We start from the raw sequence: 57,671 nt of genomic DNA on the forward strand, positions 1-57,671 counted from the left end.
GGTAACGCTGACGCTCCTTCTCGACTACCATTCGTGTTGCTTGTAGTTCGTCGGAGGCAATTTTCAGTTCTTCCAAAGTGATTTTAAGTTCTTCAAAAGCTTCTGCTGTTAGCTCTTGTTGCGAGTCTGGCTCACTGCCAGTACTTTGCAATAATCCCGTCACCCGTGAGCTAAACCTCTCTATTTCTTGACTAAAATCGTCTACATTATTCATGTTGCTCACTTTGCTAAGACTTAAGAAGCGCACATGACAGTAAAAACTAAGCAAGTATAAAATCAACTGTACGCTCAAAGCTGATATCAAAAGTATTGCTCAAAAGATAGAGGTTTTGTCTTTACAAAGCGAGTTCTACAAAGTCAAAAGAGGCAGGGGAGCAGGGAGCAGGGGGCAAGGGGGAAAACTGAGACGGAAGCGACTACTCCACCCCAGCAAGAGCGCCCTTTATGGCACCCATGTTCCGCTTCGCTCCACGGTTCTGGGACAGGGCTTGCTCCCCCAGGGAAGAGCAAAGCGCCCCTCCGCTTCTTCTGTGAATTAGACACAATTTCGCTATCTCAACCTCCAACTATTATCATAATAATAAAGAATTCATAAAGAAATCCATCTAAAGTGCTGTACAGCAACAAACATAATAGGTAGATTTAAGCAAATTTTTTTATAGCTTAAGGAGGGCCTGATGGTTACAGCAACAGTACCAGGACAACAGGTCAAAATCGGCCCAACCAAGTTGCTGATTAACAATGAGTGGGTAAATAGTGTCAGCGATCGCCGATTTGAAACAATCAACCCGACTACAGGTGAGGTAATCTGTGAAGTCTCAGAAGCAGATGCCCCGGATGTAGATAAAGCAGTACAAGCAGCCCGTGCTGCTTTTGCTAGTGGAGAATGGAGAAAGATATCTGCCACCCGTCGCGGCGAGTTGCTTTACAAGCTAGCTGATTTAATTGAGCAAAATATCGATGAGTTGGCGCGGTTAGAAACTCTCGACAACGGTAAGCCATTACAAGATTCATTAGGCGACTTAGGGCTAGTCATCGCCTGCTATCGTTACTATGCAGGCTGGGCTGACAAAGTACAAGGTAAAACTATCCCAATTAACGGCCCATACTTCTGCTACACTCGCCATGAACCTGTGGGTATAGTTGGTCAAATTATCCCGTGGAATTTTCCCCTATTGATGCAGGCGTGGAAATTAGCACCGGCTTTGGCAACTGGTAACACTGTAGTTATGAAAACAGCAGAACAAACACCATTATCAGCGTTGCGGGTAGGTGAGTTAATTGTTGAGGCTGGTTTTCCCGCGGGTGTAGTGAATATTTTATCAGGATACGGGCCAACCGCTGGGGCTGCGATCGCTCGTCACATGGATATTGACAAAGTGGCATTTACTGGTTCCACTGAAGTCGGTCATCTAATTATGGAAGCAGCCGCTAAGAGTAACCTGAAGCGCGTCACTTTGGAACTTGGTGGTAAGAGTCCTAACATCGTCTTTGCCGATGCAAATATGGATGCAGCGATCGCAGGTTCCCACGATGCCCTATTCTTTAACCAAGGGCAGTGCTGCTGTGCTGGTTCGCGGCTATTTGTCGAAGAAAAATGCTATGACGAGTTCGTTGCTAGAACTGTAGAAAGAGCGAGAGTGCGGGTTGTCGGTAATCCTTTCGATGCCAATACAGAACAAGGGCCGCAAGTAGACAAAGACCAATTCGATCGGGTGATGAGCTATATCGAATCTGGAATGCGTGAAGGTGCACAGATGCTATGTGGCGGGAATCGAGTCGGCGACAAGGGTTATTTTATCGCCCCCACAGTCTTTGCCGATGTCCGCGATGACATGAAGATTGCCCAAGAGGAAATCTTTGGGCCAGTGATGAGCATCATCAAATTTAAAGATATTGATGAAGTAATTCAACGGGCCAATGCCACCATGTACGGACTCGCCGCCGCTGTGTGGACTCAGGATATCACTAAGGCTCATGCGATCGCCAACAATCTCCGGGCTGGTACTGTCTGGGTCAATTGCTACGACGTATTCGATGCTGCTGCGCCCTTCGGTGGATTCAAGCAATCTGGTATTGGTCGAGAACTCGGCGAATATGGCTTGCAGCAATATACCGAAGTTAAAACCGTTACCATCAAATTGTAGTTCGGCTTGAGTTTACCTTAAACCATGTTTATCCCCCTAAATCTGAAAAAAATCGGTTTTAGGGGGATGATAATTGTGATATTTGATATGGGGTGGGCATGATAAATAGACTTGCATACAACCCCTAGAAAATTCTGATGAAAAATGCGATCGCTACTAGATTTCGCCAACTTATGGCTGGGAGAAAAAGCCCGATTGGCAGATATGACCGTAAAAACAAAACCAGACTTTCCTTAGCACTGTATACCTGCATAGGGTTAGTAGGTGGAATTCTGGCATTGTTGTTAATGACATCCCCAGGACTGGCCCAAAAACCGGAACCCCAGCAAACCCCAAAACTCCAACAACCGTTATTAGTAGCTACACGAGTTATACCGCCCTTTGTACTACCAAACAAAGGTGAACTATCGGGATTCAGTATCGATCTCTGGCGCAGCATCGCCAACCAAATAGGTGTAGAGTCTAAATTTATAGAATATTCCACTGTGCCGGAACTGCTTTCTGCCATTAAGGATAGCAAAGCCAACTTGGGAATTTCAGCTATCTCGATTACAGCCGAACGCCAGCAGAATTTTGATTTCTCATTACCCATTTTTGCTGGGGGGCTGCAAATAATGGTACGAAACGCAGAAACCAACGACAGCGCCTTCCCAAATATTTTGCAATTATTTTTCTCTACTAGCCTCTTGCAAGTAATAGGCGTTGCCTTAGTGCTAATTGTCGTAGCAGCCCATATTATTTGGTTATCTGAACGCAATCATAAAGATGGGATGATTCCCCAATCATACTTTCCTGGCATTTTCAAAGCTTGTTGGTGGTCAGCTGCCACATTAGCAACCCAAGCTGATGAAATGCCCAAAGGAGTACTGGGACGCTTAGTAGGTATCGTCTGGATGTTCATCGGAGTACTTTTTGCCGCCTACTTTACAGCCAGCGCTACTACATCATTGACAGTACAACAGCTTCAGGGCGATATCAGGAGCATAGACGATTTACCCGGCAAGGTAGTAGCCACAACTGCGGGTAGCACAGCCGCCACATATCTGCGAGAACATCGTATTTCAGTTTTAGAAGTTCCTAAGATTGAGCAAGCTTATAATGCTCTGCAAACAAAAAAAGCTGATGCCGTGGTGTTTGATGCACCTGTACTCCTTTTTTATGTTGCCAATGAAGGCAAAGGAAAAGCACAGATTGTTGGCAGTATCTTACGTGAAGAAAGCTACGGCATCATTCTGCCTAACAACAGTCCCTACCGCAAGCAAATTAATCAGGCCCTGCTGAATCTCAAAGAAAATGGCACTTATCAATCGTTATATGATAAGTGGTTCGATGCTGAAAAATCTTAAAGAAGGGAGTGGGGAATGGGGGAGAATAACAAATGATATCATGTCCGGTAAAAGACTTATCATTAAGACCGCAGGGGGCAGGGAGCAGGGGGAAAGAGAGTTTTAAGATTTTTGCATAGATGCCCTGAATAATAACTAATTAAGCGGACATGATATGACTAATGACTAATACTCTTCTTTGGCAAGTTGGGCTTTTGCCTGTTGCCAGAGAGTTTCTAACTCATCCAAACTGTAATCAGAAAGGGGACGGTCAACAACCGCCTCCATTTTTTCTAATCGCTGGACAAATCGCTGATTTGTGCCTTGCAAACCGGTACTGGGGTCAAGATTATGCCAACGGGCTAGCTGAATCACTGCAAACAGTAAATCGCCTAATTCTGCTTCTTGCCGTTCGGGTGTTTCCTCAGCTAAAGCTTGTTGAAACTCCCCCAACTCCTCATGAAACTTATCCCAAACACCCTGAATATTTTCCCATTCAAACCCTATAGCCGCAGCCTTTTGGGAAATCTTCATTGCCGCTGTCAGTGGGGGAAGAGTGCGCCCATAACGACCGAGTTTAGCACTAAGTTTTTGCGCCTCTAGAGATGATTCGCCTTTTTCCGCAGCCTTGATTTGTTCCCAATTTTGCCGCACCTCATCCACACTAGCAACCGACACATCACCAAACACATGGGGATGACGGCGAATCAACTTTTGAGAAATCCCCTGAGTTATTTCCTTAATAGAAAATTGCCCCGATTCACTAGCGATTTGGGCTTGTAATACCACCTGTAATAATAAATCGCCTAACTCCTCTGCGATCGCACCCTTATCCCCACCCTTAATTGCATCCACCACCTCATAAGCTTCCTCAATCACATAAGGCGTGAGCGTTTCGGGAGTTTGAGCCAAATCCCAAGGACAACCACCATCAGGCGATCGCAACTTTGCCACCACCTCAATCAACTCCTGCAACGCCGCCAAAGTCTCATTTTGATTTTCCATACCTCTGCGCTTCCCTTAGCGTTCCTTTGCGTTTAAAAAAATTATTTCTTTAGTCTTGGACGACGACCGCGACTTGTAACTTTCCGCTTCTTAATTTTGCCACTAGGAAGCAACCCCCGAACCCCCTGCTTTTTAAACCGCTTATAAGCCGAACCGCCCCAATCGCTGAGAGAATGACTCATTGCACCGAGTTCCAACCCCAAAAACAGGGCGATATATTCAGTATCGTAATCCACAAGCGATCGCCCCACAGTTTGTCCCAAATCCTGCCAAGTAAAATTCAGATTCCATAACCTTTCTGCGATCGCCAAAACAAAAATTGCCAAGATAGCCAGCAAACACCCCAGATAAATTACCCGTAGAATCGTGCCAATAATCGGCCCGTGGGATAAAAAAGAACGATGCCGGAGACTTTTTTGATAAGGTAGCCAAATCCAGCGCAAGAAACCCCAGCGTTGAAATTGCACAGAGTAAATATCCAAATCGGGGCCAAACATCAGCCCACCAAAGAGAAACCCGCCTGCAACCAACAAAGTCGCATTGCTGCTGCGAGTCTGCCAAAAAGTAACGCCTGCCACAAACGGCAGAGCATACATAGTAATGCGATCGTGCGTCCGACCAGAGGGCATCCTAAATCCTGTTAGCGATAGCGGGGCGTTAAGCCAGTGCTGAGTAACTGAATACTGAGTCAGTATAAGAGAAAAAAAGATTTTCTTAAAACTACTAGCGCAACGCGAAATCTTTTGCTATATTAGTTAAGGATTAGTCAAACGGGCGGTTAGCTCAGTTGGTAGAGCGCCTGCCTTACAAGCAGGATGTCATCAGTTCGAGTCTGGTACTGCCCATTAATTAAATTAAGGCTAGAGACAGCTTAGATGCGGTTTCTAGCCTTTTTTAAATGGATTCACAATCTCTAATTGACCAGCGACTACTAACCCATCTTGCATATCTTCAGAATAGAGAATACTTGCTCTGGCAAATAGCGCACAAGAAATAATGAGACTATCCCAAAAAGAAAAATTATATCGACTGCGGATATCTGATGCAGATTCAAAAATTGTCAGATTGAACTCTATCACGGTGCAACCACGATAAAGCGACTGAATCACAGCTTTAATTTGCCCTTAGTTAAAAGCTGCTTTCTTCAGCAAATTGGCAGCAACCTCATTCACAACCTGTGTACTAATGATGATTCCTTCAGCTTCTGTAATTGCAATAGCAATATTACGCTTTTTTGTTCTTTCTGTAACCTCCATCTTGTTATCTTCAAATAAACGATAAAGCCAAACATTCGTATCAATAAAAGATGTACCAGAACTCATCATTATCGGTTATAAATTTCCTCACGGCTGAATACACCATTCACTTGAACAGGATTTTCTGTTAACTCATCAATTATGTCTCTTTTTTTAGATGATTTTTTCGTCACCAAAACGATTACTTTAATATCATCTCCTTCACCAAGCTCTTGTTTGTACTCATCAGGAATCTGAATTATACCATTTTGAATTTTTGCTTGAAACTCAACCGCATTTAGCATCTTTAACCTCTCTTATATCTATGGGACTTCATTTATTATGAGCTATGCCTAGGTTGGGCTGCGCCAAAGCACCAGTAAAATACTCCACTTGGGCAAAAGATTTTGGATTGCTCAAAAAATTAATCACTAGTTAATACTGAGGCAAGAAGGTCAGGATGAGACAGATGTGGGCAATGTCCAGAAGCTAGTTCAATGGCATCGACTCCTAAGCGCTTGCGGGAAGCGTAGCGTGACCATTTAGGAGACAATATTCGGTCATCGGTACAAACAATGTATTTACATTCAACATTTGGCAAAGCTTTTAGAGGATTCGTTTCAAAAATATATGCCATAGATTGTTGCGAACGACTTTTCGAGATTGCCCACTGTGCTACATCTGGTTGACAATCATGAAAGAAAAACTCCCTTAATACTGCTTCGTCTGAATAATCTTTGCCTACGGAAGCTGGTTCAAACATATCAGGTTCATCGTGGAACTGTTCGAGTTTACTTGGCTCTTTTGGCTGGTAATTGAATGATTTAAGCGTATCAGAATCAAGACGATGAGAAAATTGTTCGAGTGTACTGATTCCGGGATATGGGAGTAGCGCAGCCACAAATACTAGTTGACGCACTTTTACCGCTTCTGCAACCAGGGGAATTATAGTACCAGCCATTGAGTGACCGACTAGCACAATATCATCATCAGTTTTTGGCAGCGCTTGAATTACTGCATCTGCAAACTGGGACAAAGTAGCAGATGCATTTTCAATTGGTAAATCCATTGCTACGGTTTTGTGACCCTGTGTTTCTAAATAGGGAATTAGCAAATCCCAACACCAGGTGGCTTGGAAAGCACCGTGAACTAGACAGTATAGACTCATATCAATTGAATAGTGGTAATGGTGGACGATTTTCCTAACTTCTCTTATTTTTTAGTAAATTTTTAACCTTAGCGAGACTAAAATCGCTGTATGCCATCCTTCCACCTTGCAATTATCTATTTCGTCTATTCCATATTGATACAGAACAAGGAGATAAGAGAATTAAAATGCTCAATTCCCTAATTCTGTAACTTCTTAAGCTCTGCTTCTGTAAACGGATTCTTCCCCGCCCGTAAATCTTTCACCCAGCGTTGCCGTTGTGCTTTACTATCTTTATCTTCAGTCTGGGCGATATATGCTTCAAAGTCCTCAATCGCCCCTTTGGTGTTGCCTGTCAGCGCCCTAGCCAAGCCACGACTATCACGAATGTTGCTATCTTTAGGTGCAAGGGCAACGGCTTTTTCACAGGCTGGTAACATTTCAGCCGCTTGTTTTTGCAGACTCCCGTCCCAGCATAGTGTATTCCAAGAATCAGCAGCAATTTCGACTTTTGGATCGAGCTTGAGGGCTGCGGTATAAGCTGCTAGTGCTTCCTTAAACTTTTTCTCTTCTAAGCGGCTGTTTCCTTCATCAACTGAGCGTTCAACCTTGCCTTTGTTAGCCAACTCTTTTGCTCTCGACTGGGAATTAAACTTTAATTTATTATCCCACTGCTGTGCTTTGCCAAACTTTTCAACAGCGCCATCAATATCATTATTTCGTGCTAACTTCTCACCTTGGATAACTAACGTTGTCGCCCCTTGCGCCAACTGCGATGGACTTTGGCATGATTGCAACTCTTCTAACACTTCTGGATGGCCAATGAAATAATTATTTAGCAAGTTGCAACCACTGTTTAATAAATTATCGAAATCCAAATTCCATAAAATTATTGTTTTGTCAGAACTAGCAGAAGCTAACTGTTGTCCATTGGGGCTGTAGGCGACGCTTCTGACCAGACTGCTATGACCAGTCAGGGTTTTGAGGAGTTGACCACTGCTGACATCCCAGATTTTGATGGTGGTGTCATCACTAGCAGAAGCTAACTGTTGTCCATTGGGGCTGTAGGCGACGCTTCTGACCAGACTGCTATGACCAGTCAAGGTTTTGAGGAGTTGACCACTGCTGACATCCCAGATTTTGATGGTGGTGTCATCACTAGCAGAAGCTAACTGTTGTCCATTAGGCCTGTAGGCGACGCTAATGACCCCTGTACTATGACCAGTCAGGGTTTTGAGGAGTTGACCACTGCTGACATCCCAGATTTTGATTGTCTTGTCATCAGTAGCAGAAGCTAACTGTTGTCCATTGGGGCTGTAGGCGACGCTTCTGACCGGACTGCTATGACCAGTCAGGGTTTTGAGGGGTTGACCACTGCTGAAATCCCAGATTTTGATCGTCTTGTCATAACTAGCAGAAGCTAACTGTTGTCCATTGGGGCTGTAGGCGACGCTTCTGACCGGACTGCTATGACCAGTCAGGGTTTTGAGGGGTTGACCACTGCTGAAATCCCAGATTTTGATCGTCTTGTCATCACTAGCAGAAGCTAACTGTTGTCCATTGGGGCTGTAGGCGACGCTTCTGACCGGACTGCTATGACCAGTCAGGGTTTTAAGGGGTTGACCACTGCTGAAATTCCAGATTTTGATTGTCTTGTCATCACTAGCAGAAGCTAAGTGTTGTCCATCGGGGCTGTAGGCGACGCTAATGACCGGACTGCTATGACCAGTAAGGGTTTTGAGGGGTTGACCACTGCTGAAATCCCAGATTTTGATTGTCTTTTCATAACTTGCAGAAGCTAACTGTTGTCCATTGGGGCTGTAAGCGACGCTAAAAACCACACTGCTATGACCAGTCAAGGTTTTGAGGAGTTGACCACTGCTGACATCCCAGATTTTGATCGTCTTGTCATAACTAGCAGAAGCTAAGTGTTGTCCATCGGGGCTGTAGGCGACGCTCATGACCATACTGCTATGACCAGTCAGGGTTTTGAGGAGCTGACCACTGCTGACATCCCAGATTTTGATGGTGGTGTCAAAACTAGCAGAAGCTAACTGTTGTCCATTGGGGCTGTAGGCGACGCTAATGACCCCACTACTATGACCAGTCAGGGTTTTGAAGAGTTGACCACTGCTGACATCCCAAATTTTGATTGTCTTGTCATCACTAGCAGAAGCTAACCGTTGTCCATTGGGGCTGTAGGCGACGCTTCTGACCAGACTGCTATGACCAGTAAGGGTTTTGAGCAGTTGACCACTGCTGACATCCCAAATTTTGATTGTCTTGTCATCACTAGCAGAAGCTAACTGTTGTCCATTGGGGCTGTAGGCGATACTCCAGGGCGGACTGCTATGACCAGTCAGGGTTTTAAGCAGTTGACCACTGCTGACATCCCAGATTTTGATGGTGTTATCCCAACTAGCAGAAGCTAAGTGTTGTCCATTGGGGCTATAAGCTACGCTAAAGACCACACTGCTATGACCAGTCAAGGTTTTGAGGAGTTGACCACTGCTGACATCCCAGATTTTGATTGTCTTGTCATCACTAGCAGAAGCTAAGTGTTGTCCATCGGGGCTGTAGGCGACGCTAAAGACCTCTCTGCTATGCCCTTCTAAAGTATTCACCTCGATCGCACGATTTTCTTTCTTCTCATTTGGCTTTAAATAAACCGCTTGCTGTAAAGTTAACACAGTGTGCATTAGGGTATCGCTTCTGTGCTGCGCCCAAATTGTATGCTTGAGTTTGCTACCTGCTCTTAAGGCTGCTATTAAAGCATCTGGATATTGTCCAGAGACAGCAAAGGCTTCAGAAGAATTATTGATGGCGTTAATTTGACTAACATTTGCTTCTATTGCCCACTGGAATGTTGCCGCTGCTAAAACAGCAAATCCTAAACCTGCGGTTATGGAACCAAAAAGTGCGCGTTTGAAAACACGATTAAGTTTTACTTCACTTTGTTTTCTTTGTTCTCGTTCTTTTTCCAGTTCCGCCATTACCTGTTTTAACTTCGGTTCCTGTTGCTGGCGGATAAAGGCGGCGATGTAGTCATGTACCAGTTGGTAACGGTCGGCGGGGTTTTCTGGTAGCAAAACCACTAAGCCGGATTGGACAAAAATCTCTAACACTAAATCTAATTTACTGATTCCAGAAGCGTGTTCCGCCCTAGCTTCTGATCCCCCCGCCTGGGTTGACCCCCTTAAAAAGGGGGTTTTTGATCCCCCCGCCTGCGGCGACCCCCTTAAAAAGGGGGTTAAAGAAACTAAGCCCCCCTTTTTAAGGGGGGTTGGGGGGATCTCCGAGAAGTACGGAGTCAAATCGCGTTCCAACTCCGCGCGAGTCTTTAGGGGGCGAGTTCCTTTTTCATCCGTCAGCAAATACAGTAGTATGTCTGCTGCTTGCTGATTCTCTTCGCCGCAATCATTAACAACTTCATCCAAATAACGTTTAACCAATTCTCCCTTAGTACCACGCTGGCGATATTCTGCCAGAGTTGTAATATTCTCCGTTTGCAGTTGCGCCCCCACAACCTGCAACTCAATGGGACGTACTTCACCCAATTCTCCGGCTAAATCTTGCACGAGTTGTTCAATTAAAGCAGGTTCTAAGCGAAAACTAGTATTTGCAGTTAAACGCTGAATAATTGACTTTGTATCAGCAGGTGAGAAATTCCCCAACTTGTAAAGCACATTATTACTGAGAATGTCATTGCCAATAATCTTGAGACTGGACAAATCATTGCACTCTAGCAAGTAATGGATGTAATCTACCCGCAACGATAAGATAACTTTCACCGATAGAACATTCAGACACTCTCCCAGAAACTCAAAGAATTGCTTCCTTTGTGCAGGTTCAGTGTAAACGAAGAAAAATTCCTCAAATTGATCGAAAATTAACACCGTTCGCAGGTTGCGTTGTTCGTTTTCGCGTAGTTGAGTGATTAGAAACTTTGTAGAGACGCGATTTATCGCGTCTGCACTAGGGCGTGAAGAAGACGAGAGAAGTAAGGAGTGGGTATTTTGAATATCAGAGGTCGAAGTTCCGAGTTCTGAGGTCGAAGTTCCGAGTTCAGAGGTTGGAGTTTCGAGTTCAGAGGTTGGAGTTCCGAGTTCTGAGGTTGAACGTTGAGGTTCTGAGGTTGGAGTTCCGAGTTCTGAGGTTGGAGTTTCGAGTTCAGAGGTCGAAGTTCCGAGTTCTGAGGTTGGAGTTTCGAGTTCAGAGGTTGAACGTTGAGGTTCTGACTCTCCCCACTCAGGAGAGACGCGATGAATCGCGTCTCTACAAACTCCCCAGTCCTCACTTTCTCCCAAAAGCTTCCCCAACTCTTCCACCCAGTTGGTGTAAACTCGCATTACTACGGGCAAATAATCTTGAGTACCGATCGCTTTATTCTTTAAAGCTGGTACTAATCCCGCATTCACTAGGGAACTTTTGCCGACACCCGATTGCCCATGAATTACTATCAGCTTATAATCAGGGCGACCCATGCGTTCAATTAAACGTTCTACATCCAAGAGGCGACCAGATGCAGCAATTTCTGGGGCAATGTTTCCTTGGGGAGAGTTTGAACGCAATGTCTCTACAAATGCCTGCTTTGTTGCTTCTAACTTACCCGCACCAATAAAAGCTCGCAACCCAAATTGCTGTTCAATGGAACGCCTTTGCTGTTTAATATTATATGCTTTGAGATATTTTTTTTGCTCAAAATAAAGCTGCTGCAAAAACCTGAGAATATCCAAGTAAAGCCTGACATCTTCTAGGGGATTACCCACATTCTTAGCAGTTTCTAAGCTAAGGGTTGCCTGTTGAGTTTGACCTAATTGATATTGAGAACGACCTAAAATAAACTGATATAAGCTCAAATCTTTTGATTTGAAATCTCTTTCGGGAATATCAGATAAAATCCCTGATGTATTTGCTGATTCCAGATTGGGAATCGTAGAAAAAACCTTTAAGGCTTGCTGAACTAACTGAATTGCTTTAACCCAGTTATTTTGAGCCAAAGCCACCTCAGCTAAAAAACCGTAATCTTTGGCTAATTCTCTTAGCTGGTTGTTATTTTGATGGATTACTAAAGCTTGTTCAGAAAGACTCTGCAAGGTTTCCCACTTTTGCAAGTCTCGCAAGATATCACCAAATTTAACTACTGAAGTAGCAATTAAATCTGGACTTCTCAACCTGCTGATAAAATTTATATACTCTTGGACATAATGCCAAGTTGCTTGCCAATCTGGATGATTGATATCTTGATGTTTAAAAGCTTTTAAATAATAACAAAAGCCAATCTCACTGAGGATTTTTGCCTGTCGTTCTAAATTATGACTTTGCTGCCAGAGCTTATCAGCTTTGTGATAATGCTCTAATGCCGAATCTTTTTGATTATTTATCTGTTTGATACAACCTAACAAAGATTCTAAATTAGCTTGAATTTCTAAATTATAAGCATCTGGTTTTTTGATTAAATATCTTTGCGCCGCTTCTAACTCATTTTCAATTTTGATAAATACATCTACGCTAAATTTTAAGTTATTACTAAACCATTGATTAGCCGTTTCGATGATAAAATCTACTAATTCCTGTGTTGATATAGCAAAATCTCTCGTAGTTGCCCAACTTTCTAAATCTGGTGCAAGCTGGATTAGTTGCTTGTAGATTTCATCGTCAATCCACAACACTAAGGGAAAAGCAAAATTCTTACGAAACTCTTCCCGCACCTGATTTGCAGAAGTTAGCATCACAGATAAATTCTGCACTGATTCCAAACCCACAACCATTACACAGGCTGGCATTTCTTCGCCAAATTCTTCCTGAATGGCAGTATAAAGAGTTCTGTTTGATTGCTGCACCGCCAAGACACGAATTTCAACTTGACAAATTTCTTGCAATCTGGATATTAAGCGATCGCGCAAGCTAGCATAATTACACCGTGCCAATATCAGCTTAAACTGTCCCACAGAGGATTCAATCGCCCAAGCTAATTGTTTCAGAGAGCGTAGGCGTAGCCCGTCGTAGACATCGCTGTTTACATGGTCATCTTCTGATGGTTGCTGTGGACTCATAAGCTTATGTGTTGAGTTCGTAGTAAGCACTTTAGTGCTTTCAAAGACATAGAATAATAAGCACTAAAGTGCTTACTACAAACTTAATTCCCTGGCTTCAGCCAAAACCGGATTAACATCAAACCAAGACTCGCCACCATCCCGATATTCAAAGACAAAGCGACTGCGAATCAGTTTTTGATATCCTTGGTCATCACTCACTTTTTTCTTTTCCTTGACATGACGTAACAATTGCCACTCATCATCAGAAATTGGCAACACGATTTCATTCCGCCGAGAACGAATAACTTGCTCGAAGGTTTCACGGGTTAGGGGAAGACTCATTTCTTCCATAATCCAGGTATTCAGCAGTCTCAGTACGTCCCGCACATGACCACCGCTCATTTGACATAAACGCTCTAGGCTAGCAGCACTATCAAAAATCTCGGTAACTTTATTTAAACGCTCCTCTGGTGTCATGTCAGGAAAGGCTCTTGCTAGTACCATCTGCTGCATGAGTGCCATTCCCTCTGTATGAACACTGCCATCAGACCATTGTACAGGTACCATTGGTAACACCTTGGGGTCTTCTGGGAAACGCTGAGTCAGCATTCCGTAATCGTTGGAAAACTTCAAGGACAAGGGCATGGTGTAGATGAGATGACAATTCAGCTTCGTCAAAAACTCACCCTGGTCGACAAATAAATATTCTTGCTGCGGACGACCCCAAGGTTTGACACGATTATCTATGCGGTCAAGATTATCGACAATTACCACTAGACCATTTTTACCCTGCTGTTTGAGTTTAGCGATCGCAGGTTCCAATAATTCTTGATTAATCGCTTCCAGCAGTTTAGTTTTTTGCGGTGCTAAATACTGATTGAGTTTTTCTCGCAGGGTTGGGTCATTTTTCATCTTCGCGGTGATTTCCCCAATGCCCACAGACAGAGAAAACTTTTCTTTATCTGCCGATAAACCGACATCACCAAGCACCGGAACCTTAAGTTTCCCCGCCGTCACCTCGGAGTTTAAGACCTTCCAAGCACCTTGCAACAACTCATTAAACTTGTTGGGTTCCTCTAGGGTAATTTTATTCAGACTTTGACTCACACGCCGAGCGATCGCTAGCAGCACATCAGCAATATCGACATCAGTCATTTCCAAATCGTCACTGGACTCAAAATAGACCACATGGAAACCTAACTTTTCCAGTTCTGCCTGTAACCGTAAAAGCTCTGTCGATTTTCCACAACCAATATGCCCAGTAAATAAAGTGCAGGTGGGTTCATTAGGCTTAAAAAAAGTAATTTTCTGCTTCAGCTTGCCAAGAATATCACCACCTCGAACTGAGGAAAAATCTATGTAATACTTGCTATCAGAGCTATGGTTGACAAACAGAGTTCTGCTGGGATCGCTAGCCTGATAAAATTCCCGTAAATCTATGGGCATAACTTGGTAGTGCAATTATCTCGTATTGTCTTAACATATCCTTGTGGAAAAGGATAAAGTTATTTACATCTTTGCATCTCAATATTTCGGAAAATTTTTGCTTTTACAGCCTCAAAGGTGAGCAAATGTTTCATTATGTCTTTAAGTACAACATTTCATTAATTTGTAGCTAATTCTCTGCGTACCTTTGTGCTTCTACTTTCCAAGAAGGCGAAAGACTCTTTTTTGATACTATTTGATGGTAAGATAATTAGCGTCTTGACCATCAATGCCACAAGCTAAAACCAAGCTGATAGGTATATGTTGCAAGAAAAAAATTTGGGTCTTGGGAACCAGGACTTCTGCCCTTGGAGGGAATTTCAGACCAACAAAACTACGGAGTTCTGTTGGCTATTCCCGATGAATTGGGAAGCCCCGTCTGTATAAACGGCAGGGTAGTTCACGACTGGACTCTTTAAATATTGATAGACGTATGAGCAAAGGTACCCTGTTTGATAAAGTTTGGGACTTACACACCGTTGGTACACTTCCCTCAGGGCTGACACAACTATTTATCGGGCTTCATCTAATTCATGAAGTCACAAGTCCCCAGGCCTTTGCTATGTTACGCGAGAGGGGTCTAAAAGTACTGTTTCCACAGCGTACCGTTGCTACAGTCGATCATATTGTGCCAACAGAAAACCAGGCGCGTCCTTTTGCCGATAGCTTGGCAGAGGAAATGATTCAGGCGCTGGAAAATAACTGTCAAGAAAATAACATAACTTTTTACAATATTGGCTCTGGTAGTCAGGGTATAGTTCATGTCATCGCTCCAGAACTCGGACTGACCCAACCAGGAATGACGATCGCTTGTGGAGATAGTCACACTTCCAGTCATGGGGCATTTGGTGCGATCGCATTTGGTATCGGTACTAGTCAAGTCCGGGATGTTCTCGCTTCCCAAACCCTGGCACTCTCAAAACTGAAAGTCCGCAAAATTGAAGTTAACGGCACTCTCAACCCTGGTGTTTACGCCAAAGATGTCATTCTGCATATCATCCGCACCCTTGGCGTGAAAGGTGGTGTGGGCTATGGCTACGAATTTGCAGGTACGACATTTGAGCAAATGAATATGGAAGAGAGGATGACTGTCTGCAATATGGCGATCGAAGGCGGTGCGCGTTGCGGCTATGTTAATCCCGATCAAGTCACCTATGATTACCTCAAAGGCAGAGATTTTGCACCCAAAAATGCAGATTGGGATAAAGCAGTGGCTTGGTGGGATTCCATCAAGAGCGATGCTGATGCCCAATACGATGATGTAGTGGTATTCGACGCTGCGGAAATTTCTCCTACTGTTACCTGGGGGATTACTCCCGGTCAAGGTATCGGTGTCAACCAGTCAGTACCTCAACCAGAAGAATTGCTGGAAGAAGACCGATTTATTGCCGAAGAAGCTTACCGCTACATGGATTTATATCCTGGTCAACCCATCAAGGGCACTAAAATAGATGTCTGCTTTATTGGTAGTTGCACCAACGGCAGAATTAGTGATTTGCGAGAAGCTGCGAAAATCGCCAAAGGTCGCCACGTTGCAGAGGGAATCAAAGCCTTTGTTGTCCCTGGTTCTGAAAGGGTGAAGGAAGAGGCAGAAGCTGAAGGACTAGATAAAATCTTTCAGGAAGCTGGATTTGAATGGCGTGAACCGGGATGTTCCATGTGTTTGGCTATGAACCCCGATAAGCTACAAGGAAGACAAATCAGCGCTTCTTCCTCCAACCGCAACTTTAAAGGCAGACAGGGTTCCTCTTCCGGTCGGACATTGTTAATGAGTCCGGCGATGGTCGCCACTGCTGCGATTAAAGGCGAAGTCTCTGATGTGCGTGAGTTGCTGTAATTTTCAAAAGGGCATGGGGGATTGGGCATAGAGAAGAGACAAGGGAGACAAGGAAGAGGGGGGAGACAAGGAAGAGACTAGTTCTAATAATTCCCCCTTGTCCCCCTCGTCCCCCTCGTCCCCCTCGTCCCCCTCGTCCCCCTTGTCCCCCTTGTCCCCCTCGTCCCCCTCGTCCCCCTTGTCCCCCTCGTCCCTTTTTCAACAGTCTGTCATTGAAAGAATAGATAAAGTTTATGGTGAGTGAAGTTAAAACAGTTTCAGGGCGCGGTATACCCTTAGTGGGCAATGATATAGATACCGATCGCATTATTCCCGCGCGATATTTGAAAGCCGTTACCTTTGATGGGTTAGGCGAAGGCGCGTTTATTGATGACCGGACAGCACTCAAAGGTGAACATCCCTTTGACCAACCCCAATACAAAGGGGCGAATATTTTAATAGTCAACCGTAACTTTGGCTGTGGTTCATCACGGGAACATGCACCCCAAGCGATCGCAAAATGGGGAATCCAAGCTTTAATCGGTGAAAGCTTTGCCGAAATCTTTTTTGGTAACTGTGTGGCAATGGGCATACCTTGTCTGACAGCCGATGCTGTTACTGTTAAAGAATTGCAAGAGTTAGTCGCTGCCAATCCTCAAGCCGCCGTGACAGTGAATTTGGAAACCTTGCAAGTGCAAATTGGTGATTACACCGCCCCAGTTGCGATCGGTGAAGGGACAAGAAGCACATTTATTTCAGGCACTTGGGATGCTTGCGGTCAGTTGGTGGCAAATGCTGACCAAGTTCGAGCAACGGCTGCAAAATTACCCTACGTCGGTTGGGGCAATTTAGCTGCAAGTTAGTATTCTTTCATTTTCTGGTTGTCAGCCAGAGAATCAAAGAACACCAAGAATTGCTGCGATCGCTCTGGCTAACCAGATAATTTGGGTTGTGCGTAATCAAAAATATTTTATAGCGGTTCTCGTTTACGTGAGGTACACCCGTAGGGGCACGGCATTGCCGTGCCCCTACACCTGGCGATATAATGTTGTACCGCATCTGAGTGGGAACCGCTATAGCAAAGTTGCTAATTTCTGTTTTCAAAAGTGGAGAATATACGGGTCTTCTTAGGAGATTGAATTAACCAATAAGGGATTTTAATCAAAAGACAAAGTTTACTTTAAAAAAGCAGCTTTCTTGATAGCAAACTAAAATTTAGCTTATTGCAGACGGCTTAAAATCATACAGCCATTTGTGAAAATCATCATTAAGACTCATTTGCCGCTCCTGCGTCTGCCCACTAGATGCCACGTTGTTAGTGTCGTAGTAGCGCATTTCACCCCAGGCACTACGAGCTTGGATGATTTTTGTGCGCTCAATCCGACGCTGTTCGTAACTAGTTAAAGCTTCTTGGAGATTAGCTGACTGGGAAAAACACTCTTGCAGTTCATATGCATCTTCAAAAGTAGTATTGGCTCCCTGTCCCATCGCAGGTGCCATCGGATGGGCGGCATCGCCTAAGAGAGTTACTCTGCCTTGACTCCAGTGGGTTAAGGGCGGGCGATCGCAAATCGGCCCTTCCCAAATTTGCTCGGCTGGTGTTGCTTGTACCACCGCCCGAAAGGATTGATCCCAATCAGCTAATTCATGGAGAATGCGAGACTTCACCTGATCAGCACTGTGGGAAAGAGAGTACTCAGGCGAGAACTTCCGACTAATCCAACTGGTATAGCCACCGCCCACATTGAGGAGGTACATAAACTGTTGATTGCCTTTGACAAAAACCAGTTCATAGTCATTAAATAGCTCGTGATGATACTTGATGACGGCACGCCAACACATACTACCAATATAATTAGGCTTACCCTCGCCAAATAAAGTTTCTCTGATGATAGAGTTAACGCCATCAGCCCCAATCAGCAAATCTGCATATACCGATTTTTCGCCATCAAAATGAATTTCCACACCGTTTTCATCTTGCTCAAAGCCGATGCAGCGATGATTAAGGTGAATGATCTCAGATGGCAATCTAGAGGCTAATACTTGCTGTAGACGATACCACCAAATAGTCAATAATGGCTGTCCATAATTCTCCAAGTATTTAGTTGCGTTAGTTCGGAGTGTTTCTCCCTGGGTATTCTTTAAAACCGTGTGATGAACCTCGCACCCTGAACTTTTGAGGGTTTCGACAATTCCCGGCGCGTTGGCACAGCCCGCCGCAGGCATCGCATCTAGGGAATTCAAGCCATTAGGAGCGAGGCCTAGTCCAGTTCCAGCCGGACGAAATTCTTGGGCTTTTTCGTATACTTGAACATTAATACCTTGGCTTCTCAGTGCGATCGCAGCAGCTAAACCGCCTGGGCCAGCACCGACAATGGCAACTTTCTCTACTATGGGTTTGGATAATTTCTGAGTTAGATTTGTGTTCATAGAAGTCAGAATATCTCCACAAATAAATGCGCTTCCTTCATGTCTCAAGGCAGGCTTACATTTGAGCCAGACGCACAATCATTAATTCTGGCTCCTGAGTGCTTTTTTAGTCAATCTTCCTGAAGAATCAATTCTGAATTAGTGTTCTCATGAGTCATCACCTTTGCGGTTGCTAGTGGTAACAAAAACTGCACACTTCACAATTTTTCGCCAAGCCGACAAATACTCATAAACACCTTTAAGTCGATTTTGGCGATAGATTCCCTAAATTCGATTTTTAAATTTCATAAACTTTTTGTAACGGAAATAAGCTTGCTGTATCATTTTCATACTCAAAAATGATTGTGAAGAAGAGTTTGTATGAAATTTAAGTCAGCTTCCGCATGTATTGGTTTAAGCCTTCTGAGTTTTTCAGTCAGTTCATTGCCGCGTCTTGTAAATTCACCACAAGTTTTTGCCCAAGAGGTTAATTCTTCATGTCCTCTGCCATCTGAGATTGCCGTTACTTTCTTAGATTCTAAATGTCAGGAAGTAAAACTAGAACAGCCTCAGACCTTTTATCGCTACTATAGTAACAGTGGAAATAAATACGGCAGGTATTTAACAACTGACAAATATAAAACAAATGTAGAAGTAATTAAGAATCTAGCTCTCAATCAAGCATGGGGCAATCAAGCCACTATGATACAAACAATAACTTTACCAGCAGGAATGATAACTTATCAAGGAATTGTTGCCCCTCAAGTACCTACAGAATGCTATCCAGGTGGTGCTCAACAGACATTTATTCAAGATTCAAAAGATCCAAATATCAAATGGTCTGATGGAGAAAATATCGTCGTGGAACCTTTTAGTTGTCCGTAAAATTCATGAAAACTAAGACAGAAGAATTTATCAAGCTGATTGACCAAGCGTCTGATATTACCGAACAGATGCTTAAAGACACAAAATCTGAGTCTTCAGCACGTTTAAATAACGTGATTAGTGCCCTACAATCTATTAAAAGCAAGACACTGAATGGGAAGCTGGAACCATCAGGAGGAACTTCAACTCTTGGTTTAGCTCATGGAGTGGCGGATTGGATTGAGCCGTTAGATTCGCCATTATTAAAAGCTGTAGGTGCAATAGAGGAATATTATCAAAAAAACCTCTAAATTGCCTATTTAGACTCTTTACTTGAACATGATCGTCATAGAAGCAGTGCTGAGTACCGAGTAAGAATTCTCATTTGGAACTCAGCACTGTTTTGCTGAAAGTAATGATGTAATTATTATCTACATGAAACATGGAAGAAAATTCCTTAGCTCCAATAGCTTCAAACCCATTTACCCAGGAATTGAAAATCTTGGGTTCAGAGGAGGTAGAAGTATCTTTGAATGTCAATAATATCTCCTACTCAGTCAAGCTAGAACCTCGTGTTACTTTACTGGATGCACTACGGGAAAAGCTGGGTCTAGTGGGGACTAAAAAAGCTTGCGATCGCGGTGAATGTGGCGCTTGTACTGTATTAGTTAATAATCGGCGAATTAACTCTTGTATGACTCTAGCAGTCATGCATATTGGTACTGAAATTACCACAATTGAGGGATTAGCGCCAGATGAAAAACTCCACCCCATGCAAACAGCTTTTATTACCCATGATGCTTTTCAATGTGGTTACTGCACATCGGGTCAAATTGTCTCAGCCGTAGGGATGATATTAGAAGAAACGCCAAAAACTGAGGCAGAAATTAGAGAAAAAATGAGTGGAAATCTTTGCCGTTGTGGAGCATATCCTAATATTATTGCGGCGATTCAAGACGTGCTAGAGGAAATGGAAGATGCAGCCATTTAGTTATGCTAAAGTTACTTGCCAAGAGGCTGCGATCGCAACAGTTAATCAAGACCAAACTGCTGCATTTATTGCAGGTGGCACAGATTTACTGGGATTGATGAAGGATGGAGTTCAAACAGCGAATATATTAATTGATATTAATAGTTTGCCTTTAGCAGATATTGAATCTCACGCTAATGGAATCCGCATTGGTGCAGTCTCTCGGATGACTGATGTAGCTTTTCACCCCAAAATTCAGGAATGTTATCCAGTAATTAGCCAAGCATTGTTACAAAGTTCTTCACCGCAACTGCGAAATATGGCAACTGTGGGCGGTAATTTAATGCAACGAGTCCGCTGCGGTTACTTTCGTGATCCGGTTTTTCCTTGTAATAAACGCACTCCCGGCATAGGTTGTTCGGCAATTACAGGCTACAATCGAATGCACTCTATTTTCGGGGGAAGTGAACATTGTATTGCTGTGCATCCCTCAGATTTAGCTGTAGCATTAGCGGCATTAGATGCGGTGATTTGCATCCAAGGAGTAGAAAGAGCAAGTCGAATTTCAATTCATGATTTTTATCTTTTACCAGGTGAGACACCAGAAAAAGAAACTCTATTACAGCCTGGAGAATTAATTATTGCCATTGAAATTCCAGATTCTGCATATAAGTCCTATTATTTAAAAGTCAGAGATCGAGCTAGTTATGAATTTGCTCTTGTTTCCGTAGCTGTTGCTTTAGACATAGAACAAGACATGATTAAATCAGCACGCATCGCTTTTGGAGGAGTAGCACCCAAACCTTGGCGTGCATGGGAAGCTGAAGAATTTCTCCAAAATAAAGCAATCAATGAAACCACGTTTAGAGATGCAGCCGCATTAGCCATCAAAGAAGCGAAACCGCAAACACACAATGAATTCAAAATTGAATTAGTCAAACGCGCTTTGATACGTGCGCTTTCAGTTGTGGGAGGAAAATCATGACTAAAATTATCGGTAAACCACTCGATCGCGTCGATGGTAGGCTGAAAGTTACCGGAGAAGCATCTTACACAGCCGATGTGCCAATAGAGAATTTAACTTATGGAGTGATTTTTCAAAGCGCGATCGCCAGCGGTAAAATTATCCAAATAGACACATCCGCCGCCGCAATCACCCCTGGTGTGCTAGATATCATTACTTATCAACAAACCCCATCTCTAGTAAAAATACCCTTCTTTGGGTCTCCACAACCTCAGTCAACCGAAAAAGACCATAACATCTACTACGATGGTCAACATTTGGGAATTGTAATTGCCCAAACCTTAGAACAAGCCGAAACCGCCGCCTCTAAGGTAAAAATTATCTACGAAGAAGCACCGCCGACAGTCACCGTGACAGATGCAGAGATATTTGAACCCGAATCAATATTTTTTGGCATCATGCCGGGTAAAATCACCAGAGGAGACGTTGAATCGGGTAAAGCTCAAGCAGATGTGCTGGTAGAGCAAGTTTATACCACACCAATGGAACATCATAATCCCCTAGAATCTTCTGCAACGATCGCAATGTGGGAAGGGGATAACTTGACGCTGTATGAAACCACTCAAGGCATTTCTGCAACCCAAAGAGCGATCGCATCTGTGCTGAATATTCCTCAAGAAAATGTCCGCGTCATCTCCAAATATTTAGGCGGGGGATTTGGTTGTAAGGCGCTGCTGCGATCGCATACAATCTTAGCTGCGATCGCATCTCGTCAAGTAAAACGCCCTGTGAAAGTTGTGCTAACGCGATCGCAAATGTACACTGCTTGCGGCCACAGATCCCAAACTGAACAACACTTAACGTTAGGTGCAACCAAGGAAGGTAAGCTAACCGTCATCAATCACATTGGCACATCTTTAACATCGTTATTTGATGACTTTGTAGAACCCGTGGGTGCAGCAACAACGATGATGTACGCCTGTCCAAATTTGGAAGTAAAATACCGTTTAGCACGCATCAACACTGCCACACCAACCTTTATGCGTGGGCCAGGAGAAGCAACGGGAATGTTTGCCCTAGAATCGGCAATGGATGAACTGGCTTATGCTTTAAATATTGACCCAATTGAACTAAGACTAAGAAATCATGCAGATATCGATCCCCATAAAGAATTACCTTGGTCAAGTAAATCCCTAAAAGAATGTTATCAAAAAGGGGCAGAAATTTTTGGTTGGTCACAACGTAACCCAGTTCCCCGTTCCATGCAGGATGGTTATTTCCTGATTGGTTGGGGAATGGCAAGTGCGACATTTCCCACCAACGTTGGAACTGCATTAGTCAAGGTAGAAATTTTTGCCAGTGGAGAAGTGAAAATACAAAGCGGTACTCAAGACATCGGTACTGGCACTTATACAGTGATGACGCAGGTAGCCTCTGAAGTATTAGGCTTACCTGTGCAGTTTGAACTGGGTGATAGCAATCTTCCTAAAGCGCCGATTGCAGGGAACTCAATTACAGTTGCTAGTGTTTCCCCGGCGGTACATAAAGCAGTGATCGCTGCACGAGATAGAATAATTCAAATGGCGATCGTAGATGCAAATTCGCTGCTGTATGGATCTCAAGCAGAAGATATTAGCGTTGAGTCAGGGCAAATATTTTTAAAACAAGACTCATCGAAGCGAGACAGCTACACCGATATTCTACGCCGTCATGGGTTAGAGAGTTTAGAAGTTACAGAAGAATCTTCAGCCAGTCCAGAGAGCAAAGAATACGCCAAACACTCATTTGGTGCGATATTTGTGGAAGTTGCAGTTGATGAGTTGTTGGGAGAAATCAAAATTAGGCGTTGCGTAGGCGTTTATAGTGCAGGGCGAATTCTCAACTTCAAGACAGCACGGAGTCAAGTTGTTGGTGGGATTACATGGGGAATCGGTATGGCGCTGATGGAGAAAACTGTAATGGATACAAATCAGGGCAGAATAGTTGGTGCTAACCTTTCAGATTACCTGATTCCGGTTCATGCAGATATCCCAAATATGGAAGTGCAATTTATTGAAGAACACGATCCTTACGTGAATGCGCTAGGAACCAAAAGCCTGGGGGAACTTCCCATTGTTGGGGTAGCGGCTGCTATATCGAATGCAGTTTATCATGCCACAGGTAAGCGGATTCGTGATTTGCCAATTACACCAGATAAGTTATTGTGACTTTTCACGTTATGTGGAAAAGTCCACCAAAAACCTAACCCCCTAACCCCCTTCCCGACACGGGAAGGGGGAAAATTCAAAGTCTCTCTCCTTTTAGGAGAGAGATTTAGAGAGAGGTTTTCCAGATGGCGTGAAAATTAAAAAGGCGGTTAGAAACCGCGTCTACACAAACAAAACCCACCTCCGTGGGTTTCAAACCCTCAATTTTTCTTAGAGGATGTTTGAAAAGTTTTCTTCTCGGTAACAAAACGTTCTAGATCCCCCTAAATCCCCCTTAAAAAGGGGGACTTTGATTCCGGTTCCCCCCTTTTTAAGGGGGGCTAGGGGGGATCAGTTAGTGCCTAACATCACAGCCAACCACTTTTTAAACAACCTCTTATTCCACAGAGGCGGACTTTGCCTGTGTAGCCGCAAATTCCATTGCCTTAGCTCTCAATTAACTTTAATTACGAATTACAAATTACTTTAACGTGCATCACCAATCAGCACAAATGGCGACCAATAAAAAGGATGGCGATGGTCTGCAATTAACTTCAATTTAGCTTTTTGCAAAGCTTCCCCTTTCGTCATACCAAGCTTGAGATTCTGATAAAAATCAACCATCAATTCTTGAGTTGCTTCATCCTCAACCGCCCACAAACTTGCCATCACAGCCTTAGCACCAGCCCGTTCAAATATATAAGCAACTCCTGCAATACCTTCACCATTAACATTAGTGTCTACAGCAGTTTGACAGGCACTCAGAGTAATCAATTGTGTGCCTTGTAAACCTAAAAGAGCAGCATTAGCAATGTTTAAAGCTTCATCAGCAAATAGTAACGTATTATTTTTTAAATTGACTTTTTTGCAATCTTTCGCTTGAAAACAGCCGTGAGTTGCTAAGTGCAAAAATGAAAAGCGCAATGCTTGAGATTTAAACCTTTCTAAGGTAGCTTCTTTATTGATATAAAATTCACTGTCTGGCAGTATTTCCTTAATATTTCTAACTTCTGCTTCTGCACCTGGGAGATTTTGCGGGTCACTGGGTACTGGATTACCAAATGCTAAAACAGCTTGTGGTTTGGGGGATACGGCATTTTGTACATCTAGAGATTTTAGAGAATTATTGGAAATGCGAGTGAGATAATTGACAGGATATTTTTCAATTAGAAATTGGTTAGTTTTACTGTCGTAAAGAGTCTCAAAAGGTAAATGGCGCAGTTGACCAGTAGCAATAATACTCAGTTGTTTAGGTGATAAAGCCTTAATTTTGTCTTCTATAGGACGAATAAGAATATCATAAAGTTCGCCGCCAGTTTCAGCGTAGCTAGCATCAGTGTCATTTTGTACCTGCTCTTCTAAATATTTTGTGAGAAGTTTATTAAATTCAGTAGGGTTAATAGATTTTTTAATAACGCTCAACTCGCCTTTTGTGAAGATAAAAAAGGCAATATTGTTGGGCATATCTTCTACATTAGTCAGCAAGACAGGTTGAACTACGACCGTTCCTGCGGGTATGGAGGATGTAAGATTTTTAATATCTATGGGTGTAGTTTCAAAGAGTTCTGCCACTTCAGGAAAACGGCGAGAGATATTTTCAGCTTGTGAATAAACTTGTGCTTCTAATTGCCGAATTTGTTGGGGTAGGCTTTCGGATTGATCGCTTTGCAGTTGTTGTCGCAGTGCTTCCAATTGCTGATTTTTTTTACTCCAGTCGTCAAGGCTCTGCTGTGCTTCTGGATTGGCAACTTTAGCATTAACGAGGCGAGTATAATCAGCAAGGTCGACTGTACTGAATATGTTAACCCATTCAAAGGCTCGATTGTATTTATTTTGATTAATAAGAACATCGACTAAAGCAGTTGCATATACACTGTCTTCCTGTAAAAACTTTTGGCGATTTTCCCGTTGCAAACCCCGGCGCATTTCTAAGCTTATTTGGAGAGATTGCTCTAAATTAGTAATGGCTTCATCTGGTCGATTTGTACCTTGGAAGAGTCTACCAATATTACCCAAGGTGACAGCTTCACTATAGCGATCGCCCACAGCCCGCAAAAGGGGCAGAGATTGGTTGTAAAATTCGAGTGCTTTTTGCTTTTCTCCTAAATTGAAGTAGACTTGACCGATGTTATTGAGAGTACCAGCTTCACCAGAGCGATCGCCCACAGCCCGCCTAAGGGGAAGAGCTTGGTTGTAAAATTCGAGTGCTTTTTGCTTTTCTCCTAAAGCGGAGTAGACTCCACCTATATTATTGAGTGTAGTGGCTTCACCAGAGCGATCGCCCATAGCCCGCAAAAGGGGCAAAGCTTGGTTGTAAAAATCGAGTGCTTTTTTCTTTTCTCCTAAATCGTGGTAGACTCGACCGATATTATTGAGTGTAGTGGCTTCACCAGAGCGATCACCCACAGCACGATATAGTGGCAGAGCTTGATTGTAAAAATTGAGTGCTTTTTGCTTTTCTCCTAAAGCGGAGTAGACTCGACCAATATTATTGAGTATGGTGGCTTTACCAGAGCGATCGCCCACAGCCCGCAAAAGGGGCAGAGCTTGGTTGTAAAAATCGAGTGCTTTTTGCTTTTCTCCTAAATCGTCGTAGACTCGACCGATATTATTGAGTGTGGTGGCTTCACCATAGCGATCTCCCACAGCACGCCTAAGGGGAAGAGCTTGGTTGTAAAAATCGAGTGCTTTTTGCTTTTCTCCTAAAGCGGAGTAGACTCCACCGATATTATTGAGTGTAGTGGCTTCACCAGAGCGATCGCCCACAGCACGCCTAAGGGGCAAAGCTTGGTTGTAAAAATCGAGTGCTTTTTGCTTTTCTCCTAAAGCGGAGTAGACTCCACCGATATTATTGAGTGTAGTGGCTTCACCAGAGCGATCGCCCACAGCACGATATAGGGGCAGAGCTTGGTTGAAGTAATCGAGTACTTTTTGCTTTTCTCCCAAACGATCATAGTTAAAGCCAAGCCCAAGCAGTGCAGTTGCTTCATGTTTTTGGTCTTTGAGTTCTCGTGCAATGGTTAAAGCTTGTTGAAATATTTGTATTGCTTGTTGGTGTTCTTGCTGCTGTGTCAGTTTTATCCCTTGCTCAAGCAGTCTTTCTGCCTCTTGCGATCGCAAGTTTTGAGTTTGTCCCCAAGTGGGTTGAGCCATCAACATTACTGTTACAGGCGTTAGATAAACACCCACAGCCAAAAAACTGGTGAGAATTTTTTTCATAGAATAGTGCAGAGGTAGCTGTTTTGAATTAGGTTTTAACAGAAGCTGTCTTCACCAACATCCTGATGTTGCAATATTTCGTATTAATATCGTGATGTTTGTAAGGAATGTTGCGATGTTTCGTATTAATATCGTGATGTTTGTAAGGAATGTTGCAATGTTTCGTATTAATATCGTGATGTTGGTGAGGAATGTCGCAATGTTTCGTATTAATATCGTGATGTTGGTGAGGAACATCGCAATGTTTCGTATTAATATCGTGATGTTGGTGAGGAATATCGCAATGTTCCGTATTAATATCGTGATGTTGGTGAGGAATGTTGCAATGTTTGTGATGAACATTCCAATGTTTCTTATTAATATTGTGTTTGTCGTTAGAAACGTCAAAAAGCTTAGGGGCATAAATATACGCCCCTACAGATGAAATGATTCACATCAATAAGGTTTTGCCAGAATGGTGATCGTTCTTTGTTGTGAATTGAACTGGATTTCATTTACCACATATTGCCAATTTCTCGCCACTGACTGAATACCCCGCAACTGTGCTGTGGAAACTACAGGTGGTTTTAGCTTCACCACCGCTTGACCTTGAGTAGGATTTTTTACAGTAAAAGTATTTAGGGGTATACCGCTCCAAGTTACTGGCTTACCTATAGGAAGGTCTCGCGGCCCCCGGATAATTTGCCGCCCATTGCTTCTGTAAACCAACGACCCATTCTTGAAAACTACTCTTGCAATTTGGCTTAGAGGAATTGTAGTAGTTTTATCATTACGCCGAATTGATAGTGCTTGCCCTTGTGCATCAATTCCTATTACTCGACCACTGCTTGACTCACCGCCTTTAAAGATGACCTCTGCTAATTCTGGTAACGCTACTGCAAGTTCTAATTCATCTGCGTTGACTGGTGTCTGTGCCAACAAGAAATTTCCCGTCTTGACATCCTTACCAATTACAGCTTCGATGTTTCCTGCGATCGCTGCTGCCATTACTAAGATTGCCACAACCCATCCCTGGAAAAAAGCTTTCATGGCTTTAACAGTATATTTGACTATATTTAACTTTCTCATTAAACTTCAAAGACATATATATAATTTCCGTAAAATCACTAAAATCAACTGATTATGTACCTGTAGCAGTTTGTAGTTGAGTGAAAGATAGACCTAACCCCCAGCCCCTTCCCTACAAGGGAAGGGGAGCAAGATTCAAAGCCTTTTTCCACTTCAACAAGGGAAGGGGAGCAAGATTCAAAGCCTTTATCCCCTTCAACAAGGGAAGGGGAGCAAGATTCAAAGCCTCTCTCCTTTTAGGAGAGAGGTTTGGAGAGAGGTCAAAGTATATTTGCATACAAACGGAAAGGCTATATTGTTTCCCTCATCTCCCCGTACTCCCCTATGAACCAAGCCCCAAATCCTAACCAAGAAACCAATATTTTAGGTAAATTCACCAGTGTACTTGGCTTGCTGGGTGCGGCGCTTTTCTTTGCAGGTTGGATTTATCGTTGGTCATATTTCTACTTTTTTCAACTAGAAATCAATACCCTCGACTTACCCGCACAGTCTTTTCTCATAGTTCCTCTGCAAATATTTCTCGGAGATGGCTGGACAATCTGCAAAACAGCGATCGCCTTTTTTATCGCTGCGATCGCAATTCAAGCTACATTATGGTTAATTAAAATCATCAGTGAGACGGTAGTCTCTGCCAGCCAATTACTACTGAGTCGCATCATCTCTGCAACTCAACACAAACGCTCATGGACAGCTAAACAGCTTAAATCTCTAGCTGAATTTGGTTTTGGGCAATTGCGCTCAGTTGAATTTCTGCGATCGCTAGTCAATGAAATAGTAATAGTATCCTGGGTATTAATAGTGATATTTTGGTTAGCTCGTTGGCAAGGCATTGCAGATGCACGACGAGACGCTGGTGAAAACTCCACTTTGCCGGTTGTAGCGTTAATTACACCTGAAGAAAAATTTGCAGTGGGACGCAAGCTTGATGATATATTTGCTGACCCTTCCTTGAAAGGCTATCGCATTATTGGCGATCGCGGTCTATTCGATGACTTGCGAGGCAGAGAAGATAATGATATCAGCAATCCAAAGCAGCCGAGAGTTTGGCGTTTACTTTTAGAACGTGGCGGCTGGATTTATTTGTTTCGAGCATTGCCCCCAAATGCAAAACCTAACGAGATACCATCAATGTTGGCGATTCAAGAAAGTGATAAGGGACATATCATCATTCGCAGTCCAGAAGTTTCTAAAACTAGTTCTCCTTGAGGATAATCATCACCTCTGCGCCAGATAATCAAGCAATCATCTTCTCCAAAGCAACCTGCAAATCTTTTGTCAAATCGATCACAGCTTTTTTAGCTGCATTGCGATCGCCCTGACAATTTTTCCAGCGTTCCGTAACTGAAATTGGCTCTCCCACTGTAATTTGTGCCCGTCGCAAACCTAACCGAGGTCTCCCCGGAAGCGATGTATCTTGAATTCTAGAAAGCATATCGAATACAAGCAAAGCTGTTTCCGCAAACCGTTCCGCCGTCGGTTGTTCTTGAATATAAGTAGCTGTGACTGCAACAAAACTTTCCACTATCCGCATGTGTCGCATCCGCAAGTCTGCTTCCTCTGCAATCCAGTCTGCCAAACCGCGTTTAAAGGGTGGTAAAGCGTTGATATCTGGCAAATCTTCCCGATATATGTAATTCCAGCCAGCCTCTTCTAAACGGCGACAGCGGTCAATAAAATTTCCCTGTGCTTGAACTCCAAAATATTGTTCGGCAACTTGTAAAGCCTTATCCAGTAAGCGATGAAGTCTAGCAATCAACACTTGATTAGGAGTAGCAGATTCATCAGTTGCAATGGTTTTTGGGATGTCTTGATGATAGAAGCGACGATAAAACTCTTCCATCTCGGTAATCAGATATTCAGCCAATCTACAGAGGCGTTGATAGTAAATCTCTTCACCCCCGCCCGAATCAATTTCTATTGCCGGCAAGCCGCTATCAGCTTCTAACTTACTCAATAACCAATCTAGCTTAGACCAAGGTGGCTCAACGTAGCGATACTGGATGGCAATCGGCACAATGATCACAGTTTCAGTCCGATTGGCTTTTTGCAAGTCTTCTACACACCAGAACCCCATTTGAGCAACACCGGGTTCCAGTGGGCTAACAATACCACTATGACCATTAGTACCGCCTTCCGGTGCCACTGCGATCGGTAGTTCGCCATTAGCAAACAACTCCCGTGCTGTTTGAATAGCTTGCCGATCTAGCCGCCTACCCCGATGAACCGGCACACCCCCTAACCGTGAAAACAACCAACCCAGCCATTCTCCAGCCCAAACCGTCATACCCCGGTCGTAAAGAAAATAGCTGTGAACAAGAGATTGCAGTGTAATACCTTTCTGACGAGCAACCTGTGGCACAATGCGAGAAAGCAAATACAACATACAGAGGGGATCTTCCACCTCTGGGTGGCGAAATGCCAGCAAAAAGCGAATTTTTCCAGCCTGAAATTGTTGATAAAGTTCAGCTAAAACTTCAACATTCTTGGCTTCAACACCGACAATACCAGCCGTTAGCCAAGGCCGAGTGCGAAACCGTAACACCATCGGCAGTAACCACCGAACAATCTGGAGTATCAGCGGGTTAAACCGTAGAGTAATAAATTTCAGTGGTGGTTGAGTAGACTGAATCGATCTAGGCAAGTCGCTCTCCAGATTGTATTTTTAGCGATTCTACAACATGGGGTCTTGCTTTATCGCTTAGAATTTGTGCGATCGCACTTAAGATAAATCATATCCAATGGAGGTTAGCGGACTCGAACCGCTGACATCCTGCTTGCAAAGCAGGCGCTCTACCAACTGAGCTAAACCCCCATAAAATTAAAATAGTCGGTAACTTTGTTTGTCGTTGTTATTGTAACTTATATTGTTCCGTTACCAAAGGGATGAAGCCAGAAAATATTCAGATAGTCGCGGCACTGTATAAATTTGTCAAGCTGCCAGATTTTGCCGAAAAACGAGATCCGCTGCTGTCTTACTGCCAAGCACAAGGTGTCAAGGGAACAATTTTGCTGGCACAAGAAGGCATTAACGGTACAATTTCCGGTTCACGTCAGGCGATTGACTCTGTTCTTTGCTTTCTGCGTACTGACCCTCGTCTAGCAGACCTAGAATACAAAGAGTCCCATACTGAAACCCCGCCCTTTGAGCGGATGAAGGTGCGGTTGAAGCAAGAAATTGTTACTTTGGGGTTGCCTGAAATTGACCCAAATGAACAAGTTGGCACTTATGTCAGTCCCCAAGAATGGAATGATTTAATTTGTGATCCAGAAGTAACGGTGATTGACACCCGCAATGATTATGAGGTGAATATCGGTACTTTCCAAAGAGCAGAAAATCCCCAAACTGGCTCATTCCGAGAATTCCCCGATTATGTGCGCCACCACCTCGACCCAACTAAACACAAAAAGGTTGCCCTATTTTGTACGGGTGGCATTCGCTGTGAAAAAGCTTCATCCTTCATGCTTACCCAAGGCTTTGCAGAAGTCTATCATCTCAAAGGCGGCATTCTCAAGTATTTGGAAGAAGTTCCAGCACAAGAAAGTTTATGGGAAGGAGAATGTTTTGTCTTTGATGACCGAGTAGCTGTCAGTCATGGGTTGGAGGAAGGAAGTTATGAGTTGTGCCTCTGTTGTGGGCATCTGATTTCTGAAGAAGATAAGGTATCTCCAAAGTATGAGCAAGGTATCTCCTGTGCCTATTGTTTTGATAGCCTCACCGCCGAGAAAAGAGCGCGTCAGCAAGAAAAATGGCGGCACTACCAAACCCAAGCTGCTAATTCCAAAAATCGGGATCTAAGCTAACCGCTCGTAAAAACCTCAAGCAATCTGTAAGTCAAACTTAACGAGTTTTAAATGGCATCATATAGAACCCATTCAAATGCGGTACAACATTACATCACGAGGTGTAGGGGCACGGCAGTGCCGTGCCCCTACGGGTGTATCTCACGTAAACGAGAACTGCTATATTAAGATTGGTTAATTACTGATCATTTGTCATTGCGATTGTAACGAAGAAAAAGAAAGCAATCATAAAGTTTTGTGATTGCTTTCTTTTTCTATAAGGTGCACTCACTTTCGGTCGCAATTACAGTTATTTAAGCAGACATGATCAGCTGTTACGCAATTAATTTTTACATTTACCTAATGACTGATGAATGTTAACCGTCAACAGTCAACAGTTAACGACCATCAAGAGTGTTTATATACTTTAGACGCGCATCAGCTGATCATTCATTAGCTTCAGTCAAAGATAATTCGGAATTTAAGGGCAAAAATACTGTAAATGTAGTACCTGTTTCAATTTCACTTGTGACACTGATTTGACCTCCGTGAGCCTCAACGCACCTTTTAACGATTACTAACCCTAATCCGGTACCCTGAATTGAGTGGACATTTGAGGCTCGGTAAAATGATTCAAAAAGTCGAGCTTGGTCTGGTTCTGGAATGCCTATACCTTGATCTTGAATATAAAAAATTGCTACCTTCTCAATCGGATCGCATATTAAATCAAACTGAATTTTGCCACCTTTTGGAGAATATTTAACCGCGTTTGAGAGAAGATTCCCAAACATGTAATGTAAAAGTCTTTCATCCATTACAGCGTCAGTATGATCGCTATGACAGGTAAAAACAATTTCACACACACTACTTTCAAGAATAGAAAAATCTTTGATTAACTCTCGACAAAATTGCTCTAAGTTCAGTGGAGTAGGGTTATATACGAGTTTTTTCGCCTCCGTTCGACCCATAAACAGCACCTCTTCCATAAGTTTTTCCATAGATTGCACAGCACCTTGAATTCGCTTTAAATAAATGCCTTTTTTTGCATCTGTCAAATTTGCTCCTTGCATTTCTATGAGTTCTACTGCCGTTTGAATAACAGTCAAGGGATTACGGAACTCATGAGATACGGTAGAGATAAATAAAGACTTGAGACGGTTAAGTTCTTGCTCCTTTTCCAATGCTTGCTCTAGCAACTTTGCTTGGTGTCGTTCGCTCAGATCCCAGAAAACAATTACTACACCATTTATCTGGTCAAGTCGTCGCTTCAGTGGTGAAGCACTATCACCAATTGGAACTCTTTTTCCCTGTCTTGTAATCAGAGATGTGAATTCCCCTAAATAAACAACCTGTTGATCTCGCAGTACTTTTGTTACTGGGCTTTCTAATGTAGTCCCTGTAACTTCATCGACAATATGAAAAATCTTCGCCGCTTCATTTCCTAAAGCATCTTTTTGCTGCCAGCCAGTCAGAGACTCAGCTGCGGGATTCATAAATGTCACCCTTCCTTGCTCATTTGTAGCGATTACAGCATCACTCATTGAGTTTAAAAGGGTTGCTAACTGATCTCGATTCTCTCGCAGATCACGCTCTAATTGGTGTTTTAAAAGAGCGATTTCGATCGCTATTCTTAAATCTTTTGTAGTAAATGGTTTAACGATGTATCCGAAAGGTTGGGTAACTTTTGCTCTTTCTAAAGTATGATCATCACCGTATGCTGTTAAATAAATTACAGGTACATCTAACTGCTCACGAATTTTACTGGCAGTAGCAATACCGTCCATCTCACCTTTAAGAATAATATCCATTAATACTAGTTCTGGTTGAGTTTCCGATGCTTTGGCAATGGCAACTTTTCCAGATGAAGCTGTTCCCGTAACAATGTATCCTAGTTGACTGAGTTGGCTGGCAATAGTTCTAGCCACAATCACTTCATCTTCAACGACTAAAATCCTAGCTTGACCCATTTGATATTTACTAATGCAAAGTTAACTGCGTGAATTGGATTTTGAATACTGTTCCATGATTGCGTTCTAGATTAATGCAGCCTTCCAGTTGTTCTGTAACCAAGTCATATACTAATGAAAGACCCAAAGAATCAGTATTTGTCCAATCTAAATTATCTGGTAAACCAATCCCATTGTCTCGGATAGTCATCTCGATATTATTACCAACATTACGTAAAGTAATACTGATTGTGCCTACTTGTTGGTTGGGAAAAGCGTGCTTGAGGGCATTGGAGATTAATTCGTTGATCACCAGTCCACAAGCAATAGCTTGGTCAACATTCAAACTCACTGAATCTATATCAGTTTCTAAACCGATTTTACCAGGACATATTTGATAGGAAATTAGTAAACTTGCTGCCAAATTATGGATATAGTCAGCAACATCAATTTGTCCAATATTAGCGGAAGTATATAAATTTTTATGAATTAGAGATATTGACTCAATTCGGTTTTGACTTTCTCGAAGAACTTTGATGACTTCTGGATCTTTAAGTGTTTGAGATTGGAGTTGCAATAGACTTGAGACAATTTGTAAATTATTTTTAACTCGATGATGAACTTCTTTTAACAGAACTTCTTTTTCAGCCAAGGCATTTCTTAACTTTACTTGAGCTTTTTGTCTTTGAACAAGTTCAGTTTGAGCTTGCTCAAAGATGCTGGATTGTTGAATTGCGATCGCTAATTGGACTGTAAGTTGATCGAGCAAATCTAATTGATTTTCTTCCCACTCGCGGAAACCAGAGCATTGGTGAGCAATCAGTAAACCCCAAAGGTGAGAGCCAGAGTTTTTAGAGCTTACTTCTAGTAAAATGGGTACGACTAAATTTGCTTTGACTTCAAACTGTTCTAATAAACGAATATGGCAATCAGTTAGTCTCGCTTCATAAATATTAGCGATCGCTCTTTTACGTCTTTGATAATACTCCAATCCAGCGCCTGCTTGAAAACATGTATCATGAATCTGCACGTTTAAAGAAACTGTCCATCCAGGTTCCACCGACTCTGCCACAATTGTGCCGATCATCTCTGGGTCAAACTGATAAACTACCACTCGATCAACCCCAAGTAAATCTCGCACTTCTTGAACTGTTGCATTCAGAATATCTTGGAGATTCAAAGATTGACGAATCCGTTGAGCAACGGTTCGCATCAATTGCTCCCGCTCGGCTTGAGCTTTTAGAGCCAGTTCAGTTTGCTTACGTTCTGTTATATCTTGTCCAAGACCAATAATTTGACCATTTGAAAGTTTAACATTAGTCCAAGATGTGTCCAGTAAATGACCATCCTGCATCTGAGTCTTAAAATCACTCCAATTACGTTGTGCAGACTGAATAGAATTAATCACATATTGTCGATATTCAGGATTAGGATATAAAGATTCCAAAACATCACCAGTTTGAAAATCTTGAAATTTCCAGCCTAAAACACTTTCCCATTCTTGGTTTACCCACTGAAGTTTGCCATTAGTATCAATGAGCGCAATCATCAACGGTATACTCTCAAAAATTGTCTGCAAAAACTCATTTTGCTCTTGGAGTTTTGTTTCTATATTTTTTCGAGCATTTATATCATAAAATACTGTCAAAATAGCTGACTCACCATTAAAAATTAAATATTGCAGTGAAGCGATCGCCCAAAAATAACTTCCATCTGCTCTTTTTAATTGAAGTTCATAATTATGAATAAAACCATGCTGATTAAGAACTTTTAATAGTGTTTCTAAATCGGCTATATTATGATATAAATCTAATAAACTTTTGCCATTAACTAAATACTCGGCAGAAAACTGAAATGTTTGAAGCAATTCTGGATTAGCATATAAAATCAACCCATCAGACAGACGTGAAATAAGAAAGGGAACAGGAATGGCTTCAGAAATAACTCGAAATCTAGCTTCAGTTTCCTGAAGCATTTTTGCTATTCGTTTGTGTTCTGTTATGTCTCGAATATTAACTAACCGAGCATTGTACTTGGCATAGTCTATTTTATGTGTGACAATTTCAACATCAATAATCTCTCCGCATTTTCGCCGTTGTTGCCATTGTCCAGCAAAATGTAAGTTAGAGTGTCTTTGTCTTAAATATTCTATGAAAATAGGCACATCTTCTGGAAGGAAAATGTCAGTTATTCGCATTTGCAAAAATTCTTCTCGTGAGTAGCCATAATGGACAACAGCAGCTTCATTTACATCTAAAAATTGCAGATTATTCTGGTTATATACCCACATTGGATTGGGGTTTTTAGAGAAAAGAAGATTAAAACTTCTTTGGCTATCATCAATTACTTTTTGTCGATGTAACTCTAAATACCTGATTACTTGTCGAGCTAACAGTTGCAAAGCTGCTTGTTCTTTAACGGCTAAATTTCGCGGTGCATAATCAATTACACAAAGGCTACCTAATGCAAAACCGCTTGAGGTAATTAGGGGAACACTCGCATAAAAGCGGAAATAATTATTTGATGTTACAAGAGGATTTGTAGAAAACCGTTCATCTTGCAAAGTGTCAGGGATAATTAATATTTGACTTTGCAAGATAGTATAATTACCAAAAGAAATGCTTCGAGGGACTTCTGATATAGTTATTCCAATTTTTGACTTGAACCATTCCCGTTCTGCATCAACTAGGCTAATGAGAGCGATTGGTGTTTCACAAAGGTTAGCAGCTAGTTGAGCTAGTTCATCAAAAACTTCTTCTGGTGGCGTATCTAAAATTTGATACTGATTAAGTACTTCTAGTCGTTGGCTTTCATTTTCTGGAAATAGCATTAGTTATTGTGTGACAAAAATCTTTTGTAGTATCAGATTTAACTTGAATTCGACGAACCTAAAAAGCCACTACAGCCAGAAGGTAAGTTGGCATGATCACATAGAAGCTTAACATTGAGCATGGTTAAATTTTACATATCTCATCCTTTTAGCAGATGATAACTATTAGAGCAACAGTGATGCTGTTAAAGACCTACTAGCAATCTAACTTTTCCTTTTGTGTTAAACAAACTTAAAATTTTGGGTTCAATAATTATTCAAAAGGTTATTAGTGATTACTGGATAGAACTCATCACTGAAAGTCCTTACTGCATCTACTATTTTGGACCTTTTCAAACATTTATTGAAGCGAAAGCTGCTTGCCCTGGATATATTGACGACCTTGAAAGCGAGGGAGCCTTGGGAATAAAAGTCGTCATTAAACGCTGCCATCCAGATGTGCTAACGATTTGTGATTAAGAAGTGAGGTATAGCAAGTAGTTTCCAGTTGAATGAGGTACCAGAAGAAGTAAGTGAAGATGAAGAGTGCCATCTAGAAACTAAAAATCTTTACATCATAGATTTATCCCCAGAAGTTGAGGTTAGGAAAGGAACCGCAAAAAACGCAAAGAATCTTTGTGTACTTTGTGTTTTTTGCGGTTTGTTTTATCTTGGGCGACCCAATGTAGTGATATATAAAACAGCTTCATCGGCAGGGATACCCAAAACTTCATTTACTTGGTCATCAAAGAATCCGCCGATCCCACTGACACCTACATTCAGGTGCATTGCGGCTAAATTCAGGCGCTGTCCCAAATGTCCGGCATCCATATGTAAGTAACGGTAAACGCGATCGCCATACTGGGCGATCGCAGCTTTCAGATCGGCTGTATGAAATAATACCGCTGCTGCATCCCGCCCTAATTCTTGTCCTAAGCAGAGAAAATGTAACTCTCGCCGAAAGTTTTTAAACCGAATTTGGCGTAATTCTTGGGCTTTGGGCGCGTAATAGTAACAACCCGCCTCCAATCCTTTGACTCCACAAACAGCAATGAATGTTTCTATTAAATTCAGATCAAAGTAGTCTGGAGAAATATCTAAACTTTGATCGATGTAATTTTGCGGTTGGTAAGTGAAATCAAGTAAACTTTTCAATTCATCGAAGCTTAAATCATCACCATTGTAAGCGCGGGTAGAGCGTCGCTTGTACATAGTAATTTCCAGTTCTGACAGCTTTTGTCCCCAGTCTATAGGTGCGGTGGTGGTGGGAATTTTCAAACAGAAAGGAAAGTTATATTTATCCTCTAAAGATTTTTCTTGTTTGATAGTTGGTAGATTGAGATTGCCAGTTATACCTGATTGAATCTGGGTGTGTTGATGGAAATATGTCAGCAATTCACCATCGGGGATTTGGGGATAACTGGTTTCGGTGGCGGAAGGTAAAGCAGTACATCCCAATGGCAAATTTTGATTGACATCTAACAAGTCTGCCAGAGGTAAGACAGCGATCACACCTTCTTGTTGCGGATCGATATAAAGTAGATCGTTTACTGATTCATCCACAAAACCACCGATTAAGTGGGGGCGATAGTCAGTAATCGCAGCAGCCAACTCGATATTACCCAACAGGTGCCCCGTATCGAGAAAAATCCGGCGGTAAGCCCGATCTTCATAGCGCCACGCAGAACGATAGAATACCGCAGTGACAATAATTGCAAGTTGGGTACTTTCTAGGGAAGGATGCCAGAAACAAGCTGCTTGGAGAGTTTGCCAAACATCACTTTCCCAATAATGCATCAGAGAATGAGTCCGACACTGGTAGTTATACAGACCAGGCGGCAATAACGACGTACCACGGGAAACCACATACATCTCGGCAGGGTATAATCCGCCTGCACTGGGAGCAGCGCGTAAATACACCGCACTACCCATAGAAGGCATTCTCGCCGTCAATCCATAGCTGCGAAACAGCAGCCGTGAAAGTCTTTGCCACCATTGAGCATCTGGGTTATTAGCAAATCCCTCTGATTTTTCTTGGATATAGGGTTTGAGATCAAAAGTAGAGCCAATTTTGTACTCTTTGAAAGGCACTGGCTGTTTAGCCCAGTCTAGCCTTTGACTTTTGGAGGCGAGAGTCTCAGGGTTGTATTTAGTCCGTTCGTGGTAATGCTGGGCAATTGATTGGTGTAATTCTGGCATAGTACTTTTAATATCCTTGAGGCATCCTTTCTTTGATCTTGGCATTCATCAGCCTCATTATTTCGTGTCAATTCGTACAATCCTCAGACTCACAAAGTGCTAATTGCTAACAACTGAATGCCGCATGGGGCATTGGCAGAATAGCCGCCCGCCTCCAAAGTCATTATTCATTAGTACCAAGGCTAATAAAACCAGCAACCGTCCCTGAGTATTTCTATTCATTTAGGGTGAAGGAATCGCACTGCTGTAGGCATTTTCCAATCACTTGCCTTGAAGCTATGTTATGCTATATTAAGCGTAGTCGTTATGAGTTTATATATGATCATGACTAACCCCACAGTAGAAAACTTGGTAATTATCGGTTCCGGGCCAGCAGGGTACACAGCTGCTATCTATGCCGGACGCGCAAACCTGAAACCTGTTGTATTTGAAGGTTTCCAAGCCGGGGGATTGCCTGGTGGGCAATTAATGACAACGACGGAAGTCGAAAACTTTCCTGGATTTCCCCAAGGGATTACCGGGCCAGAACTGATGGATCAGATGAAGGCTCAGGCGGAGCGCTGGGGGGCTGAACTATATACTGAAGATGTTATATCAGTTGACTTGAGTCAGCGTCCATTTACAGTGCGATCGCAAGAAAGGGAAATCAAAACCAACAGCATCGTCATTGCTACGGGTGCGACAGCAAAGCGTTTAGGCTTACCCAGCGAACACGAATTTTGGAGTCGGGGTATCTCCGCTTGTGCGATTTGCGATGGTGCGACACCGATTTTTCATGGCGCAGAATTGGCTGTGATTGGTGCTGGTGACTCGGCGGCGGAAGAGTCGATTTACCTTACTAAGTACGGCTCTAAGGTAAATATGTTGGTACGCAGCGATAAAATGCGGGCTTCTAAAGCCATGCAAGACCGCGTTTTGAGTAACCCGAAAATCCAAGTGCATTGGAACACAGAAGCCGTGGATATCTTCGGTAACGGTCACATGGAAGGGGTGAAAGTCCGCAATACCAAAACTGGTGAAGAGAGCCAACTGCACGCGAAGGGTTTATTCTACGCCGTTGGTCACAGTCCCAACACCTCTCTATTTAAAGGTCAGTTAGAACTGGATGAGGTGGGTTACGTTGTCACTAAACCCGGTTCTGTAGAAACCAGTGTAGAAGGTGTTTTTGCTGCTGGCGACGTACAAGATCATGAGTTTCGGCAAGCAATTACGGCTGCTGGTACTGGCTGTATGGCGGCGATGTTGGCAGAACGTTGGTTATCATCTAGTGGCTTGATTCAAGAATTCCATCAACAGCCAGAAACAGCGGTTAATGAATTAGAACATCAGCCAGCCAAAAAGACTGAAGCCGAAGAAGAAGCTGGATTTAACTTGGATAGGACGCGTCATGAGGGAGGTTATGCTTTACGGAAATTGTTCCATGAAAGCGATCGCTTACTCCTTGTTAAGTACGTCTCTCCTGGTTGCGGCCCTTGTCATACCCTGAAACCAATTTTAAACAAAGTGGTGGATGAATTTGACAGCAAAATCCACTTTGTGGAAATTGACATCGACAAAGACCGAGATATTGCTCAAAATGCTGGTGTGACAGGAACGCCAACAGTTCAATTGTTTAAAGATAAGGAACTAGTCAAGGAAGTCAAAGGTGTGAAGCAAAAGAGCGAATACCGCCTGTTGATTGAAAGTAGTCTTTGAGATAGTGGGTATTGGGGAAGACTCTGCTCAATACCCAATCCCGCCCACTTACTTAAGCGGTAGCTTTAATAAGTTAGGCAATAGCATATCCTGTGTGTTGCCTAACATTTTGCGGGTGAAATCCCAAGACAATTTTCTCTTTAGGAATTCCTGCTGCTACTAATTCATAAGTAACGCCATCTTCTGTGTCATCCCGTTGCACCCAAATTTTGTCATCAATAATATCGAGATGAACTAAGCAACCGTGAATTCGTTTAATACCATCCCAGCCTAAAGTTATCAGCAAATAACTGTCATTTTCGCTATCAAATACTGCTTTACATTCAATGGCTGCGTGTGAATAAGGAATTTGTGTGTAGGGTACTAATACCTCTTTGATGATCCGTCGATAATTATCTAAGGTATCCATTGGATAATCCTCTCAGCTTCTGGATTAAAAACGAGTAACTTTAGATTTTCAGTCTCTATTAAAAGTGTACCAATTGGTTCCTCAAACAAAGCTGTAAATACGCTGTCGCGCACTGCCAAATATAATGTTCTTTCTGGTTCGAGGCGATGGATAACAGCACGATACATAATAAATCCCCCAATAGCATCTTTGAGGTCTGCCATTTCTGAGGGACTGACAAAACTTTTAATTTCTACAGCTATTTTTTTACTTCCTTGTTCTGCGGCTAAGAGTTGCTTGGCTCCTAAATCTACATACATATCTTTTTGACCCCACTTTAAATGTAAGGGGTCATCTGTAATTATCCAGCCTTCTTTAACTAATGCATTCTTAACAGCATCATGATAAATATCTCTTGCAGGCATATCAAAGCAGATTAAAATCCAATACGCTTGGGTTAAGGGCTAATTGTACAAAACTGTGGGTTTTCGAGACGTGATAAATCGCCATCTCTACAAGTGTTTTGGTCTTATCTGAACTGTATTGTATTAAAATTTTTCTTTACTTGGAATCATTTACCTTTGTGGTAACACTTGGCTAAATAATTTATCTTTACCAAAAATAATGCATAATCTCACCTCTTCCTCAGTCTAGCTCTGTATCCACCGCTCAACAGCCGGACTTTTATTCAGGATGTTTACGCAATTCCCTATCTGATATGTAAAATGGTCAGCGTATCAAGCTTTGATCCAGGCGATCGCACATGGCCATTACAAAACGGCGACTACCGACATTTTTACAGTTTGGCAAAAGTCTCAATCTTTCCCAAAAACTCATGCTCATCGGGTTAGCCATTACCCTATTTTTCATTTTCCTGGCATTCTTCGCTCCCGTATTCCAGGCTTGGGGATGGCTGCAAAACCCCAAAGATTTTCTTTCTAATCCAATTCACGAGCCACCCTCAGCTAAACATTGGTTCGGTACTAGTCGCTTGGGCTATGATGTGTTCTCCCGGACATTGTTCGGCGCTCAAGCTGCTTTGCAGGTGGTAATTTTGGCAACAGCGCTGAGTATGATTATCGGTGTGCCTTTGGGGATGCTGAGTGGTTATCTCGGCGGGAAATTGGATAAAGTATTGCTGTTTATTATGGATAGCATCTACACCCTACCGGGGCTACTGCTGTCTGTGACGCTGGCGTTTGTGGTGGGGCGTGGAATATTAAATGCAGCGATCGCAATTAGCATTGCCTACATCCCCCAATATTACCGCGTTGTTCGCAACCACACTGTGAGCGTGAAAACTGAAGTATTCATAGAGGCTGCTCAAGCAATGGGTGCTTCTACTTGGGTTGTGCTTTCTCGTTATCTGTTTTTCAACGTCATTCAAAGCGTACCCGTCTTATTCACACTCAACGCCGCTGATGCAATTTTAGTGTTGGGCGGTTTGGGCTTTCTGGGGTTAGGACTTCCCGAAGAAGTGCCAGAATGGGGACATGATTTAAAACAAGCCCTAGAAGCTCTACCTACTGGCATTTGGTGGACTACACTTTTCCCTGGTTTAACCATGACATTCATGGTGGTAGGGTTATCACTACTTGGTGAAGGGTTAAACGAATTTGTCAATCCCCGGTTACGGAGAGAAAATAGAATCCGAAAATAGTTAGTAAACAGTGGACACTTATCAGTCAACGGGCTGATCATTGATAACTAGTAACTGATAACTGGTAATTGATAACTGGAGAGATTAGTGTGAAAGATAACCTGACGTTAATTGCCGCCGCTACTGGCGGGTTTATGCTTTCGATTGCCCTTTCTGGCATCTTAAGAGGTGCTCCAGTTACAGGTTGGCAGGAGCAATCGAGTTTCCGCACCATGACTTTTGCTAATTTACAGAAATCGGAGTTGAAAGCCGCGCATCTTGATGTCGGGGATGAAAACGACTCGCACCCAATAAAACAGAAAATTTAGAATTTTTTCGTGCCAAAATGCTAAAACGCTAAGTACAGATTTGCCTCAAACTTTGACGACTTGAGCTTGAAAATCGAAACGCTCTAATACACAGAAGTTTAGTATGTGGCTATTTTATTGCCTACAAACTTGTGCAAAGCTGTACTACGATGCTTTTTAAGCCGAAAATTTGCGGCTTGGTCTGAGGATTTTAAAGTGGTGAGTTCTCAAGTAATTGGCATTGATGTAGGGGGAACGGCAATTAAGCTGGGGCGTTTTGCCGCTGATGGTACTTGTCTGCAATCTTTGACTGTGGCGGCTCCCCAACCGACAACACCGGAGGCGGTGCTGGCGGTGATTGTAGATGCGATCGCGCAAATTGATCCTCTGGATCAAACTGTTGCTATTGGTGTTGGGACTCCTGGCCCATCCGATGCAGCAGGACGCATTGCTAAAATCGCTATTAACTTGCCTGGATGGATCGATGTACCTTTGGCAGATTGGTTAGAAGCTAAAACTGGCAAACCGACTGCGATCGCTAACGATGCTAATTGCGCTCTTTTGGGAGAAGCTTGGTTAGGTGCCGGTCGCCACTTTCAAAATCTGATTCTGCTAACTTTAGGAACTGGGGTTGGTGGCGCAATTATCCTAGATGGCAAACTATTTATTGGACATCAAGGAGCCGCCGGGGAATTGGGTTTAATTTCATTAAATCCAGATGGCCCAATTTGTAATAGTGGCAATCAAGGCTCTTTGGAACAATATGCCTCTGCTACTGCAATTCGTCGCCGCACTCTCAAGGAACCCGTCGAATTGGGTTTTCTTGCCCAACAAGGAGATGCCGCAGCATTGACTTTTTGGGAGAAATATGGTAGGAATTTGGGGATTGGTTTGACGAGTTTGATTTATGTACTCACACCGCAAGCGATCGTCATTGGTGGCGGTATAAGTGGCAGCTTTGAATTTTTCATACCAGCAGTCAAGGCAGAAATTGAGAAGCGAGTTCAGCCTTTATCACGAGCGGGTTTACAAATATTACCAGCGGAGTTAGGCAATTTTGCTGGGATAGTAGGTGCAGCAAAGTTGGCATGGCAAAACTATATAATTCGTAATTCGTAATACTAAGACAAAGAATATCCTGTTGCTTTCTTAACGTATTTCACAACTTTTTCATAAGATTCGGGATTACTTACAGGGTTGATGATGATGGGAATAGTGCCATCTGGCAACCAAAAAGTTATCCTGCCGTTCGGTTCATGACAAAAGGAACTGATGCAGTTGAGATTAATTACATATTCGTTTTTTTCGTACAGGATTTTCACCCAGTGGGCATGATCTAATTCCAACCCCGTCACACATTCTAAGTAATCGAGAATCTTTTGATAATCTTCCAAGTTACTTTGCGGGTTAATCACTATTGGTATGGCACTATCGGGTAACCAAAAAGTAACCCTGCCGTTCAGTTCATAACAAAAAGCATGAACACGTTCAAAATTCACTACATATTCTCTCCTTTCGTAAAGGATTTTCACCCAGTACGCCACAACATCTCCCCAATTACGAATGATGCACCCTGTATATCCAAATCTACTGAAGCCTTAAGTTAATGTTGCTGTGTACCAATTAAAAATTAATTTTTAATTTCTAATTTTTAATTTTTAATTGTTATGACACCTCCAATGGTGTTGGTGTCCCTGAAGTTGAGAGAGAAAGAGCGATCGCTGCTTGAATAAACCCTTTAAATAAAGGATGAGGGCAACTGGGGCGCGATTGAAATTCTGGATGAAATTGGCAAGCAAGAAAGAATGGGTGCTTGGGTAATTCCACAATTTCAACTAAGTGTCCATCGGGAGAAGTACCACTGATTACATAGCCAGATTTTAATAACAGATCGCGGTAAGCATTGTTGAACTCATACCGATGTCGATGTCGTTCATAAATTACATCTTCTTGATAAAGCTTGAAAGCCAGTGTATCAGGGAGAACACGACAAGGATATAGCCCCAAGCGCATTGTACCCCCTAAATCGACTACTTCCTGCTGTCCTGGCAATAAATTGATTACCGGATCAGTTGTATGAGCGTCAAATTCAGCACTATTAGCACCTGTTAATCCCCCTACGTGCCTAGCCCATTCAATCACAGAACATTGCATTCCCAGGCATAAACCCAAAAAGGGGATTTGGCGATCGCGGGCGTATCTAATGGCGGCAATTTTGCCATCTACCCCCCGAACACCAAAACCTCCTGGCACAACTATGCCATCGACACCCTCAAGATAAGTTTCGGGCGGTTCGGTTTCCAAATCTTCTGAATTTATCCAACGCAGGCGCAGTTTGCCATAAGTGGAGATTGCAGCATGATTTAATGCTTCCACTACAGATAGGTAGGCATCACTTAACTGCACATATTTACCAACAATGGCAATTTCTAGCTCGTGCTTGGGGCTATGTAACCGTTGTACCAAGGTTTGCCACTGCGTCAAATCTGGTTTGCGTTGTTCCATTTGCAGCAAGTTCAGCACTTGTTCTGCCATTCCTTCCCGTTCTAGATTCAGGGGTACTTCATAGATACTTTTGGCATCTTGAGAAGTGATGACGCATTCTTCAGGGACATCGCAAAATCCCGACAATTTCTGCTTTAATCCCTTCGGTAAGGGGCGATCGCTCCGACAAACTAAAATATCTGGTTGAATACCAATGGATCTCAGTTCTTTAACTGAATGCTGCGTTGGCTTAGTTTTCATCTCACCCGCAGAAGCAATCCACGGTACCAACGTTACATGCATATACAGCACATTCTGCCGTCCCACTTCTTTGCGGAACTGACGAATTGCTTCCAAAAACGGCAGTGATTCAATATCTCCCACCGTACCGCCGATTTCTGTAATTACTACAGATGGATTTGTACTTTTAGCAACTCGCAGAATCCGCTCTTTAATTTCATTAGTAATATGAGGAATAACCTGTACTGTGCCGCCATTGTAGTCTCCGCGTCGCTCTTTATTGATAACTGCCTGGTAAATCGAGCCAGTCGTTACACAGTTCAAACGCGACATTGAGGTATCGGTAAAGCGTTCGTAATGCCCCAAGTCCAAATCTGTCTCCGCACCATCCTGGGTAACGAATACTTCCCCATGCTGAAAGGGACTCATTGTGCCAGGATCGATATTGATATAAGGGTCGAGTTTGAGAATCGACACGGAATATTCGCGCGACTTAAGCAAACGCCCTAGACTTGCTGCTACAATGCCCTTACCAATACTGGAAACTACGCCCCCAGTTACAAAAATAAACTTAGTCATAGTAGTTTAAATTTCTAACAACTTCTAAAAAGACATCCCGTCATTGTGCCACAGTTGTTGTGGTGTAATCTTCTGTGATTTGCTGTGAAAAACCTTCTAGGATTAGTAATATTAGGCTGTATTCTCACTTCCTCCGTAGCATTGGCAGAGCCATCTCTTATAGTCGTTTTTCCCCAAACAAACTACCAGACGAGTGCCCAAAAAATATTCTTTCTGGGAACTGCACCACCAGATGGTCAGGTTTTGATCAATAGTAAGCCAATTACCCGCAGCAAAGCTGGTCATTTTTCCCCTAGTTTTCCCTTGCAGTTGGGGGAGAATCTTTTTACTGTGCGTCACAACAATCAAGAACTCCAGATTAAAGTGACAAGGCTTACCACTAGCCCTGAGCTACCACAGGGGTTAGCCTTTGCTAAAGATTCCCTGACTCCCGCAGCTGACATTGCCAGACTACCAGGAGAGCTAATTTGTTTTAGTGCGATCGCACCCCCTAACGCTAATGTCTCTGTCAACTTAGCTAATCAAACTATTGCTCTTTCACCTCAACCACAACAGGCACAACTACCAAGTAATTTGGCAGCTCTGACAGGGCAAAATCAACCTTATGCCCAGTCTAGCGTAGGTAATTATAAAGGTTGTACCACAGTGGCAACAGCCGCCGATCTGGGACAACCTCAGTTTCAACTGACGCTCAATGGCAAGACGATAACTCAACCAGGGGCTGGTAAAATTCAAATCCTCTCAAGAGCAGAGTTGCCAGTTTCTGAGGTGATAGTAGAGTCAGGCGTGGCTCGCACTGGCCCAAGCACCGATTATTCTCGACTTACACCACTGCCTAAAGGCACACGCGCAACAGTAACAGGTAGGGAAGGTGAATGGTTGCGCCTAGACTATGGCGCTTGGATTAATAGTCAGGAAACCCGCATTCTACCTAGTGTAATTCCGCCACAAACAATAATTCGCAGTGTCGGATACCGTCAACTCCCTGGTGCAACAGAGATCATTTTCCCCTTACAAGTTCCCGTTCCTGTGAGCGTACAACAAAGTGAGGGTGCTTTCGCTCTCACTCTCTACAATACCACTGCTCAAACGGACATTATTCGCCTGGATGATGACCCCCTAATTTCTCGCCTAGATTGGCAACAAGAGGCTCCAGAACAAGTAAAATACACCTTTAACCTCAAAAAAGCTCAACAGTGGGGATATAAGCTGAGATACGACGGTACAACCCTGGTTTTGGCTTTGCGTCATCCGCCGAAAATTGGGAACACAAGACGCAAGCCTTTAGCTAATCTCAAGATTGTACTTGATCCTGGGCATGGCGGTAAAGAATCTGGTGCCAGTGGCCCAACTGGATATTTAGAAAAAGATGTCAATTTGGTGATATCCAAGTTGCTGCGGGATGAGTTGGTGAAGCGAGGAGCAACGGTGGTGATGACGCGGGAGGATGATAAGGACGTTTCGCTAGTAGAACGTCAGGCAATTATCAATCAAGAAGAACCTGCGATTGCTCTTTCTATACACCACAACTCCCTACCCGATAATGGCGATGCCGAAAAAACCAAGGGATTCGGCACGTTTTGGTATCATCCCCAAGCTCACAGCCCCGCAATATTTTTACAAAACTATGTAGTAAAAAAACTTAGCAAACCTTATTATGGCGTGTTTTGGAACAACCTAGCGTTGACACGTCCAGCTGCTGCGCCATCAGTCTTGCTGGAATTGGGTTTTATGAGCAATCCCGATGAATTTGAGCAGGTGGTGAACCCAGAAGAACAAAAGAAAATGGCAAATGCGATCGCTCAAGGGATTACTGAGTGGTTTAGGAGTGTTCGCTGACGTACTCCCCGCGCATTTATGCGCGGCAATTCCGCATCTGGTTCCATATTTTAAGTTAGGCGATCGCAAAACTCAGCTAGCAACAAAACCCAAAAATTATTAATTACGAATTAGGTTAGCGTAGCAGAGTGTAGCCCATTACGAATTAAGTTAATACCTTGCTATATTTTGATTTCAGTGCTTCTACAGTGCCATAACCGCTTTGATTGCGGGTAGAAATATATGAAATCTGATATTTTTAAAGTGTATGTGTTTTAAAATAGGCGGCATGGTAGGAGCGATCGCTATTTTATTGAGTAATGGCAGTGCAATCGCCCAAGATGCAGAAAGATATGTCACTGTGGGGCATGATAAATTAGGAAACAGCGTAGCTCTGGATACGGAAACAATCAAGGGCACGACATACAAGCTTTACGGGATGTATGGAGATGGCATCTTCGAGACTACCTTCGATGCATCGTGCAAAGAATCGCGCCTTTTTCTCAATCGCATTGCCATTTACGGTTCAGAAGGACAGCTACTTGAAGAGGATAAGGAGAAAGGAGAAATACCTTTTGTAGCAAGTTCTTCACCAGGCAAAGGAATGAAAATTGTTTGTCAAAAGATTGGTGCCCGTGGTTGGTAGTTGCTCAATATTTTAGAAGTAGAGAATGGGGAATGGGGGGGAAGAGGAGCAGGGGGAGCAGGGTAGACAAGGGGACAAAGGGACAAGGGGACAAGGGGGACAAGGGAGAATTCTTAAACAAGTTTCTTCCTTGTCTCCCCCCTCTTCCTTGTCTTTTCCCAATGCCCAATGCCCAATGCCCAGCTAAAAAATACTAAGGACAAAATAACGTGTCACGCGTATCTCGTCCTGTAATGGGATTAGTTCCCTTGGCAAGTTTGCACAATTTTTTTTGCTCATCCGAACGCAGTAGCGTATCGGTAAAATCTGCCCCATCAATGATTGCACCATCAAATCTGGCGTTAGCAGCAAAGGCACCCTCCAACAGTGCATTTGTCAAATTTGCTCTCACTAAACGAGCTGAGTCTAAAGTGGCATTTCTCAAGTCAGCTCCCTCCAAATTCGCAGACTCCAAATTTGCTGCAAAGAAACTAACACCGTGCAAATTAGCGTGGCTGAAGTTGCTCTGGCGAAGATTAGCTTTGGTAAAGCTGGAGTCTGTTAAATCACGTCCTGAGAAATCAGCCTCGACCAAAATTTCTTTATTAAATTCGAGTGCCAAAGCTGTTGGAGCAAAACCTACGGTTGTCGTGATGCCAACTATTCCCCAAAGAAATAAGCTGAGTATACTTGCCCAAAAGTGATAGTCTGTTTTACGCTTCAACCCAAACTGTGTTCGGGATGAGTCGAGTGTAGAACCAGCTGTGCGTAGGCGTAGCCCGCCGCAGGCATCGCTTAACCTAGAATTCATAGAATTCATCATATTTTTAATCAATGGCTAACCTTCCTCCATCTCATTATCCAGATATTGGTCATTTAGGAGAAGACCTAGTAGTCCAATGGTTGCAATCTACAGGGTGGATAATTCTCCATCGTCGCTTTTCTAGCCGCTGGGGAGAAATCGATATCATCGCCCAATATGATGGAAAATCTGGGGAACCAGAGGAACAGACAGAGAACTTCTTAGTGGCTCAACGTCCCACTACTGCTAACAGCACTCAGCACTCGATGCTGGCATTTGTTGAAGTGAAAACCCGCAGTTCAGGTAGTTGGGATGCAGGCGGAAGAAACGCAATCACCCCACAAAAGCAAGCAAAAATCTGGCGGACAGCTGGAATATTCTTAGCACAGTGCCCTGAGAAGGCAGATTATTCTTGCCGATTTGATGTTGCTATTGTCTACTGTCAAAGAATATCAAAAAATCTGACTGAGGTTCCAGCAACCCAGGAAGCTCTAGCTACTTCATCAGCAGCGGGATATAAATTTAAGCTGCAAGAATACATTCTGGCAGCTTTCGACTCTTCAATTGATAATGGTTAATTGGTAATGGATAAAATATCTTGATTACCAATGACCAATAATTTTGTAGTAGCGTTACAACCAAATAGAGTCACGCCAAAGTTTCTGGACAGTAGCCTAAGCCCCGGACAAACTGTTGCCGGAATGCCTCGATTTCGTCTCTCTCTGGGCTACCATGAGAGACGATCGCAACCTGATAGCGACGCATCACGTCCACAGGGCACTGTCCCGCTTCCAAACTCCAGAGTGCCATTTGCACCCTCATTGGCGGTTCGTAGCTAATTCCTAATTCATTTAGAAAAGCCCGAAAGTCGCCATCTTCTTGGGGCGAGACTTGACCTCTGAGTTTGATCCTAACCACCCAGCCATCTATTTGATGAATTACGGTGACGAATGAAACTGGTGTCTGGGGTCTAGCGTGCAGGTGTTGAACGACCCTCAGGGTTAGACTGGCATTTGCCAGATAGTACAAGTATTCCATGTTTGTTGGTGCTTGGGATCAAAGCCAATCCTACATATATATATTCGTCAATCAGTGCCTGTTCCCGGTAGGGTAAAAGCCCCCGTTTTTAGATGGGGAGGTTTACCCAATTTTTATGTTAATTTTTCCGTGTTACTTAATAGTATCAATCTTATAGCCTAGCGACAGAACTGAGCGAAGATGCCTTAAAGTTCCTTTAGAAGGGAAAGCTCAAACCAGCTTTTTTAAGAGAGTATAAATACTAAATAAAGTAAAACCTAGTAGAAGCCAATTTGAAAGACACCTCTCACCCACAAGAAAAAAATTTGGAATTAGATTGCTCGGTAGCTGGCTATGACTACAAACTACCTCCAGAACTCATTGCCCAAAACCCAGCAGTTCCTAGAGATAGCTCACGGTTACTGGTAGTTAATTCTCCCACTACAGGTACTGAAATAGAACCCTTACACCACATTTTCCATGATTTGCCTGCACTGTTGCGCTCTGATGATTTGTTGGTTATGAACAATACAAAAGTCATTCCAGCGCGGCTTTATGGTCATAAATCCACTGGTGCGAAAATCCAGGTGTTGCTATTGGAAGAACGGCGGTATAACTGTTGGTTAGCTTTAGTTAAGCCAGGAAAAAGCTTCAAACAGGGAGCGAAGATTACTTTTGATGTCAGGCAATTAGGGATTGGAAATTTGGAAGATTCTTACCAAGTAAAGAGTCCCCAACTCACGGCTACGGTTCTAGAAACAGACGCAGCAACTGGGGGACGTTTGTTGCAATTTGATGTGCCAGAGGGGCAGTCTTTGATGCAACTGTTAGAGGTATTTGGTGAAGTCCCGCTACCACCTTATATCACTACCTCAGAAGCTGCTGATGAGCAATATCAGACAGTTTATGCTAAACAGCCAGGAGCGATCGCAGCTCCAACGGCAGGATTACACTTTACCCCAGAATTATTACAAAAGTTGCGCGATCGCAATATCAATCAAGCTTTTGTCACCCTACACGTTGGTGTAGGCACATTTCGTCCTGTGGAAGTGGAGGATGTAACTACCCATCACATGCATGAAGAATGGATTGAAGTTCCCGCCGCTACAGTAGAGCAAATCCGCGCCACGAAAGCGGCTGGTGGTCGAATTATTGCTGTGGGAACAACGGCAGTACGCGCCCTAGAAGGGGCGGCTCAATCTGGGGATTTACAACCATTTTGCGGGAAAACAGACCTATTTATTTATCCCGGCTATCAATGGCGGGTGGTGGATGGTTTAATTACTAATTTTCACCTGCCGCGTTCCAGCTTGCTGATGTTGGTAAGTGCGCTAATTGGCAGACAACGGTTATTGAATATATACAACGAAGCGATCGCTTTTGGATATCGCTTTTATTCATTCGGCGATGCCATGCTAATTTTGCCGTCAGCTGTGGGAGTTAGGAGACGCGATTAATCGCGTCTGTACAATTAGGAGTAGAGACGCGATTAATCGCGTCTCTACAGTTAGGAGTTAAAAGTTGGAAATTTGGAATTTTTTCTTTCGCGGTGGGTACTCTGACTTATGAGGAGCGAATAATAATTATAGGTCTGCAATCCATGTCTGAAAAATTCCTATTTTCCCAGTGGTTACATTTATTTTGCCGGGTGACACTCTGTGGCTGTTCTACGTTTTTAGTCTTAGCTGCACCGACAATTACTAATTTTTCAGGAAGCAAGCTACTAGCAGAAACCGCAATTTCTCAGGATCTCGAAGCAGCTAGCTTTTTCCAGCAAGGAGTGACGCGCTATAACCGCAAAGACTTACAGGGTGCGGAATATGCCTTTCGTCAAGCGTTGCAGCGAGATCCTAACCTTGGGTCAGCGCGAAATTATCTGGGTAATATATTCATGGAGCAAGATCGCCTGGATGTAGCTTTACAAGAATATTCTGAGGCGATTAAAATCAATCCTAATTTTAGCGAAGCTTATTACAACTTAGGGTTAGTGTTGCACCGACAAGGAGAAAAAGATGCAGCGATTACGGCTTATCGCCAGAGTTTGGTGATAGATTCCACAAGGGTCGCAGCGCTGTATAATCTGGGTTTAATCCTGTATGAGCAAGGACAGCTTGAGGATGCGATCGCAACATACCAACAAGCAATTAATCTAGATAGCAGCAACGCCAACGCTTATTTTAACTTAGCGATCGCCTTGCAACAACAAGGTCAAATAGAGCCTGCGATCGCCACTTATCGCCAAGCCTTGCAGCTAGATCCCAAAAATGCCCCAGCTTACAACAATATGGCAAATTTGCTAGCAAATCAAGGTCAAGCTTCTGAGGCTATTTCTGTTTATCGGCAAGCTATTCGCCTAAACCCTAAAAATGCCTCAACTTACTATAACTTGGGAGTAACTTTATATCATCAGGGCGATATCAAGAAAGCTAGTGGAGTCTTGAAACGTGCCCATAACGAATATCGTGAGCAAGGCAACATTGAACAAGCTGAAAAAATTGAGCAGCTAATGCAGCAAATTGCCCAGAAAACTGGGCAACAGCAACCTCAAGCCAGTCAAACAACAAATCCTTCTCAGACTCCAGGCAACACAACTAATGTAGTACAAACATCTGACCCACAGACACCAAGTCTACCAGAAACTCCAGCCAACCCCAGCAATGTCCCTGTCTCAGTTGAACCACAGTCTACTTCAACCAATCCTGAAAAATAAAAACTCAGAGTTAGGAATCAAAGAAGAATTCATCCGCCAGTCGTCAGAATTCAACATCAATTCTGCCGACTGGGGCTTTTATTTTACTTGATAGTTAATAACCTCTAACTCCTAACTTTTTTAAATCGGTAAACGATTGATATCTTTGTTGCAACCAATAACGACCATTGCTGAACCGCGCTCTAAACGCTTGGTGGGGTTAGGATTAATTATAAATTTACCATCCTCGCTCACTGCTAGCAAATTTAACCCGTAGCGGTTACGAAGTTGAAGCTCAGTGATTGTTTTGCCGTGAAATTCATCAGGGACAATCAACTCTACAATACTGTTATCTGGGTCTAAATCAAACCGATCTAGGATTGCTGGTTTTGTAAGGGTACGTGCTAGGGCACAACCCGCTTCATACTCAGGAAAAACAACATGATCTGCTCCTACTCGCTGCAACAGTTTACGGTGAACTTCACTAGAAGCTTTGGCGACTACATGAGGTACACCAGCTTCTTTCACATTTAGGGTAGTTATAATACTTTCCTGAACGTAGTTGCCAATCGCTATGATTACAGTATCAAATTCAAAAATTCCAGCTTCTTTGAGTGCTGCTGGTTCTGTAGAGTCTAGTTGCAAAGCATGGCCAACGATTCCTTCGGTCAATGCTTCTGAAACTCGTTTTTCATCAATATCTGTTGCCAGCACTTGATAACCAAAATTGTGCAATGTAGAACAGACAGACCTACCAAAGCGGCCTAACCCAATTACAGCAAATTGTTGGTTATCTTTACGTAAACTGCGAAAAAAACTTAATGATGACAGATTCACCCTTGTTATCCTTATTATGGCTCCCTGTATTTAGGGCAAAAAACGGTTATACTGCTTGAATTAAAAATTTTATTTTTTGCCTTCCAATGTATATTTTATCAGTTTAGTCATTAGTCATTAGTCAAGAATTTTTCTCCTCCCCTCTCCTTAACTATCCCACGAGTAAATTTTCTTCAGGATAGTGAATTCTGGTAGGGCGTGGATCTCCGAGTACAGCAGACATCAGCAGTAAAACACCTACTCGTCCAACGTACATTATGACAATTAGGATGAGCTTTGCTGCTGTAGAGATACTTGCTGTAATGCCTGTAGAAAGCCCTACGGTGGCGAAGGCTGATACCACTTCAAACAAAATTTGAATAAAATCTAATGTTGGATCTGTAAGGCTGATTAAAATCGTAGCTAAAATCACGGTCGCTACTGAACCCACCAACACACCCACAGCTTTCAAAATTAAAGATATTGCTATTTTGCGATCATACAATAAAACTTCTTCTTTACCCTGAAGAATTGCTTTGGTACAACTAGTCAATACTCTCAAGGTTGTTGTTTTCATGCCTCCTCCCGTACCACCTGGACTTGCACCAAGAAACATCAGCGCAATCGTAATAAATAGACCAGCTGTGGTCATTTTGCCAATATCGATGGTGTTAAAACCAGCAGTTCTGGGAGTAACCGATTGAAACCAAGCTACTAATATCTGGTCACGTAAATTTAGAGAACCAAATGTTTCAGCGTTTCTGATCTCTATACAGAAAAAGGCAACTACCCCTAGGAATAATAATATCAAAGTTGTGCTCGTTGCAACTTTAAAGTCTAGAGAAAATATTTGATTTTGAGTTTTCTTTAAAATGCGATCGCGCAACCAAAGGTAGATTTCCAAAATGACCTGATAGCCAATTCCCCCAAAGATAATCAACGTTGTGATGGTGAAGACTACTAAGAAGGATGACTGATAGCCAATTAAGTTATCCTTAAATAAACTAAAACCAGCATTATTCCAAGCATTGATACTATGAAAAATTGCTAACCAAAGTCCTTTACTCCATCCATAATCAGGAACGAAAGCTGGCAAAAGCAAGAATACGCCTGTAATTTCAAAAATTAAAGTTGTGGCAATAATTGAACGGATTACTTGGGCGCTACCACTCATTCCCGGTCGATCTAAAGCTTGTTGAATTGCTATTTTTTGCCGCATATCAAACCTACGACCAATGAGCAAAATCAGAAATGTAGTAGTTGTCATGTAGCCCAACCCGCCAATCTGAGCTAGTAGCGCAATAAAAAACTGTCCCCAAAAGGAAAAATAAGTACCAGGATCAACTACTGATAAACCTGTGACGCAAACTGCGGATGTCGAGGTGAATAATGCCACAATCAGGTTATTCCAGGTACCATTGCTAGTCGAAAAAGGCATCATCAACAGGATAGTACCTACAGCGATGACAGCCATAAATCCCAAACAAATTGTGCGAGCAACAGTCATAAGTAATTTAAAATTTAAAATCCAAAAAATCAATCATGCTAGGCATCCCGAATGTTTCTGGGATGCAAATGACAACAAAGGCAGCTTATTAAGGTAGAATCAGGGAATTTTTCCAGGGAAGAGTAACCGGAGTTTATTATCCCTGCAAACCAAAAGACCCTATTTTAATTAAAAACACACATGGTAGCCTATCTGTATGTTTTTTTTTAAATTCGGCTTTGTCTTAACACTGCTTTTTTCATGAGTGCAACACTTTACCAGCAAATTCAGCAATTTTACGATGCTTCCTCCGGGCTGTGGGAACAGATTTGGGGCGAACATATGCACCACGGCTATTACGGTGCCGATGGTACTCAGAAAAAAGACCGCCGTCAGGCTCAAATTGATTTAATCGAAGAACTGCTCAATTGGGCAGGGGTACAAGCAGCAGAAAATATCCTAGATGTGGGCTGTGGCATTGGCGGTAGTTCTTTATACCTAGCACAAAAGTTTAATGCTAAGGCTACAGGAATTACATTGAGTCCTGTACAAGCCGCGAGAGCAACAGAACGTGCCTTGGAGGCTAATTTGAGTCTGAGAACACAGTTCCAAGTCGCAAATGCTCAAGCAATGCCCTTTGCTGATAATTCTTTTGACTTGGTTTGGTCGCTAGAAAGCGGTGAACACATGCCAGATAAAAATAAGTTTCTCCAGGAATGCTACCGAGTATTGAAGCCTGGTGGCAAGTTAATTATGGTGACTTGGTGTCATCGACCAACTGATGAGTCCCCATTAACGACGGATGAGGAAAAGCATTTGCAGGATATTTATCGGGTGTATTGTTTGCCTTATGTGATTTCTTTGCCAGAGTACGAAGCGATCGCACATCAACTACCATTACATAATATCCGCACCGCTGATTGGTCAACTGCTGTCGCCCCTTTTTGGAATGTGGTAATTGATTCGGCATTCACTCCCCAAGCATTTTGGGGCTTACTAAATGCTGGTTGGACTACCATCCAAGGGGCATTGTCACTGGGATTAATGCGTCGCGGTTATCAGCGTGGGTTAATTCGGTTTGGCTTATTGTGCGGAAATAAGTAAGGACGCACACCTGCCCTACTACCTTCATCCACAGGTTGTAGAGGCAGATTGTCCAGACTTCCTCGCTGCTGTTACTCAAAAGCTAAGTACTCAGCCTTCAAACGCTTGGATAAAAGGCAATATGTAATGTTTGATTTATTTCCATTAAGTAAATGCTGAAAATGTCGAAATTTCAAGCAAAATAAAATTACAAGTTTTAGCTAAGATTCCCGTTGCTGACAACTCAATAAATTGTCTTTGGTGTGGTTTGGGTGGTGTTAACTCACAACTAGACTTCTTTACCTACAGACATTGCGAGGTGACAATATGGACGCTAACAGAATTTTGAATTTATATGCAGCCGGAGAACGAAATTTTAATCGGGCAAATCTGCATCAGGCAAACCTAACTGAAGCTGACTTAAGTGGTGCAAATTTGGCTGAAGCTGACTTGAGTGGTGCTGATCTCAGTCAAAGCAACTTGAGTCGATGTAATCTAAGTCGGGCAAATCTAACCGATGCAGAGTTGACTGAAGCTAACTTGAGTCGAGCCAACCTGAGTGAGGTAAACTTGATTGGTGCAGACCTGATGAGGGTCAACCTGCAAGAAACTAACCTAAGTCGAGCTGATTTGCGGAGTGCCAATTTATCCTTGGCAAACTTACTTGGTGCAAACCTCAGCGAGGCGGAAATGAGTGGAGCAGATTTGAGAGATGCCAATCTCAGAAAGGCAAATTTGATTGGTAGTAACATCAATGAGGCTGAACTCAGCGGCGCAGATTTAACAGGAGCAATTATTACTGAAGAGGAGAAAACAGAGGGAGTTTTACATATAGGGTTATCGCACAAATGGGTAACTTGGGCTGGTAGTTACATAACCCCTTAAAACACCTATTCAGTCGGAAAAAAGAGGCTAATTAAGCAGGTTTATCGCCATTGTCAGATCAAGATTTCATTGCTCCAATCTTAAGAAACCTGTTTATCAAATGACTAAAGTAACTGATGGTGTTGGTACAGGGAAACACTTGTATATACAGGCTAAGTCATAGTCCAATACCCTTGGTATTAGTAATATTTAGCCCTGAGAAATCCTTTCAACCCATGCCAGTTACTTATGGGGAGCCGCTTGCTTCGACTTTAAGAAAGTTTGCAATAGATTGGCTCTCCATCGCCTTACAGCCCTTCTCCTAAAGGAGACGCTGAACGGGCTGTCTCACGCCACTTGTTCCATAAATTTATTTTTGATTAATGATAATATCACTGGCATTGAGGCAAATAGTCTCACTTTAGAAGCGGGCGATCGCTCACCATAAATCTCAACCATAATACCATTTTTAATGGTGATAATTATAATGCCAATTGCTTTCTTATTTGAGCCATTTACGCAGTAG

Annotated in this window: 47 protein-coding genes, 2 tRNA genes and 1 pseudogene; 24 read left to right on the plus strand and 26 right to left on the minus strand. The window is 42.9% G+C overall.

Annotated features, from left to right (window positions below):
• Positions 1–214, minus strand: a pseudogene (locus H6G92_RS25060) (hypothetical protein); the annotation flags it as partial.
• A gap of 463 nt (positions 215–677) precedes the next feature.
• Between H6G92_RS25060 and H6G92_RS25065 the strand changes: the two are divergent.
• Complete coding sequence (locus H6G92_RS25065) at positions 678–2,147, plus strand: aldehyde dehydrogenase family protein (protein ID WP_190896873.1); 1,470 nt, start codon at positions 678–680, stop codon at positions 2,145–2,147.
• Positions 2,148–2,284: 137 nt separating this feature from the next.
• Positions 2,285–3,493, plus strand: a complete 1,209-nt coding sequence (locus H6G92_RS25070) for a transporter substrate-binding domain-containing protein (RefSeq protein WP_190896875.1) — start codon at positions 2,285–2,287, stop codon at positions 3,491–3,493.
• A 165-nt stretch (positions 3,494–3,658) separates the two neighbouring features.
• Here H6G92_RS25070 and mazG read toward each other — a convergent pair whose 3' ends face one another.
• Together mazG and H6G92_RS25080 are read right to left on the minus strand one after the other, a co-directional pair.
• Positions 3,659–4,477 carry a nucleoside triphosphate pyrophosphohydrolase gene (gene mazG, locus H6G92_RS25075; RefSeq protein ID WP_190896877.1) on the minus strand — a complete coding sequence of 273 codons (819 nt, stop codon included), beginning with the start codon at positions 4,475–4,477 and terminating at the stop codon, positions 3,659–3,661.
• Positions 4,478–4,518: 41 nt separating this feature from the next.
• The gene (locus H6G92_RS25080; RefSeq protein ID WP_190896879.1) at positions 4,519–5,106 is read right to left on the minus strand and encodes a metal-binding protein; all 588 of its coding nucleotides are present in this window, start codon (positions 5,104–5,106) and stop codon (positions 4,519–4,521) included.
• A gap of 143 nt (positions 5,107–5,249) precedes the next feature.
• On the opposite strand from H6G92_RS25080, the gene H6G92_RS25085 reads away from it, so the two are divergent.
• Positions 5,250–5,322, plus strand: a tRNA-Val gene (locus H6G92_RS25085).
• Positions 5,323–5,361: 39 nt separating this feature from the next.
• On the opposite strand, the gene H6G92_RS39700 is transcribed toward H6G92_RS25085, so the two are convergent.
• The 6 genes from H6G92_RS39700 to H6G92_RS25110 form a co-directional block, all read right to left on the minus strand.
• Entirely contained in the window at positions 5,362–5,586 is a 225-nt protein-coding gene (locus H6G92_RS39700; protein WP_313889994.1) for a PIN domain-containing protein, read from the minus strand.
• Between the two features lie 15 nt (positions 5,587–5,601).
• A complete protein-coding gene (locus tag H6G92_RS39705) occupies positions 5,602–5,802 on the minus strand; it encodes a hypothetical protein (RefSeq protein WP_242059302.1) in 201 nt (66 codons plus the stop codon).
• Positions 5,802–6,017 carry a hypothetical protein gene (locus tag H6G92_RS25095; RefSeq protein WP_190896881.1) on the minus strand — a complete coding sequence of 72 codons (216 nt, stop codon included), beginning with the start codon at positions 6,015–6,017 and terminating at the stop codon, positions 5,802–5,804. Before H6G92_RS25095 ends, H6G92_RS39705 begins: the two co-directional genes overlap by 1 nt.
• A gap of 119 nt (positions 6,018–6,136) precedes the next feature.
• Positions 6,137–6,880, minus strand: a complete 744-nt coding sequence (locus H6G92_RS25100) for an alpha/beta fold hydrolase (protein ID WP_190896883.1) — start codon at positions 6,878–6,880, stop codon at positions 6,137–6,139.
• A gap of 179 nt (positions 6,881–7,059) precedes the next feature.
• Complete coding sequence (locus H6G92_RS25105) at positions 7,060–12,915, minus strand: WD40 domain-containing protein (RefSeq protein ID WP_190896885.1); 5,856 nt, start codon at positions 12,913–12,915, stop codon at positions 7,060–7,062.
• Positions 12,916–12,990: 75 nt separating this feature from the next.
• Complete coding sequence (locus H6G92_RS25110) at positions 12,991–14,343, minus strand: P-loop NTPase fold protein (protein ID WP_190896887.1); 1,353 nt, start codon at positions 14,341–14,343, stop codon at positions 12,991–12,993.
• A gap of 472 nt (positions 14,344–14,815) precedes the next feature.
• On the opposite strand from H6G92_RS25110, the gene leuC reads away from it, so the two are divergent.
• Together leuC and leuD are read left to right on the plus strand one after the other, a co-directional pair.
• Positions 14,816–16,219, plus strand: a complete 1,404-nt coding sequence (leuC, locus tag H6G92_RS25115; protein WP_190896889.1) for a 3-isopropylmalate dehydratase large subunit — start codon at positions 14,816–14,818, stop codon at positions 16,217–16,219.
• A 233-nt stretch (positions 16,220–16,452) separates the two neighbouring features.
• Complete coding sequence (leuD, locus tag H6G92_RS25125) at positions 16,453–17,061, plus strand: 3-isopropylmalate dehydratase small subunit (RefSeq protein WP_190896891.1); 609 nt, start codon at positions 16,453–16,455, stop codon at positions 17,059–17,061.
• A 7-nt stretch (positions 17,062–17,068) separates the two neighbouring features.
• Here leuD and H6G92_RS25130 read toward each other — a convergent pair whose 3' ends face one another.
• Together H6G92_RS25130 and H6G92_RS25135 are read right to left on the minus strand one after the other, a co-directional pair.
• Positions 17,069–17,302 (minus strand): hypothetical protein, encoded by a 234-nt coding sequence (locus H6G92_RS25130; RefSeq protein WP_190896893.1) that lies wholly within the window; start codon positions 17,300–17,302, stop codon positions 17,069–17,071.
• Positions 17,303–17,413: 111 nt separating this feature from the next.
• The gene (locus H6G92_RS25135) at positions 17,414–18,628 is read right to left on the minus strand and encodes an FAD-dependent oxidoreductase (RefSeq protein ID WP_190896895.1); all 1,215 of its coding nucleotides are present in this window, start codon (positions 18,626–18,628) and stop codon (positions 17,414–17,416) included.
• Positions 18,629–18,988: 360 nt separating this feature from the next.
• Here H6G92_RS25135 and H6G92_RS25140 point away from each other — a divergent pair, with 360 nt between their 5' ends.
• The 5 genes from H6G92_RS25140 (at position 18,989) to H6G92_RS25160 (ending at position 23,612) form a co-directional block, all read left to right on the plus strand.
• The gene (locus H6G92_RS25140) at positions 18,989–19,492 is read left to right on the plus strand and encodes a hypothetical protein (RefSeq protein WP_190896897.1); all 504 of its coding nucleotides are present in this window, start codon (positions 18,989–18,991) and stop codon (positions 19,490–19,492) included.
• Between the two features lie 5 nt (positions 19,493–19,497).
• Positions 19,498–19,782 carry a hypothetical protein gene (locus tag H6G92_RS25145; RefSeq protein ID WP_190896899.1) on the plus strand — a complete coding sequence of 95 codons (285 nt, stop codon included), beginning with the start codon at positions 19,498–19,500 and terminating at the stop codon, positions 19,780–19,782.
• Positions 19,783–19,913: 131 nt separating this feature from the next.
• Positions 19,914–20,462 (plus strand): (2Fe-2S)-binding protein, encoded by a 549-nt coding sequence (locus tag H6G92_RS25150; RefSeq protein ID WP_190896901.1) that lies wholly within the window; start codon positions 19,914–19,916, stop codon positions 20,460–20,462.
• Positions 20,449–21,426: an FAD binding domain-containing protein gene (locus tag H6G92_RS25155; RefSeq protein WP_190896903.1), complete on the plus strand. Its 978-nt coding sequence runs from the start codon at positions 20,449–20,451 to the stop codon at positions 21,424–21,426. The genes H6G92_RS25150 and H6G92_RS25155 overlap by 14 nt, the downstream gene beginning before the upstream one ends.
• Positions 21,423–23,612 carry a xanthine dehydrogenase family protein molybdopterin-binding subunit gene (locus H6G92_RS25160; RefSeq protein WP_190896904.1) on the plus strand — a complete coding sequence of 730 codons (2,190 nt, stop codon included), beginning with the start codon at positions 21,423–21,425 and terminating at the stop codon, positions 23,610–23,612. Before H6G92_RS25155 ends, H6G92_RS25160 begins: the two co-directional genes overlap by 4 nt.
• Before the next feature lie 465 nt (positions 23,613–24,077).
• On the opposite strand, the gene H6G92_RS25165 is transcribed toward H6G92_RS25160, so the two are convergent.
• Complete coding sequence (locus H6G92_RS25165; RefSeq protein ID WP_190896906.1) at positions 24,078–26,810, minus strand: CHAT domain-containing protein; 2,733 nt, start codon at positions 26,808–26,810, stop codon at positions 24,078–24,080.
• A 435-nt stretch (positions 26,811–27,245) separates the two neighbouring features.
• Positions 27,246–27,839, minus strand: coding sequence for a hypothetical protein (locus H6G92_RS25170; RefSeq protein ID WP_242059303.1), 594 nt, complete (start codon positions 27,837–27,839; stop codon positions 27,246–27,248).
• A 363-nt stretch (positions 27,840–28,202) separates the two neighbouring features.
• Between H6G92_RS25170 and H6G92_RS25175 the strand changes: the two genes are divergently transcribed.
• Positions 28,203–29,084, plus strand: coding sequence for a hypothetical protein (locus H6G92_RS25175; RefSeq protein WP_190896910.1), 882 nt, complete (start codon positions 28,203–28,205; stop codon positions 29,082–29,084).
• A gap of 28 nt (positions 29,085–29,112) precedes the next feature.
• Here the strand turns inward: H6G92_RS25175 and H6G92_RS25180 are convergent, their stop codons facing one another.
• Together H6G92_RS25180 and H6G92_RS25185 are read right to left on the minus strand one after the other, a co-directional pair.
• Positions 29,113–30,519: a lysophospholipid acyltransferase family protein gene (locus tag H6G92_RS25180; protein WP_190896912.1), complete on the minus strand. Its 1,407-nt coding sequence runs from the start codon at positions 30,517–30,519 to the stop codon at positions 29,113–29,115.
• Positions 30,520–30,617: 98 nt separating this feature from the next.
• Positions 30,618–30,690: transfer RNA gene (locus tag H6G92_RS25185), tRNA-Ala, on the minus strand.
• A gap of 71 nt (positions 30,691–30,761) precedes the next feature.
• Between H6G92_RS25185 and trhO the strand changes: the two genes are divergently transcribed.
• The gene (gene trhO, locus H6G92_RS25190) at positions 30,762–31,679 is read left to right on the plus strand and encodes an oxygen-dependent tRNA uridine(34) hydroxylase TrhO (RefSeq protein ID WP_190896914.1); all 918 of its coding nucleotides are present in this window, start codon (positions 30,762–30,764) and stop codon (positions 31,677–31,679) included.
• A 425-nt stretch (positions 31,680–32,104) separates the two neighbouring features.
• Here the strand turns inward: trhO and H6G92_RS25195 are convergent, their stop codons facing one another.
• Positions 32,105–33,625, minus strand: coding sequence for a hybrid sensor histidine kinase/response regulator (locus tag H6G92_RS25195; RefSeq protein ID WP_190896916.1), 1,521 nt, complete (start codon positions 33,623–33,625; stop codon positions 32,105–32,107).
• Positions 33,626–33,635: 10 nt separating this feature from the next.
• Positions 33,636–36,434 (minus strand): PAS domain S-box protein, encoded by a 2,799-nt coding sequence (locus H6G92_RS25200; protein WP_190896918.1) that lies wholly within the window; start codon positions 36,432–36,434, stop codon positions 33,636–33,638.
• Positions 36,435–36,653: 219 nt separating this feature from the next.
• Here H6G92_RS25200 and H6G92_RS25205 point away from each other — a divergent pair, with 219 nt between their 5' ends.
• Positions 36,654–36,893, plus strand: a complete 240-nt coding sequence (locus H6G92_RS25205) for a DUF1816 domain-containing protein (protein WP_313889995.1) — start codon at positions 36,654–36,656, stop codon at positions 36,891–36,893.
• Positions 36,894–37,079: 186 nt separating this feature from the next.
• Here H6G92_RS25205 and H6G92_RS25210 read toward each other — a convergent pair whose 3' ends face one another.
• Positions 37,080–38,612, minus strand: coding sequence for a SagB/ThcOx family dehydrogenase (locus H6G92_RS25210; RefSeq protein WP_190896977.1), 1,533 nt, complete (start codon positions 38,610–38,612; stop codon positions 37,080–37,082).
• Positions 38,613–38,936: 324 nt separating this feature from the next.
• On the opposite strand from H6G92_RS25210, the gene trxB reads away from it, so the two are divergent.
• Positions 38,937–40,307, plus strand: a complete 1,371-nt coding sequence (trxB, locus tag H6G92_RS25215; protein ID WP_190896920.1) for a thioredoxin-disulfide reductase — start codon at positions 38,937–38,939, stop codon at positions 40,305–40,307.
• 73 nt (positions 40,308–40,380) lie between these two features.
• Here trxB and H6G92_RS25220 read toward each other — a convergent pair whose 3' ends face one another.
• Both H6G92_RS25220 and H6G92_RS25225 read right to left on the minus strand, forming a co-directional pair.
• Positions 40,381–40,716, minus strand: a complete 336-nt coding sequence (locus H6G92_RS25220; RefSeq protein WP_190896922.1) for a XisI protein — start codon at positions 40,714–40,716, stop codon at positions 40,381–40,383.
• Positions 40,704–41,120, minus strand: coding sequence for a XisH family protein (locus H6G92_RS25225; RefSeq protein WP_190896924.1), 417 nt, complete (start codon positions 41,118–41,120; stop codon positions 40,704–40,706). Before H6G92_RS25225 ends, H6G92_RS25220 begins: the two co-directional genes overlap by 13 nt.
• 338 nt (positions 41,121–41,458) lie before the next feature.
• Here H6G92_RS25225 and H6G92_RS25230 point away from each other — a divergent pair, with 338 nt between their 5' ends.
• The 3 genes from H6G92_RS25230 (at position 41,459) to H6G92_RS25240 (ending at position 43,761) form a co-directional block, all read left to right on the plus strand.
• Positions 41,459–42,355, plus strand: a complete 897-nt coding sequence (locus tag H6G92_RS25230) for an ABC transporter permease (protein WP_190896926.1) — start codon at positions 41,459–41,461, stop codon at positions 42,353–42,355.
• An 89-nt stretch (positions 42,356–42,444) separates the two neighbouring features.
• A complete protein-coding gene (locus tag H6G92_RS25235; RefSeq protein WP_190896928.1) occupies positions 42,445–42,663 on the plus strand; it encodes a hypothetical protein in 219 nt (72 codons plus the stop codon).
• A 195-nt stretch (positions 42,664–42,858) separates the two neighbouring features.
• Positions 42,859–43,761, plus strand: a complete 903-nt coding sequence (locus H6G92_RS25240) for an ROK family protein (RefSeq protein WP_190896930.1) — start codon at positions 42,859–42,861, stop codon at positions 43,759–43,761.
• 2 nt (positions 43,762–43,763) lie between these two features.
• On the opposite strand, the gene H6G92_RS25245 is transcribed toward H6G92_RS25240, so the two are convergent.
• The gene (locus tag H6G92_RS25245) at positions 43,764–44,186 is read right to left on the minus strand and encodes a hypothetical protein (protein WP_190896932.1); all 423 of its coding nucleotides are present in this window, start codon (positions 44,184–44,186) and stop codon (positions 43,764–43,766) included.
• Positions 44,187–44,307: 121 nt separating this feature from the next.
• Positions 44,308–45,945: a CTP synthase gene (locus H6G92_RS25250; RefSeq protein ID WP_190896934.1), complete on the minus strand. Its 1,638-nt coding sequence runs from the start codon at positions 45,943–45,945 to the stop codon at positions 44,308–44,310.
• An 84-nt stretch (positions 45,946–46,029) separates the two neighbouring features.
• Here H6G92_RS25250 and H6G92_RS25255 point away from each other — a divergent pair, with 84 nt between their 5' ends.
• Positions 46,030–47,784, plus strand: a complete 1,755-nt coding sequence (locus tag H6G92_RS25255) for an N-acetylmuramoyl-L-alanine amidase (protein ID WP_190896936.1) — start codon at positions 46,030–46,032, stop codon at positions 47,782–47,784.
• A gap of 247 nt (positions 47,785–48,031) precedes the next feature.
• Positions 48,032–48,409 (plus strand): hypothetical protein, encoded by a 378-nt coding sequence (locus H6G92_RS25260; protein ID WP_190896938.1) that lies wholly within the window; start codon positions 48,032–48,034, stop codon positions 48,407–48,409.
• A 193-nt stretch (positions 48,410–48,602) separates the two neighbouring features.
• Here H6G92_RS25260 and H6G92_RS25265 read toward each other — a convergent pair whose 3' ends face one another.
• The gene (locus tag H6G92_RS25265) at positions 48,603–49,199 is read right to left on the minus strand and encodes a pentapeptide repeat-containing protein (RefSeq protein WP_230967058.1); all 597 of its coding nucleotides are present in this window, start codon (positions 49,197–49,199) and stop codon (positions 48,603–48,605) included.
• A gap of 23 nt (positions 49,200–49,222) precedes the next feature.
• On the opposite strand from H6G92_RS25265, the gene H6G92_RS25270 reads away from it, so the two are divergent.
• Positions 49,223–49,768, plus strand: a complete 546-nt coding sequence (locus H6G92_RS25270) for a YraN family protein (protein WP_190896940.1) — start codon at positions 49,223–49,225, stop codon at positions 49,766–49,768.
• A gap of 70 nt (positions 49,769–49,838) precedes the next feature.
• Here H6G92_RS25270 and H6G92_RS25275 read toward each other — a convergent pair whose 3' ends face one another.
• Complete coding sequence (locus tag H6G92_RS25275) at positions 49,839–50,228, minus strand: hypothetical protein (protein WP_069068139.1); 390 nt, start codon at positions 50,226–50,228, stop codon at positions 49,839–49,841.
• A gap of 272 nt (positions 50,229–50,500) precedes the next feature.
• Here H6G92_RS25275 and queA point away from each other — a divergent pair, with 272 nt between their 5' ends.
• Positions 50,501–51,664 (plus strand): tRNA preQ1(34) S-adenosylmethionine ribosyltransferase-isomerase QueA, encoded by a 1,164-nt coding sequence (gene queA, locus H6G92_RS25280; RefSeq protein WP_190896942.1) that lies wholly within the window; start codon positions 50,501–50,503, stop codon positions 51,662–51,664.
• Positions 51,665–51,807: 143 nt separating this feature from the next.
• Positions 51,808–52,917, plus strand: coding sequence for a tetratricopeptide repeat protein (locus H6G92_RS25285; RefSeq protein WP_190896945.1), 1,110 nt, complete (start codon positions 51,808–51,810; stop codon positions 52,915–52,917).
• Positions 52,918–53,037: 120 nt separating this feature from the next.
• Here H6G92_RS25285 and H6G92_RS25290 read toward each other — a convergent pair whose 3' ends face one another.
• Both H6G92_RS25290 and H6G92_RS25295 read right to left on the minus strand, forming a co-directional pair.
• Entirely contained in the window at positions 53,038–53,733 is a 696-nt protein-coding gene (locus H6G92_RS25290; protein WP_190896947.1) for a potassium channel family protein, read from the minus strand.
• A 151-nt stretch (positions 53,734–53,884) separates the two neighbouring features.
• Entirely contained in the window at positions 53,885–55,219 is a 1,335-nt protein-coding gene (locus tag H6G92_RS25295; protein ID WP_190896949.1) for a TrkH family potassium uptake protein, read from the minus strand.
• Positions 55,220–55,459: 240 nt separating this feature from the next.
• On the opposite strand from H6G92_RS25295, the gene H6G92_RS25300 reads away from it, so the two are divergent.
• Entirely contained in the window at positions 55,460–56,302 is an 843-nt protein-coding gene (locus tag H6G92_RS25300; protein WP_190896951.1) for a methyltransferase domain-containing protein, read from the plus strand.
• A gap of 306 nt (positions 56,303–56,608) precedes the next feature.
• Entirely contained in the window at positions 56,609–57,166 is a 558-nt protein-coding gene (locus H6G92_RS25305; protein WP_190896953.1) for a pentapeptide repeat-containing protein, read from the plus strand.
• Positions 57,167–57,671 lie beyond the last annotated feature (505 nt).

The sequence above is a fragment of the Nostoc foliaceum FACHB-393 genome (assembly GCF_014698505.1).
Lineage (GTDB): Bacteria > Cyanobacteriota > Cyanobacteriia > Cyanobacteriales > Nostocaceae > Nostoc > Nostoc foliaceum_A.

Bases quoted from the DNA above. Each gene is read 5' to 3' on its own strand.
- H6G92_RS25110 (WP_190896887.1), bottom strand. From the start codon at position 14,343: ATGCCCATAGATTTACGGGAATTTTATCAGGCTAGCGATCCCAGCAGA.
- H6G92_RS25065 (WP_190896873.1), top strand. From the start codon at position 678: ATGGTTACAGCAACAGTACCAGGACAACAGGTCAAAATCGGCCCAACC.
- trhO (WP_190896914.1), top strand. From the start codon at position 30,762: ATGAAGCCAGAAAATATTCAGATAGTCGCGGCACTGTATAAATTTGTC.
- H6G92_RS25195 (WP_190896916.1), bottom strand. From the start codon at position 33,625: ATGGGTCAAGCTAGGATTTTAGTCGTTGAAGATGAAGTGATTGTGGCT.
- H6G92_RS25140 (WP_190896897.1), top strand. From the start codon at position 18,989: ATGAAATTTAAGTCAGCTTCCGCATGTATTGGTTTAAGCCTTCTGAGT.
- H6G92_RS25230 (WP_190896926.1), top strand. From the start codon at position 41,459: ATGGCCATTACAAAACGGCGACTACCGACATTTTTACAGTTTGGCAAA.
- H6G92_RS25200 (WP_190896918.1), bottom strand. From the start codon at position 36,434: ATGCTATTTCCAGAAAATGAAAGCCAACGACTAGAAGTACTTAATCAG.
- H6G92_RS25250 (WP_190896934.1), bottom strand. From the start codon at position 45,945: ATGACTAAGTTTATTTTTGTAACTGGGGGCGTAGTTTCCAGTATTGGT.
- H6G92_RS25175 (WP_190896910.1), top strand. From the start codon at position 28,203: ATGAACCAAGCCCCAAATCCTAACCAAGAAACCAATATTTTAGGTAAA.
- H6G92_RS25305 (WP_190896953.1), top strand. From the start codon at position 56,609: ATGGACGCTAACAGAATTTTGAATTTATATGCAGCCGGAGAACGAAAT.
- mazG (WP_190896877.1), bottom strand. From the start codon at position 4,477: ATGGAAAATCAAAATGAGACTTTGGCGGCGTTGCAGGAGTTGATTGAG.
- H6G92_RS25135 (WP_190896895.1), bottom strand. From the start codon at position 18,628: ATGAACACAAATCTAACTCAGAAATTATCCAAACCCATAGTAGAGAAA.
- H6G92_RS25275 (WP_069068139.1), bottom strand. From the start codon at position 50,228: ATGGAATACTTGTACTATCTGGCAAATGCCAGTCTAACCCTGAGGGTC.
- H6G92_RS25160 (WP_190896904.1), top strand. From the start codon at position 21,423: ATGACTAAAATTATCGGTAAACCACTCGATCGCGTCGATGGTAGGCTG.
- H6G92_RS25105 (WP_190896885.1), bottom strand. From the start codon at position 12,915: ATGAGTCCACAGCAACCATCAGAAGATGACCATGTAAACAGCGATGTC.
- leuC (WP_190896889.1), top strand. From the start codon at position 14,816: ATGAGCAAAGGTACCCTGTTTGATAAAGTTTGGGACTTACACACCGTT.
- H6G92_RS25300 (WP_190896951.1), top strand. From the start codon at position 55,460: ATGAGTGCAACACTTTACCAGCAAATTCAGCAATTTTACGATGCTTCC.
- H6G92_RS25155 (WP_190896903.1), top strand. From the start codon at position 20,449: ATGCAGCCATTTAGTTATGCTAAAGTTACTTGCCAAGAGGCTGCGATC.
- trxB (WP_190896920.1), top strand. From the start codon at position 38,937: ATGACTAACCCCACAGTAGAAAACTTGGTAATTATCGGTTCCGGGCCA.
- H6G92_RS25080 (WP_190896879.1), bottom strand. From the start codon at position 5,106: ATGCCCTCTGGTCGGACGCACGATCGCATTACTATGTATGCTCTGCCG.
- H6G92_RS25285 (WP_190896945.1), top strand. From the start codon at position 51,808: ATGTCTGAAAAATTCCTATTTTCCCAGTGGTTACATTTATTTTGCCGG.
- H6G92_RS25265 (WP_230967058.1), bottom strand. From the start codon at position 49,199: ATGAATTCTAGGTTAAGCGATGCCTGCGGCGGGCTACGCCTACGCACA.
- H6G92_RS25170 (WP_242059303.1), bottom strand. From the start codon at position 27,839: ATGAAAGCTTTTTTCCAGGGATGGGTTGTGGCAATCTTAGTAATGGCA.
- H6G92_RS39705 (WP_242059302.1), bottom strand. From the start codon at position 5,802: ATGATGAGTTCTGGTACATCTTTTATTGATACGAATGTTTGGCTTTAT.
- H6G92_RS25295 (WP_190896949.1), bottom strand. From the start codon at position 55,219: ATGACTGTTGCTCGCACAATTTGTTTGGGATTTATGGCTGTCATCGCT.
- H6G92_RS25100 (WP_190896883.1), bottom strand. From the start codon at position 6,880: ATGAGTCTATACTGTCTAGTTCACGGTGCTTTCCAAGCCACCTGGTGT.
- H6G92_RS25270 (WP_190896940.1), top strand. From the start codon at position 49,223: ATGGCTAACCTTCCTCCATCTCATTATCCAGATATTGGTCATTTAGGA.
- H6G92_RS25150 (WP_190896901.1), top strand. From the start codon at position 19,914: ATGGAAGAAAATTCCTTAGCTCCAATAGCTTCAAACCCATTTACCCAG.
- leuD (WP_190896891.1), top strand. From the start codon at position 16,453: ATGGTGAGTGAAGTTAAAACAGTTTCAGGGCGCGGTATACCCTTAGTG.
- H6G92_RS25095 (WP_190896881.1), bottom strand. From the start codon at position 6,017: ATGCTAAATGCGGTTGAGTTTCAAGCAAAAATTCAAAATGGTATAATT.
- H6G92_RS25260 (WP_190896938.1), top strand. From the start codon at position 48,032: ATGTGTTTTAAAATAGGCGGCATGGTAGGAGCGATCGCTATTTTATTG.
- H6G92_RS25165 (WP_190896906.1), bottom strand. From the start codon at position 26,810: ATGAAAAAAATTCTCACCAGTTTTTTGGCTGTGGGTGTTTATCTAACG.
- H6G92_RS25220 (WP_190896922.1), bottom strand. From the start codon at position 40,716: ATGGATACCTTAGATAATTATCGACGGATCATCAAAGAGGTATTAGTA.
- H6G92_RS25145 (WP_190896899.1), top strand. From the start codon at position 19,498: ATGAAAACTAAGACAGAAGAATTTATCAAGCTGATTGACCAAGCGTCT.
- H6G92_RS25070 (WP_190896875.1), top strand. From the start codon at position 2,285: ATGAAAAATGCGATCGCTACTAGATTTCGCCAACTTATGGCTGGGAGA.
- H6G92_RS25210 (WP_190896977.1), bottom strand. From the start codon at position 38,612: ATGCCAGAATTACACCAATCAATTGCCCAGCATTACCACGAACGGACT.
- H6G92_RS25225 (WP_190896924.1), bottom strand. From the start codon at position 41,120: ATGCCTGCAAGAGATATTTATCATGATGCTGTTAAGAATGCATTAGTT.